This window comes from Asinibacterium sp. OR53, assembly GCF_000515315.1.
In the GTDB taxonomy this organism is placed as follows: domain Bacteria; phylum Bacteroidota; class Bacteroidia; order Chitinophagales; family Chitinophagaceae; genus Sediminibacterium.
Window position 1 is genome coordinate 1,614,061 of the sequence record NZ_KI911562.1, and the last position, 57,671, is coordinate 1,671,731.

Sequence of the window (57,671 nt, forward strand, 5' to 3'; positions counted from 1 at the left end):
TACCCAGTGGTACCCGGTCATGAAATTGTAGGAAAAGTAACCCGTGTAGGCGATCACGTGAGCAAATTCAAAGTGGGCGACCTCGCTGCAGTTGGTTGTATGGTAGATTCCTGCGGTGAATGTGAACAATGTAAGGAGGGCCTCGAACAGTATTGCGATGCGGGTCTGGTAGGAACGTATAACGGGCCCGATAAACACCTTGGTAACACTACTTATGGCGGCTATTCAGAGAGCATCGTAGTAGACGAACATTTTGTATTGCGTGTACCCGAAAACCTCAACCTGGCGGCTACTGCGCCTTTGCTCTGTGCCGGTATCACTACTTATTCGCCATTGAACCACTGGAAAGTTGGTCCAGGCAAGAAAGTAGGCGTGATAGGAGTAGGCGGCCTCGGACACGTGGGCATCAAAATAGCTAAAGCCATGGGTGCTGAAGTTGTGGTGTTCACTACATCGGCCGGTAAAGCTGCAGATGCGAAGCGATTGGGTGCAGATGAAGTAGTATTATCGAATGACAAAGAGCAGATGAATAAGCATGTGAAAACTTTTCACTTTATACTGGATGCCGTATCTGCTTTGCACGACATCAATGCATACCTGCCCTTGCTGAAACTGGATGGCACTATGGTGCTGGTAGGATTACCCGAACAGCCGCTCCCGATATTGCCGTTCAATGTGGTGCTGCACAGGAGAAGCCTGGCAGGCTCACTCATCGGAGGTATCAAAGAAACACAGGAGATGCTTGATTTCTGTTCCAAACACAATATCACTGCAGATATAGAACTGATCAACATACAACAGCTCAACGAAGCGTATGAGCGACTGCTCAAAGGCGATGTACGTTATCGTTTTGTGATTGACATGGCTTCTATTAAATAAAGCTCAGGGAACTAATAAATGTGGCTCAAAAAAGTGCTTTTTTGAGCCACATTTGATTATATAATGAGCTCTATTTTGTTCTGCTAAAAACTAAGGGTCAGATTCAGGTAATAATATCCGCCATTGAAACCAAACTGGGTAGCATTACGGCTGTACACAAACCTGCCGAAACTGCTGTTATCGAGGAATGGCCCAGCGCTTCCTGGAACCGGCATATTTACTACTTGCAATTTATCGGGATAGGTGTCGAGCACGTTGTTCGCGCCAAGTGTAGCTGTTAATGATTTGGCCACTTTATACGATACACTCAGGTCCGATACGATCTTGGCGCCGAATGATTCATCCAGTCCGGGGTCGGCTGCATCTCTGGTATATACTTCGCCATAGCGGGTGAAGCGTATCATGGTGCCGAATTTGCCTGCTTTGTAATTGCCGGAGATGCTCACTTTGCTGCGGGGTTGTGACTCTTCCAGTCTTGATTTTTCCTGGCGGCTGAACAGCACATTGCCAAACTGGTCTGCGGGGATTTTATCGGTGCCTTTGATGGGGCCTACTACCAATGTGCGGTTGTAATTACCCGCCAGTGAAAGTTCCAGTGAAGAGCCTTTTCGCATCCGTGGTCTGTACGACAATACCGCATCAATACCCCTGGTTTCTGTGTTCACTGCATTGGTAAAGAATTGTGCAGCGTTCACATCGGGGTAGGGAGTGAGAATAGTATTCACCACAGGGTTGCTGCGGGTAAACTGACTGGTATACACAATGCGGTTATCGATGCGGATATAATATCCATCTATGGTAACAGAGAAATTATTCGCCGGTTTGAGTGTAACACCCAGGCTTCCGTTGATCGATTTCTCTGCATCGAGGGAAGGAATACCGAACGCCTGTGCCACATCGCTGTTGTTGCGGAAAGTACCCACTTGTCTGGGGGTAAGTGTGCCCCCAACGTTCACAAATAAAGTAGACACGGCGCTGAAATAACGCTGGTGTATGGAAGGAGCCCTGAAGCCATTACTGATGGCTCCGCGTAGACTTACCACATCACTGAGTTTATAACGCATGGCCAGCTTAGCGGCAATATTGGTACCGTAATCGCTGTAGTTCTCTAACCTTGCAGCTACGTCTGCCAGCCATTTATGGGTAATATCTGCTTCAAAATCGGCATAGGCGCCGAGAACAGTCCTGGTAGCATTTACTTCATTGGCAGGCTGGTAACCGGGGAATACCTGCGCGCCGCCGGCTTTACCGGAAGATGGATCATAGTTTTTCCAGGAAGCCTCTTCACCCGCAGTGATCTTATAAAAATCGGTACGCCATTCAGCACCCAAACCTAAGTTGGCACGTTCCATACCCATGATGGCGCCCAGGTCTTTCGTTATATCTACATTGAATGTATTCTGGTTAAAGCCCAGCTTACCCGCATAGAATTTGGTGGGAGCGCTGGTGGTCATGGCATATTGTGTGGCATTGTTTGAATTAGCTACATCGAAACGGAAAGAGTTGCCGCCGTATGTGTTGCTGATATCCCATGCCCAATCGTTGGTATTGAATTTGATACCTGCCATCACCGACTTATCCCATATCTCTGAAAGTATCTGCGGCAGGAAACCGTTGGGATATAATTCAGGAATAACCTGTGATTTCTGGAAAGGATAACGGTAAAAACCGGCAGCTTCTCCTTTGCGGTAGCTGGCGCCCGCGCTGTAATAAAATTCTGTTTGCTTATTGATATAGAACCCGCCGTTGACCATCAACTGGGCGTTGCGCAACAGTGAGTTACCGATGGCCATATTATTGTTCCTGTCGAATCCGTATTGGCTTATTGAAGCCTGATCCTGGCTATACAAAGCAGTGCGGCGTGCTATATAAGCGGCATCGGACTCGCCGCTGTTCCTGCCTACGTTCCAGTTTGTATATACGGGTCCGGTATAGTAACCCGCCCGGTTGGTAGCGCCCCTGTATCGCAGGTCGGCAGCAATACCCAGGTAACCGTTTTTAATATCAAAACCGTGGTAGATACCCAACTGGGCCACTTTACCATCGCCCTGGTATTGTTGGCCAATCTGTGAAGTAACGGTAGTGCCTTTCGATCTTCTCAATACCACATTCACTACACCTGCAATGGCATCGGAACCATACTGCGAGGCGGCGCCATCACGCAATACTTCAATACGGTCGATGGCTGAAGTGGGCAAAGAGTTCATGTCGGTACCCACCGATCCGCGGCCAATGGTTCCGTTGATATTGATGAGTGCAGAGTTGTGCCTTCGTTTGCCATTCATCAGCACCAGTACCTGGTCGGGACCCAATCCGCGAAGCGTAGCCGGATCGATATGATCGGTACCATCGGAAATGGTTTGTCGCGATGAATTGAAAGAAGGCGCCACCAGGTTGAGCATTTGTGTAGGTTCTACCTGTCCGGTTGCAGTGAGTTCCGTTACAGAAAACACATCTACCGGCACCGGCGTAGCGGTATTGCTTCGCGGAAGGCGCGAACGCGAGCCCAGTACCACTACTTCATTGAGGTTGGTGGCTTCGCCGCGCTCAAGGGAAAAGTCGAGTGATGAGGATTGTCCGGACTGAACCGTGATGTTCCTGGTGACAGGCTTATAGCCTACATAAGAAACACGGATGGTATAAGTACCCGGTTTCAGGCTCAGCGTAAAAACACCATTGGCATCGGCCAAGGTGCTTTTGGTACCGGCGCTTACGGTAGCGCCCGATAAAGGAGTACCATCGCCGGAAACCTTACCGGTGACAGTAGTATTTTGAGCAAAAACAGCAATCGAGAGAAATCCACAAAAAAGGGTAACGCCTAAACGGCGGAAAGCAGCAGAGGTCATCATAGCGTAGAGTTTAGATAAGGATTACTTAAAAATAGTAAAATCCTTTCATACTTCGCTAACCTCGTTTTACCACAGCCGGGCTTACATGACTGCCCTGTTGTAAGCTTCGAGGGCCTTTCTTCTATGGTTATTCGTAATCCCCAGGATGATACCGGTAATTTCAGCTCCAAAACAGATGGAGAAAGCAAAAGGGGCTTTATCGAAAGGAGTACCCGGAGCTTTTTTTTGCTGATTAACTTGAACAGCTGCTACCCCAAGAGCAGTAAGAGCAATAGGCAACGTGATCCAGGTAGCAAGGTTTTGTCCACGGAATTTTTTCATTTCCTCAGCAGATGCTGGATGAGTTTTCAGAATAGAATCCAATTGTTTGCCTGTAAGGACTTCATTGTTTAACGTGAAAACAATACTGGGGTATCGCCCTCCAGTGTGGGCGAGGACCCTTTTGATGGTACTGTCTGTTTTAGGTTGAGTCTCATTTTTCTGGGCTTGTATGAGGAGCGGACACCATAATAATAATAGTGTCAATAAGCGTAAATAATGTTTCATAAAGCTTAGATAAGTACCCTAAAAATATTTTATTTAAGGTTAATATGAAGTTAATCCCGGCAAATGAAGTGTTAATACCTTTTGTGATAACCCGTATATAAAAGCAAAGCACCCATAGATGCTGAGTGCTTTACTTTTAGCTGTTACATGATGATCGTTACAGTGTAATTGATATATGCAAATTGCCTCTCCAGTTTAACCTGGTTTGACCATCGGCATAGTGCTGACTGAAAGGCGCCTGTGCATTCAAACCAACTGTAAAACGTTGCAGGTTTATTTCCACACCGGCAGAAGCGGTGGCGATATATCCTCCTGTTGCATCTACCGGTTGGTGATGGAGCACATTGCCTGCCGTATACTCATACATGGCCCCGATATTGGGCAGCAGGTTGATTTCTTTACCAACAGGAATACTGTAAAAAGCAATGCTGTTGGCGGTCAGTTTATCTCCGAAACGATAAGCGTCTTTAGCCGTATTGAGTTTGTAACTGGCGGTAGTATTCACACCCCAGTTGCCAACACGCACGTTATAAATGGCATTGAAAAGGAAATCGATACTGCCGGTTCCCAATTGCGCATTCACATCTCTTACAGTAAGGTTGGGGTCTTTGACATTCACACCGAAAGCGCCGGTGGGCAGCTTTACGCCACCGCCGATCCACAGTTGTTGCTCCGTGCCCATCCTGTTTCCCCTGGTCATTTTGTGAAACACCTGATAATTGGCAAGCAGGGTAATATCGCCCACGCCGTTTCGATGACTAATGCCGTCGTCATCAATCTGCTTGTTGAGGTGATAAGGTATAAAGCCCAGTAATTGCCAGTGCCTGCCTGCATTCAAACCGCCCCAGACTTCAATGGTGTTGTAAAAATTTTTGCTGAACTGCGAAGAGTCTGCTGCGAGCTGTGTATTGTAATTCATATAATGGTAACGGAGACCGATGAATTTACTTTTGAAATGAGGCAACAGGCCCATATAGAAATTACCGCCTCCACACCCGCAGATATCACAAGCGAAACTGTACAGGCTGGCTGATAAAAAAATAATAACGATCAATATCTTTTTCATGTAGGTTGATGAATTGGGTAAATGAAGTATCATCCGGCTATTTTAGTCGGCATAATACGAGTGAGAAGTAGTTAATCCATGGTCAATGGAGAAAGGAAGATTACACGGTAGGGGGGTGAAAGACAGCCAGTGACCGATCGACCGACTTGCCTGCCTGGAAGATGGGGAAGTACGCGTGGTCTCCAGGCGTATTGTGAAACTGATAACTGGCGAAAAAGGATTTGGAAGAGATCACTTCGTTACCCTTTTCCATTTTCCGGTTAGGGTCCTGACTGTCCTTGTTGTCTTCCTGTTTCAGTCTTTTGGAAAGCTGGCATCTGCCGCAACAATGCATTTTGGGGTTGGCCTTGTTGATACAGAGGGTTTTAGCAATGTATGCTTGGTTAGCATAGAAGTTGACAACAATCACAGCTTTGCTGAATATCTGCGCAGAAAACGCAATCAGAAATACCGTTGCCGTGAATTGTTTAAACATTGAATAGTAAGCTGTATAAATTTCGAGACAAAGGTAGTATGAATCCCGTCGAAATATGAGTATTTTTAAACTGATTGTTATCAATACTATGTATGACTTAAATCTTGTTCTATGAAAAAAAGCATTTTGTACCTCTTTACCCTGGTAATCATTGTGTCTGTTCATGCACAGGAAAAAAATTACAAAGTGGTATTCGATATGTCCAGCAAGGATACCGTCAACCAGCAGGCTGTTACCCGCGAAATTGGGCTCATCAAAGGCGCTTCACCGGAAGCGAAATTGGAAGTTGTGGTGTATGGCCAGGGGCTCGACCTGGTAGTGAAGGGCCGCTCTTCGCAGCAGGCCGCTGTACAGCAACTCATCGCCGATAACAAAGCAAGCTTCAAAGTCTGCGCCATGACCCTGAAAAGGAATAACCTCACCAAAGATCAATTAGTGCCCGGCGTGGAAATCGTGCCCGACGGTATCTATGAGATCATCTCAAAACAACGGGATGGATGGGGTTACATTAAAGTAGGGCATTGATTGAAATTGTTTCGTATCTTGAATACCATCTCCCCCCAAATCCCCCAATAGTCAACGGCCCATTGTAATCTTTTACAAGGGAAAGGCAACCTGTATTGTTAATAGCAAAGGTTGTGCTAGGTGTTTTGTTTTGAAAAAACCAAACCTGAATATGAAACGAAAACTCGTATCACTAGCCCGTTGTTTAACAGCATTATGCTGTTTACTTGGAACTGCTGCTTCTTACGGCCAATTCGATCCGTCAACCAAACTCCCGGTTGATCCGGAAGTGAAAATAGGTAAGCTGTCCAATGGACTTACCTATTATATCCGGAAGAATGCAAAACCAGAAAAGAAAGTACAGTTGCGTCTGGTAGTGAATGCAGGCTCTGTACTGGAAGATGCAGACCAACTGGGGCTGGCTCACATGATGGAACATATGAATTTCAATGGTTCTGCTCACTTTCCCAAGAATGAGCTTGTCAGTTATCTGCAGTCAATCGGTGTTCAATTTGGCGCCGATTTGAATGCGTACACCAGTTTTGATGAAACGGTGTACATATTGCCTATCCCTACAGACGACCCGGTAAAAATAGAGAAAGGGTTCACCATACTGGAAGACTGGGCTGCCCATGCTTCATTGGATACTGCTGAGATCAACAAGGAGAGAGGAGTGGTACTGGAAGAGTCCCGCATGCGCAAAGGAGCCACTGAGCGTATGGGGAAAAAATATTTCCCTGTCTTGTTTAACGGATCACTTTATTCAGAGCGGCTGCCTATAGGAAAAGATAGCATTATCCAGCATTTTAAACCAGAAGCACTGGAGAGATTTTATAAAACATGGTACAGACCCGACCTGATGGCTGTAGTGGTGGTAGGTGATATTGACCCGGCGCTTGCCGAACAACAAATACATGCCCATTTTGATCAACTGCAAAACCCGCCTGGAGAATTACAGCGGCCATCTATTATTCCAATAGCCGACCGTGTGAATAATACTGCTATGGTGCTTACAGATAAAGAACAAACCGCCAATATACTGCAAGTGTACAATTATATTGAAAAAGCAGAGCCCATTACTACCTGGGGCGATTACAGGAAATCTGTTACAGAAGGATTATTCAATGCATTGGTGAACCAGCGTTTATCGGAACTGTCGCAGCAGCCAGATGCCCCATTTATATTAGGTGCCACTATGTTCTATGGATTGATAAGAGGCTACCGCAGTTTTGTCTCTTTTGCCATGCTGGGTGATAAGCCAGCCAAAGGAGCGTTGGACGCACTCATCACTACTACCGAATCGGTAAAGAAATTTGGATTCCTGGCAACAGAATTGGAACGTGCCAAAAAGAACCTGCTGGCCCAGGCAGAGCAGGCATTTAATAACAGCGATAAGATGGAATCGGGCAGGTTGGTACTGGAATATGTTGCTCATTTTCTAAGTGGTGCTCCCATCGTTGGTTCTGTTAACCGTTACGCGTTCCTGAAAAAGACGCTTGCCGGTATTAAACTGGAAGAAGTGAATGCACTGGCCGGTAAAACAGAATCATCGCAGGGAAAATTTGCTTTATTGATGGCCAATGAAAAAAGCAAACCTGCATTACCGGATGACCCGCAGCTGGTTGAATGGACCCTGGCTGCCCATAAACTGCCTGTGAAAGCCTATGAAGAAAAAGCGGTCGTTAAAAAACTGTTTGACAAGCTGCCCACACCCGGCCGCATCACGAACACCACCACTAATACAGCATTGGGCACTACCGACCTGACACTTAGTAACGGCATTACCGTTACACTGAAACCCACTGAATTCAAAAACGATGAAATACATATGGATGGCTGGCGTTGGGGTGGCAGTCATAAATACAGCCTTGCCGATAAACAAACAACTTCGAACTTTTCATCCATTATACGATTGATGGGAGTAAAGGATATTTCGGCCATTGATTTACGTAAACTCCTGGCAGGTAGAACACTGAATGTAACTCCTTACCTGAATGAAGATGATGAAGGAATAGAAGGAACCTGCAATGCAAAAGAGCTTGAATTATTTTTTCAACTGGTGCACCTGTATTTTACGTCGCCCCGTAAGGATACGGCTGTTTTTAAATCGTTTGTAACCTCACAGAAAAGTATGATGGCCAATATGCTTGCTAATCCGAACCTGTATTATGCAGATACCATCAACAAAATCACTTATGCAGGCAATCCCTGGGCGCCGAAGTTTCCCACCCCGGCAGATTTTGATAATATCAGCCTGGACCGGATGATGGATATCTATAAAAACATATTCAGTAACGGTTATGGCATGCACTTTACGTTCGTGGGTAATATTGATATGGATAAACTCAAACCCCTGCTAGAAACGTACCTCGCGAGCCTGCCTGCCAGCCCCATGACAAACAGTTTTAAAGATGTGGGATTACGCCCGGTAAAAGGTATTATCAATACAACAGTGAAGCGCGGAACTGCCAAGAAAAGCCAGGTCAATGTGATTTTTACGGGAGAAGGGAAATACAGCAAAGACGAAGCGTTGAAGTTGCGGATGCTTACAGAGGCGCTGAACATCAAAATCATTGAAAAGTTACGGGAAGACATGAGTGGGGTCTATTATGGAACTATGTCCGGATCATTGATCAATCGCCCTTATAACCACTACAGGGTTGAGACAAGTTTTCCATGCGGACCTGAAAATGTTACAAAGCTTACTGCCGCGCTTTTTGATATCATAAAAGATGCGCAGGATAAGGGGATAGAAGAGAAGGACCTGAATAAAGTAAAAGAAACATTGAAAAAGCAATACGACGATCAAATCACAACCAGTAACAATTGGTGGCTACTTCATCTTAGCCGCTCCTGGATAGAGCAGGACGATCCGGCCTGGATACTGCAATACAAAACAAAAGTAGATGCCGTTACTTCGGCTGACTTGAAAGAAGGGGCAAAGAAATATTTAAACATGAAGAATTATATTCACGTAGTACTGAATCCTGAGAATTAGTTATCAAACCTGTTGATAAGCCGCATAGCTGTAACACGGCTATGCGGCTTATTTTATCGGATACTATTGAAAATGTTTTTGTATGGCTTTGGGAAAATCTGCCAGGGCTACTTCCGGAGCATCGATATCCGGATGCCAGAGTTTTTCCCATTCAAAACTGTAATAACCTTTGTAACCGCCTTTGTATAAAGCATCGATGGCTTCGAAAATGGGTACTTCTCCCTGGCCCAGCAATACATAATGCTCTTTGCCATTGACATACTTAAAGTCTTTGAGGTGGGTATGGAAAATATAATCTTTCAATTGGGCATAGACAGATGCGGGTGATTCTTTTTCTTTCGTCCACATATTGGCCACATCCCATACCATGCCCACATGCGGATGTTTCGATGCATCCATGATCATTTTCAGCTCATCGGTCTTCACCGCATCGCCATGCGATTCGAGCAACACTTTAACGTTTTTGCCCTGCGCATAATTACCCAGTTCCAGTAATCCGCTGATGATTCTGTCGATGGTTGCTTTGCGCTGGTCGTCTTTGGGCAGGCTGTTAGGGAATACGCGTACATAAGGGCAATTCAATTGCTGCGCCAGGTCGATGAACTGTTTGGCAGCAGCTATGTTTTTTTGCCTTGCCTCAGCATTAGCATGGTGTAATTCGGCAGAAGAGCCAAGGTCAACAAACCGCAATCCTTTATCGGTTGCCTGTTGCAGACTGGCCGCAATTTTTCCAGGTGTACTGAACTCGGGGCATTTTCCCAGATCGATCTGTCGTTGGATTCCCCTGATCTCGATTCCATTGTAACCGTTTTGTTGTGCGAAGTCCAGTATCTGGGAGTAGGTCCAGTCGGGACAACCCAATGTAGAGAAAGCCAGCAAAGGCTTGTGTTTTTTTATTGTGTTTCCAAATGCAGTAGCGGCAAAAGGAACGGGCAGGACGGCAAGACCGGTCTTCAGAAAATTCCTGCGGGAATACGGTTTCATATGAAATGATTTAGTACGCTAGATGCCCTAAATATACAGGAAGTTTTTTTGTACATTTCTGAAGGATTCTTCAATTTTATCGAACCTTAAAAATTATCTGATATGAGCAGTTATCCTATGCGCGATCCGGTACAGGATCATCTCATCACTCCGCAGAATGCCGCTCTGCTGATCATAGATTACCAGCCCGTGCAGGTGAATTCCATTAACTCTATGCCAAGGAGCCAACTGGTAGCCAATATTGTGAATGTAACGGAATTGATCCGTTCTTTTAATATACCGGTTGTACTCAGCACCGTGAATGTGGCAACAGGTATCAATAAAGAAACCATCCCATCGTTGTTGAATGTGTTACAGGGTATGCCTTCTTATGACAGAACTACTATCAATGCATGGGAAGACGCAGCGTTCAATGAAGCAGTGAAGAAAACAGGCAGAAAGAAATTGTTGATGACAGCGCTCTGGACAGAAGCCTGTCTGAGCTTCCCCACTTTAGACGCATTGAAAGAAGGGTATGAAGTATATCCGATTGTAGATGCTGTGGGAGGTACTTCGCTTATAGCACATGAAACAGCGCTCAGAAGGGTAGAGCAAGCGGGAGCGCAGCTCACCAGCATAGCACAACTGGCCTGTGAATTGCAGCGCGACTGGAACCGAAGCGATACCGCCAAACACATGGTGAAGGCATTAACCAATGCAGGCGCATTTTTAAAACTGTAGTAAATTAAGGTATTGTACGAAGAACGTCATCCCGAGCGAGCGAAGCGAGTCGAGGGATCTGCTTGAATGTTCAGTGAGATCCCTCGGCTACGCTCGGGATGACGTTTCGATTACAGATTGATAGAAGCTTGTATCGTTTGCTTGTTTTTGATACTGCTCTCGCTGGGTTGGCAACCACCAACAGAGATCAGTGTATTGCCTTTGAACGGAAGGTAGGCGCCATTGTTATCACGGGTAGACAATTCTTCTGTACCGAGCTTGAAGCTAATAGTAGTGCTTTCGCCTGCTTTCAATGAAACCCTGCGGAACCCTTTTAGCGAGCGGATCGCATCTTGTTGTGCAGCATGGTGGGATACATAGAGTTCAACCACTTCTTCTCCGCTTCTGCTTCCTGTATTCTTCACCGTAGCATGTACAGTAACTGTTTTGTTGCCTTTGGAAGTAATGATCTGAAGGTTACTATACTGGAAATTGGTATAACTCAAACCATAGCCGAATGCATACAAAGGTTTACCGGTAAAATAACGGTAAGTGCGATTGGTCATGGCATAATCATCGAAAGAAGGCAGGTCGCTATCGCTCTTATAGAAGGTAACGGGTAACCTGCCGGATGGATTGTAATCGCCAAACAACACATCGGCAACAGCGGTGCCGGCCGATTGTCCGCCATACCATGCGTTGACAATGGCGGGGATGTTTTCAGATTCCCAAGGGGTGGCAATGGCACTGCCGGTCATCATCACAAAAACAACAGGCTTGCCGGTGGCTTTCAATGCTTTCATTAAATTGGTTTGTACAGCCGGTAATAAAATAGAGGTACGGTCGCCACCGTTGAAACCCGGATGGTTCACGCGCATCTCTTCTCCTTCCAACTGCGGGGAGATGCCGCCGACAAAAACGATCACATCCGCATCTTTTACTTTATCAGTCAGGGCTGCAATATCTGTCTTCACCAGGCGCGTTTTACCACCTTCTTCTACTTGCAGGGAATCGTCGGTATGATTGACGGCTTTCTCATACACCACTTCGGCATTGGGTAATTTGTTTTTGATGCCGTGTAATACGGTGATGATCTCGGAAGGCGTGCCGTTATAATTACCCAATAGCGCATTGGCATTATCGGCATTGGGACCCAGCACTGCAATTTTATGAATGTGCTTGCTGAGCGGCAAAGTATGTTGATCGTTCTTCAGCAACACGATGGACTGCCGCGCCATTTTCAATGAATGCGCTATGTGCGCCGGGCTTTCCAGTTCCGACTCCGGTACATTGCCATAAGGAACAGAAGCCGCGGGGTCGAAGAAACCCAATCTGAAACGGATCATGAACAAACGCTTCAAAGAAACATCGATTTGTTGTTCGGTGATCAGTTTGTCTTTTACTGCCTGCAACAGTTTTTTGTAAGCTACATTGCCACAATCTACATCGGTTCCGTGCAGCAATGCATCAGCTGCTGCGCTTTCGGCATTGGGATGTGTTTTGTGATAGTTGAAGAAATCGTCGATGGCGCCGCAGTCGGAAGTTACGTAGCCGGTGAACTGCCAGCGGTTGCGCAGGATATCCGTCATCAACGGGTCGCTGCCGCAGCAAGGCTGTGTTCTGAAAGCATTGTATGCACACATCACGCCTGCTACTTTCGCGTCAACCACTAATGTTTTGAAAGCAGGCAGGTAAGTGTTCCAGAGATCATAATCAGAAGGAGACACATCAAAAGAATGCCTGCTGGGTTCCGGACCGCTGTGCACTGCATAGTGCTTGGCACAGGCGGCGGCCAGCAAGTATTTGGCGTCATGACCTTGCAAGCCCTGCACAAAAGCTTTACCCATCGTTGCGGTGAGAAAAGGATCTTCACCATAGGTCTCCTGTCCACGACCCCATCGCGGATCGCGGAATATATTGATGTTGGGTGTCCAGTAAGTAAGCCCCGTATAACGTTTGCCCTGCTTGCCATCTTTTATGGATTGATTGTAAATGGCCCTTCCTTCCATAGCAGCATACTCCGCCATTTGTTTGATGGAACCGGTATCAAATGTAGCTGCCATAGCAATCGCCTGCGGGTACACCGTTACTTTATAAGGTGTTCTCGCCACACCATGTAATACTTCATTCCACCAATCATAGGCAGGAATACCCAGCCGCGCAATACCGGGTGTGGTGTTCTGCATCTGCGCCACTTTTTCTTCCAGGGTAAGGCGTGATACCAGGTCGTTCACACGTTGTTCAAAACTGAGCGATGGATTTTGAAAGGGATAATGATCCTGAGCGCAGGCAAGAGACGCAAACAGGAAAAATAAACCTGATAGCAGGCTTTTAAATGAGTAATTGATGTGATGCTTCATCGTTGATGAGGTTTAAAAATTAACGGTTTCCCAATACGTTTTTTGGGGTTGGAGGTATTGATTGAATAATATCGGTACGGAAAGGGGATGCGGGCAATCCCTCTTTGTTGTATAAGTTGGCCCCATCGGGGTTATCGGCCCATGCATAACGTACATACAAAGGTTGCGAGATGGCATTGTTCCACACGATTACAGTGTTACCTTCTATGCGTGCCTGAGCCCACACGAATTTTTTATCGGCGCCGGCAACAGCAAAATGATGGGGCGCTTCACTGTCGTTGGTAGTGAGACCACTGCCGGTATGATGAAAACGAATGATGATCCTGTTGCCGTTGATACTGTCCGATGCATACAGCGGGCCGCTATACACAAGTTTGTTTTCGCCATATACATCGTGGCGCGCAACAAGGGCCAGTCGTCTGCCTGCCTCTGATTTGTTCAATGGGTGAATATCGTTCCATTCACCCAGGTCAATGGTCACTGCCATGCCGGTATGCGGTACTGACAGCGTTTTCAATTGCGATTCACGCAATGTGGCCCACTGGCTTTCGGAAGGAAGATAAGATACGTCCATGAAATTGGGAAGCTGTGCATAGATGAAAGGCAGTTCGCCTTGCCTCCACCTGCTTCGCCAGTCGTGGATCATGGCCGGTAATAAGCTGGCATACTCTGCAGGACGAAAAGCGTTGGCTTCTCCCTGGTACCAGAGAAAACCTTTGATGGTATAACCAACGAGTGGTGCTATCATGCCGTTGTATAAAGCAGTGGGCTGGTATTGCATGGTCATGGGTACAACTGCATCTTTTTGCGGCAAGAACGCATCACCTACTTTGTACAACCATTCACCGGCGAGATCCAGTTGCTGTTCGCCTGCTTGCAGGAAATAATGCTTGTCGGGTACAAAACCACCTTTGCCATTGTAGTTGATAACCCGGATCATGATCAGGTTTTTGCCGGGCTTCAACAATCCCGCCGGCAAATCATAATTCCGCGGTGGATATTGATAAGTGGTATTGCCAACCAATTGTCCGTTCACGTACATGAAATCGGCGTCCACCACACGCCCCATACTGATCCTGGCCGGCATACCGGTCATGGATGCAGGTACATTGATCTCTTTGCGATACCACACGATGCCATCCAACTCTCTTACGCCCTGGTCTTCCCAGTAGCCGGGAATGGTAATGGTATGCCATCCCTTGGGAATATAAGCGGGGTCATACCATTTAACGGCATCACTCAATCCTTTGTCGCTCGGTTTAGGTCTGCGTTGTTCATAAGCCGCTACTGCGCGCAAATGTGTATTGATGAAAGCAGTGTCTTTGTTCTGTTGCACGGTGTGCAACAAATGACTGAAAGGCTGCAATCCTTCCTCACTGATGAATGCTTCGGCAGGAGCGCCGCCCACACTGGCATTGATCAATCCGATGGGTATATGCTGGTGTTCGTAAATTTCTTTCGCAAAAAAATAAGCTACAGCAGAAAAGCTGAGCAGGTCTGCACCGGCTGCAGCCTTCCAGTGACCAGGTGGCAGGTTTTCTCTGGGCGATTGCAATTCGGGAAGCGTAGGTACAAAGAATTGCCGGATGGAACTATTGTGCACCTGTTTGATTTCATCGACATATCTGTATTTCACCCTTTCCATGGGTAATACCATATTAGATTGTCCGGAGCAAATCCATACATCACCTACGAGGATGTCTTTTAGTAAGAGATGGTTGCTGGCATCGATTTGCAAGGTATACGGACCGCCTGCTTTGGTTGCCGGCAGGTTGACAGACCATTTGCCAACTGAAGAGGCAACGGTATTGACATGATTGTTGTTGAAACGCAACGTAATTTTTTCGCCGGGGGAAGCCCATCCCCAAATATGAATGGGCTGGTCGCGTTGAAGTACCATACTGTCTCTCAGCAGGGCAGGCAGTGTTACCTGTGCATTGATTTGAGTAATTGCAGCGCTCAACAGGAAGAGTATTGCCGGGCAGGCAAGTGATTTCGCAGGCATCGTTCGTATTTATTTTTTTGTTTCAGGCGGACCGAGATAACTCTGTTCCATGCCGCCGCAATCGATCACTATTTTTTGCAGTACCACAGCAGGGGAGATCATCCAGTATTGAAGCGTATGCCTGCCAGGATTGTTCAACTGCTGTTCCACTATTTTTTCAATGGTGTTGTTGGCCACCCATTTCGACCAGGTGCGCACATCGCTGTCGTCTTTGTTCAACGATACTACTACGGGAGGTTGCTGGTCAACCGATACCGCGAACTGCAACCCTTCATCGTTATGGAAATTCAGCGTAGGAGAAAAATACAGGTGCAGTTTGCAGGGGCCGTTGCTGTAAGTGTAAAATGTATAATCTACGTGCGGACTAGTATTGGTAAAAGGAACAGCAACCGTTACAGGGAAAGTACCGATGCCCGATCCGCTCCGGCCGATATCCGGTATCACTTTCCATTGAACGGATGAATGGTTATGCGCACTGGTCCAGTGAGCTGCTTCTATGGAAACATAACCGTTCTTTTCGTAGAACAGGTTGGGCACATGGCTGTTTGGAGTGCTCGCTACCCGGTCTTTAGCAACTGGTGTTGTGGGATGGGCGCCTTGCTCAGCTACATAAGCCAGCGCCGGTATTTTGTTTACCCTGGGCTGCTGCCAGTAAGTATAACCGATATGGGTCTGGTCCATCATATGGTTCCACTTGTGGTTATGCAGTGCATGGTATTCCAGTGTAATAAGTGAATCGTTTTCGTATAGTTGTTTTGCTTTGGCAGCCCAATGATTGGCAGCAGTGTCTTGTTGCGCCGCATAGAATTTGTTTTTAGCCACGGCTGTATACAAATGTTGCAGGTTACCATAAGCTTTGATGGGATGGAGTACTAATTGGAAGAAAGCATCTTTATAGCTGCCGGGCAATTGACGGCCGATGGCTTCTGCCTGTTGTTGCAATTCATCCCAAACTTTGGTTATTCTGTCGGCTTCGTTATAATACGTGGGACTGTATGTGCTGGCATCGAGTAATTCAGGTTTGATGCGTGCGGCATAACGGCTGTAGGCATTGATGAGTTTGCCGATGGCGACTCCCTGCTGTTGTCCGAATTGCCCGGCAGACCATGAAGTATAATAAGAAGACAGGTTGTCTTCATTCCAGGCATGCGGGTTCCAGGCATAGTCGAGAAAAAACGAAATAGGAAATTCCATGGGCTTGATATCACCCACATTCACCACCCAAATATTCTTCACGCCATATTCATAGGCCAGGTGCATTTGTTCCCATACCCTTGCAATATTGTTGGTATTGATCCATTTGTAATTCCTGGGATCACCCACATAATCGAAATGATAATAGATGCCATATCCGCCACTACGGGGTGCATCTGTAAGCCTGGGAAGTTTGCGGATATTGCCCCAGTTGTCATCGCAGAGCAGCAGGGTAATATCGTCGGGTACGCGCATGCCTTTATCGTAGTAGTCCTGCACTTCTTTATACAAAGCCCATAATTGTGGTGTGGCCGATAGGGGTTTGCCTGTTACTTCCGCAATGATCTTCCGCTGATCGCTCACGATCCTTTCGAGCAGGCTGATGGCAGTGCCCTGGGCCATGGGCATATCACCATCGCCCCGCATGCCAACGCTAACGATCTTTTCATTGGTAGCGCGTTGCATGCCTTTTCTCCAGAAGTCGGTCAGCACGGTAGCATTGCTGTCGTAGTTCCATAATCCTTTGCCATAACGCCTCCACTCCACATGCGCACGCATGAGCGGTTCGTGGTGCGTAGTGCCAATCACAATGCCGTATTGTTCAGCAGCGCGGATGTTCAGGCTGTCGTCGTCGTAAAAAGCATTGCCCCACATAGCAGGCCATATATAATTGCCTTTGAGGCGCAGGATGAGTTCAAAAACCTTTTCATAAAAAAGATGGTTGAAGCCGCCGAATTTTTCTTTGCTCCAGCTACTCAATGCCGGCGCTTCGTCGTTGATGAAAATGCCGCGATATTTTACTTTGGGTGCATCGGCCAGTAAAGCGTGCGCAGGAAAGAAAAGCGCTGCCTTTTTTTGCACCGGCACATCGGCCCACCAGTACCAGGGAGAAACACCTATCTGTTTCGACAATTCCAATACACCATAAGCCGTACCCCTGCGATCGCTTCCCGTGATCACCAGTGTGCGGTTATTTACTACTTGTACACGATAACCTTCCCACTGTTGTTGCAGGCTATCGGCCTGTATTTTCTTTTCCTTCACCAACTGTTGCACCAATGCAGAATGCTGCAAACTGCCGATGATAATGACAGGAGCTGCGCCCGTGTTATTGTGAACGATGGATAATTTTTTCCCGGTAACAGCTTCTATGTCCTGCTGCAACAACGTAGCGGCCTTTAACACCAGGGCATCGTCTGACGCGTCTACCGCAATAACCGCTTGCTGGTTATGAGAAACAATAACGAAATCATTGGGGTGCTGGGCAGCGCTGCTCACTACCTGTGCCGGCAAGGGAGCAGCAGACAGCAATAGAAAAAGAGCGGGAATGAATTTTTTCATCTGCAGTATGATTTAAAACCCAATTGAATTGCCCCCGTCTACCGGCAATACCACGCCGGTGATATATTGTGCGGCATCAGAAGCAAGAAATGCTACCGCATCGCCTATATCTGCGGGCTGCCCCAATACACCCATCGGGGTACGGCCCAGTGCTTTCGCTTTTCTTTCAGGATCGTTGTTCAGTGCTTTGGCCGACATATCGGTTGCAATAAAACCGGGCGCCACGCAATTCACCCTGATGCCTTTGGGCGACAGTTCAGTAGCCATAGCCCTTGTCATGCCTTCGATGGCCGATTTGGATGCGGTATAGGCGATCACTTTGGGAATACCATATTGAGAAGCCATGGAGCTGATGTTCACAATAGAGCCACCATGTGAATTGTTCAGCATTTGCTTCACCACCTCACGCGAAAGCGCAAATACCGCGGTGAGGTTGGTACGAATGATCCGCTCGAAATCTTCATCGCTTACTTCGGTGAATTCTTTTTTCATGTTGATGCCTGCATTGTTCACCAATATGTCTATCCGGCCATAAGCGGCAATAATATTTGCTATAAGGTTTGGTATGGCAGAGAGCTCACTGAGGTCGCAGGAATAAGTGCTGCACAGTCCGCCCAATTGCGCTTTGGCGGCAGCGAGTTTTTCTTCGTCACGCCCTACAATAATGGTATGCACCTGGTGCCGGACCAGTTTGTTCGCAATGGCCAGGCCAATGCCCGACCCACCGCCTGTTACAATGGCTATTTTGTTTTGTTGTGCTGTTGACATCTGTGAAATGATATTTATACTGGTTTACGGAGAGATGATTTCCTGATGATCAATTCGGAACGAACAATGATGGTATTGGTTTGGTGTATGTCGCTGATACCTTTTAAATGATTGATGAGGTTCCGCGCAGCGATCTCGCCCATATCGATACCTGGGTAGTTGATGGTGGTGAGCGCCGGCTCAATGAGGTTGCCGATGGCATCGTTGTTGAAACCTACTACTGCAATGTCTTGCGGAATGCGTAAGCCGTTTTCTTTGAGTGTGCGCATGCAGACAGCCGATACAAAATCATTGGTAATAAAAATGCCGTCGGCCATGGGTTTCATCTTAAGCATCCTGAGCGCCGCTTCAACGCCCGCTTTCTCACTGAGATCGTTCACGATCAATTGCGATTCATCGAATTTCAATCCATGATCATGGAGCGCATCGCGGAAGCCTTTATAACGCTGCGCATACACATTCCGTTTCAGGCTGGCGGTAACGTGAACGATCTTCTTGCAGCCTTGCTCTATCAAATGCTGCGTGGCAATATAACCGCATTTGGCATTGTCGATGATCACAACGGTATTGTCGCCATCCTGCTCCACCCGGTCAAAAAAGATCAGCGGAACCCCTTTTTCTTTAAAGGGTTTGAAATGATCGAGCGAAGTGGTATCGAATGCAAGAGATGCGATAAGTCCGTCTACCCTTTTGTGGAAAAGGTTCCTGGCATTGGCGGCCTCTTTAACGGCGCTTTCAGATGAGTGGGCGATGAGGAGGTCGTACCCGGCTTCGGTAGTTACTTTTTCTATACCTGCCAGTACGGAAGTGATGAAATTACTGTTCAGTTCATGCACCAGCACGCCGATGGTATTGGTCTGGCTCTGCCGCAGGTTGCGGGCGTAATGATTGGTACGGTAACCCAGTTCATGGGCCATATCGAATATGCGCTTCCGGGTTTTTTTGCTGATGGCGGGGTTGTCCTGCAGCCCCCGGCTGACAGTTGCAGGAGAAATGTTCAGCTTTTTGGCTATATCATATATAGTCACTTCCTTACCTGGATTCATACAATCGTTTTCATTATAAATTATAAGGCTAAAATAGTTTTTTTGCGATAAATTTTATGTAATCGGTTGCATTAATTGAAAAACTTGTTATTTTGCCGGCCTAACTTTACCAGGCAGCCATACGAAATATGTTATTAGGAATAGATATAGGCACTTCTTCAGTCAAGGTCTCGGTAGTGGATACCCGGACTTTCCAATGCATTGCAACAGCCGCTTACCCCGATACGGAAGCGAAGATCATTTCATTGAAGCATGGATGGGCAGAGCAGCCGCCCGATCAATGGTGGGAATATACGCAGTTGGCCATTCAGCGCCTGCATGCCTCGGGCAAATACAATCCCGAAGGCATCGAAGCTATTGGCATCGCTTACCAGATGCACGGACTGGTACTCGTAGATAGTGAGCAGCAATCCATCCGCAACAGCATCATCTGGTGTGATAGTCGCGCTGTTCCATACGGCGATGCGGCATTCAAAGCACTGGGTGAGAACAACTGCCTTTCTACACTGCTTAACTCACCCGGTAATTTCACAGCTTCCAAATTGGCCTGGGTAAAAGAGCATGAACCACAAGTGTACAAGCGGATCAATAAAGTGATGCTGCCGGGAGATTTCATCGCTATGAAACTGACGGGTACTCTTACCACTACACCCGCGGCTTTATCTGAAGGCATGTTCTGGAATTTCAAAGAACATGGTATTTCAACTGCACTGATGGAATATTTCGGGTTCGATCCTGCATTCATTCCGGAAGTAAAAAATGTGTTCAGTGATCATGGAAGGGTAACGGCTGCAGCTGCATCGTTGCTCTCGCTGAAACCCGGTATCCCTGTTACTTATAAGGCCGGTGATCAACCCAATAATGCACTGTCGCTGCACGTGATGGAGCCGGGTGAGGTAGCGGCCAATGCCGGCACGTCGGGTGTGATCTACGGCGTAACCAATGAACTGGCGGCAGATCCACTCTCGCGCATCAACAGTTTTGCGCACGTTAACCACACAAGCGAACAGCAACGGATTGGTGTGTTGCTTTGCATCAATGGCGCGGGCATTACCAGTAGTTGGGTGCGTTCATTGAGTGCGGGTAAAACAAGTTATGCCGATCTGAACCGCGGCATCGAAGAAGTTCCCGCCGGCAGCGACGGGCTTTTTTTCCTGCCTTTTGGTAACGGCGCAGAGCGGATGCTCAACAACCAAATGATCGGCGCTCAACTCGCTGGGCTTGACTTCAACAATCATACGGCTGCGCATATATACCGGGCGGGACTGGAAGGTGTAGCGCATGCTTTCCGTTACGGACTTGAGATCATGCAGGAGAACAGTATACGGCCTACTGTGATTAGGGCTGGCCATGCTAATATGTTTTTGAGTGATGTATTCGCTTCCAGTTTTGTAAACACCACAGGTATACCGGTTGAATTGTATGAGAATGATGGCAGTTGCGGATCGGCGCTGGGAGCGGGGATCGGTGTGGGTGCTTTTACCGCAGGCGAAGCATCGGCTTATATGAAACCGGTGAAAAGGATAGAAGTAACGGATGCAGAACAGTACAACGATTATTACCAGGTATGGAAACAACACCTGAACAATCATATCAATCATCAATAAAAAATTAATAAACATGAACGAGTTTTTTGCAGGCATTGACAAAGTGAAATATGAAGGAACCGGAAGCGATAACCCTTTTGCATTTCGCTGGTATGATGAAAATAAAATAGTAGCCGGTAAAACGATGAAAGATCATTTGCGGTTTGCTTGTGCTTACTGGCATTCATTCTGTGGCAGCGGCGCTGACCCTTTTGGAGAACCTACCCATTTGTTTTCCTGGGATAAAGAACCCGATGCCGTAGCAAGAGCTAAAAAGAAAATGGACGCGGCGTTTGAATTCATCACCAAGATGGGTATACCTTATTATTGCTTTCATGATGTGGATGTGGTGGATTTCACCAACGATGTAGCAGACAATGAAAAACGCCTGCAACAGGTGGTAGCCTATGCCAAACAAAAGCAAGCGGCTACTGGTGTGAAACTCCTGTGGGGCACTGCCAACCTCTTCTCCAACAGGCGCTATATGAACGGCGCCGCCACCAATCCCGATTTTCATGTACTGTCGCATGCTGCTGCACAAGTAAAAGCGGCGCTCGATGCTACCATTGAATTGGGTGGCGAGAATTATGTATTCTGGGGAGGTCGCGAAGGCTATATGAGCCTGCTGAACACCAACATGAAAAGGGAAAAAGAACACCTGGCGCGTTTCCTGCATACTGCAAAAGATTATGCAAGAAGGAACGGCTTCAAGGGTACTTTCTTCATCGAACCCAAACCTTGCGAACCCACCAAGCACCAATACGATTACGATTGTGAAACGGTGATCGGATTCCTGCGCCAGTACGATCTGCTGGGTGATTTCAAACTGAATATCGAAGTAAACCATGCCACCCTGGCCGGCCACACCTTCGCGCATGAACTGCAGGTAGCAGCCGATGCCGGCTTGCTGGGCAGCATGGATGCTAACCGCGGCGATTACCAGAACGGATGGGATACAGACCAGTTCCCCAACAATATCAACGAGCTTACAGAAGCCATGCTTATTATACTGGAAGCGGGTGGCTTCGCAGGCGGCGGTATCAACTTCGATGCGAAGATTCGTCGTAACTCTACCGACGCCGAAGACCTGTTCCACGCACATATAGGCGGCATGGATGCTTTTGCAAGGGCCCTGCTCGTGGCAGATGCCATCCTCCGGCAATCAGATTATAAAAAATTCCGCGCAACACGTTATGCCAGCTACGACAGTGGCAAAGGAAAAGCATACGAAGAAGGTAAGTTGTCACTGGAAGACCTGCGTGCCTATGCTATTGAGCAGGGAGAGCCGGCCATCACCAGCGGTAAACAGGAGTGGATAGAAAACCTCATCAACCGTTTTATTTAATGAGATCTTAGAAAGAGAAGAGATACAATGCAAATGGAACAAACAATGCGGTGGTTCGGTCCGGATGACCCCGTAAGTCTTTCGGATATCCGACAGGCCGGCTGCACCGGCGTGGTAACGGCCCTGCATCATATACCGGTGGGTGATATCTGGAGCATCGAAGAGATCAATCAACGCAAAGCACTGATAGAAGCCGCCGGTATGAGCTGGACGGTGATCGAGAGCCTGCCGGTGAGCGAAGAGATCAAAAAACAATCTGGGATTTATGCCCTGCATATAGAAAACTACAAACAGAGCCTGCGCAATATTGCTTTGTGCGGACTGAAAGTGGTGACCTATAATTTCATGCCCATACTGGACTGGATGCGCACCGATGTGGACTACCGGATGCCGGACGGAAGCAAAGCATTATATTTTGAAAAAGCGGCTTTCATGGCCTTCGATCTTTTCCTGTTGAAAAGACCTGGCGCCGAAAAAGAGTACACCGCATCGCAGATCAAAGAAGCCAAAGCCCGATTTGAAACTATGAGCGATGCAGATAAGGAAAGACTGTACACGAATGTCTTGCTGGGATTGCCCGGCAGTAAAGACCGTTTCACGGTAGAACAGATACTGGCTGCGCTGCAAACTTATGAACACATCGATGCGAAAAAACTGAAACAGCATTTGTTCTACTTCCTGCAAGAGGTTATTCCCATTGCCGGGGAATGTGGCTTGCAGATGGCTATCCATCCCGATGATCCGCCTTACCCGATCCTGGGCCTGCCCCGCGTGGTAAGTACCGCGCAGGATGTGCGGGAAATTTTACAGGCCGCACCTTCAGCTGCGAACGGACTCTGTTTCTGTACGGGATCGTATGGCGCGCGTGCCGACAATGACCTGGCTGCGATGATCCGAGAATTCGGTGATCACATACATTTTCTCCATTTACGCAATACCAAGCGCGACGAGAAAGGAAATTTCTACGAAGCCGATCACCTGGCAGGCGATGCAGACATGTACGAGATCGTAAAAGAGATCGTGCTGCTGATGCGCAGAAAACAATGCAGCATTCCCATGCGCCCCGACCACGGGCACCAGATGCTCGATGACCTCCAAAAAACTACCTACCCGGGTTACAGTGCCATTGGCCGTTTGCGTGGACTGGCCGAACTGCGTGGATTAGAATACAGCATCAGCAGGAGCCTGCAAGCATAATCCTGTTTAATTTTCTGAAGGTGCGGAATACAGGTAATTGTCCTGTTCTTTGGTCTTGGTGAATTTCAGTTTACCTATTTTGTACATGAAGCTGATGCCAAAAGACCGGTAGGGCAGATCGCGGTAATTATTGGTAAAGAGATTCGGCGCCAGTGAATAATATACCTGGTGGATATATTGATTGAAAGCATTGACGATCACTATCCCTACGCTTCCTTTATTGTGGAACAATTGCTTGCGGACTGCCGCAGTATATGAATAGGCGGAAGGTTGTTTACCCTGCCATTTCATCCCCATATAATAATTGCCGAAAATCTCAGCCGTTAACTGGTTGCTGATGACATAAGTGGCGTTTAAATTGGTTCTGAATCCGAAACTGTTCAGGGTTTTCGGATCGGCATTGATGTTCTTCAGGTAACGGTTGAACAACATCAGGTTGGGTCGCACAGTCAATTTTTTACCAAACGGAAGTGAAAGCGCTATGTTGATACCTGTTCTCACTTCGGCGCTGATATCGGCACGTGTGGTAACGGTAACATCATTGTAAACAGAATCGCCGATCTTGTACGAAGGATAATAAGTGATATAAGGTTTGATATCGGGACTATTGCGTTGGCAGTACAATACAATATCTATATTAGTGCCGTTGTCGAATGATTTGTTATACCCCAGTTGGAAATTCTGCCCGATCTCTGGTTGCAGGTTGGGATTCCCTGTTGTGATATTATGCGGATCGCTGAGGTTCATGAAAGGATTTAGGTCACGGTAATCCGGCCGTTCGATGCGGTAAGCATAAGCGAATTTGATGGTCTGGTTATTTCCCAGTAAGTGTGAAATGATCAGGGAAGGAGCCAGATTGTGATAATCAGGAATAGTCGCTACACCTGAATTGGAATAAGTGGCTCTGTTCACGGTATATTCAAAACGGGTGCCCGCCTTTATTTGAAGGAATTTATGGAACATCGGGAAACTGGCCACTGCATACCCTGCATAAACAGTTCTGCGGAAATCGGAAGTATAAGACTGAACATTATCCTTGGCATACAGACCGGTGTAGCCATTGAGTACATATACATCGGCATTACTGATGATCGATTCAAAACTGGTCCGGAACCCGGTTTCCAGTTGTGCATCTTCTCCTAATGGATGCGTGTAGTTAACCGAAAAAGCCACTTCATTCTCTTTGCCTGGATTGAGACTATGTGAGCCTGCGAAAGCTGTATCGTTTTTCTGATAGAACTGCGATTGCCTATAATAAGTGTTGTTATCACTATAACTTCCTTCATAAGCGATTTCCAGTTCCTGATTTTCTTTTTTGAATCTATGCCTGTAAGAAAGGCTGTTATCAAAAGCGTTTACAGAAAAATGATTTTCAAAATTACGCAGGCTGTTGATGCGGGAGATTTCATTTCCTGCAAGATCATAGGTGATAGATGCCTGGTTAATGAGACCATCGCCTTTGTTGCCGAAGTGGTTGTATCCGAAAGCGCTGGCGATCTGATCTCTTTTCGAAAGATCCCAATTGAACCCGATTCCTGTTTTATAACCATCCCGGCTGAAATCGGGGGCGCTTTGCTGCAGCAATCTTCTGTTGCCGGAAGCAGTAGTGGTATAGCGGTCCATACCATTAGGTGTTTGCGAGTTCAATTGTGCATTACCACTGTAATAGGCATTGATGCCAATGTTGTGTTTCTTCCAGTTGGCATTGAGGCTGCCGTTTTCAAGTCGGGTTCCTGCAGAAAGATTGATGCTGGCATTCATGCCCTCAACTTTACTTTTTTTCAGGATGATGTTAATGATGCCGCCGGTGCCTGCCGATTCATATTTGGCAGATGGGCTGGTAATGACTTCGATGCTTTGTATCTGGCTGCTGGGAATGGACTGAAGTGCATCGGCAACACTGTTGCCAAATATAGATGAAGGTTTTCCATCAATCAGGAAGCGGATACTGGGATTGCCCAGTAACTCTACATTGCCATCGGCATCTACAGTTACCTGGGGGATTTTTTTCAGTGCGTCGGTGGCCACACCTCTCTGGGCGGTGATGTCTTTTTCTACATTGTATATTAGTTTGTCGATCTTGTTTACAATAAGCTGGCGGGTGCTTTGTACGGTAACATCACCCAATGTAGTGGACTTCTTGACCATGGCCATATCACCCAATTGCAGGTCGTTGTTGGCTTGTACCACTTGCGTAATATCCTGGTAGCCGATGAATTGAACAACAATCTTGTATGTGCCCCTGTTTACTTTCGGTAAAAGGAAGTTCCCTTTCTGATCGCTCACACAACCATCTATGGTTTTTTGGGTACTGTTATTGACCAGGCTGATGGTGACATATTCAATGCCCTGCTTACCCTGGGCGTCAACAACTCTTCCGCTGATCTTAACAGAGCCGGCATTGGCGTGCACAGACTGACCATCAACCGGCAAAGTCCACACAAATAAAGCAGCAACAAATACGTACAATTCCTTCACTACAAATACAATTTGCAGCAAAGGAATGTGTGAATTCTGTTGTTTTTTTGAAGATAGGCTTAATAAAATAGTTGCAACAATACGTTTGCCGGGTTATTGGTGGCGGGCTTCAATCTGTATTTATGTACTATCTCTTTCCCGAATGTGCTCCTTATTTCCTTCGTATTTCATCCTAGGATGTCCCATGGATAAGCCATAGATATCCCATAGATAAGCTATGGATAACATATGTTATAATGCATAGCTTATCTGTGGCATATCTATAAATGAGATACGGTTTACATTACCTGTTTCTTTGCAGGACAAACGAAAGAGGCTCAATAGAAGCTCGATTCTTTTGTAAGAATTAAATACTACTTCAAAAGGTAATAAAACGAATTTAATGCATATTTAATATCTGGGAGCATGGTCGATATGACTGTTTAAATCATTGTTCCACCAATCTTGTAAAACCATTGAGCTTCGACTTGTCAGAGGAGAAAGCAATCCAGGATAAATCATTGCTTAATCTGAGTTACCTGAATCTTCTGAAAGGACACGCTACAGAACATAATTATCGGTTTGATTTTATTATTTCAAAACCACAAGACAAGCGTTTATACAAGTCGTATGAAAATGCTATTGGTTTACTGGAACTGGCAGATACCCCGAAGAAAATAGTTACAGAAAAAAACCTGAAAGAATATTCAGAGGAAACTATACAGGTATTGTTACAACATTAACTCATTAGGAGAGTAAATGAACAGGGGGATTGAAATTTCAATCCCCCTGTTCATTTATAAATCATTAGCCACCGGCATCTTTGCAATATCGCCGAGGATATTTATATTTATGAATTGTCTTCCTGTTTTTACCTGTCTTAATCAATACATATGAAATTGACTAAACAATTATTTCCATTCTGGGCATGCCTGTTATTATTACCCGTTTCATTATTTGCGATTGATACGCACAACACACGCATGCTGTCGCAGCCCGCGATCAGCGCCAACCACATCGCTTTTATTTATGCAGAAGATCTTTGGGTGGCCAATCTCGATGGTTCACAACCGAGAAGGCTTACCGTAGATGAAGGCATCGAGTCTAACCCGGTGTTCTCGCCCGATGGCAAGCTGATCGCTTTCAGCGCACAATACGATGGTAATACAGATGTGTATGTGGTTCCGGTGGAAGGCGGTGTTCCCAAACGCCTTACCTGGCATCCAGGAATAGATATTGTAAGGGGATTCACGCCTGATGGAAAAAATGTATTGTTTATTTCAAGACGTTCCGTATTCACCAATCGATATGCCCAACTCTTTACAGTCCCGGTTACAGGTGGCTACCCAACACAACTGGAAATTCCCAACGCTTACCATGCTACATATTCACCTGATGGGAAGTATATGGCTTATACACCCTTGTATGAAGCATTTCGTCAATGGAAACATTACCGTGGAGGAACCATTTCCACTATTTCTATCTTTTCTTTTGGCAATAAGTCTGTCGTTAAAATTCCGCAACCCGAGGAGGGCTGTAACGATACAGAGCCCATGTGGATAGAAGATAAAATTTATTTCCTGAGTGATCGCAACGGGGAGTTCAATTTGTACGCTTACACGATTGCTACGAAAGAGATCAAACAATTAACTGCGTACAAAGATTTTCCTATTATACATTCATCTGCCGGAAATGGAAAGATCGTATTTGAACAAGCCGGTTACCTGCACCATTTCGATCTCGCTGCCAATGCACCTAAAGACATCACCGTAGGCATTGCAGCAGATCTGCTGGAATTGCGCCAGCGTTTTGCAAAAGGTGGCCGGTATATACGCAGCGCCGATATTTCCCCTTCGGGTAACAGGGCTGTTTTTGATTTCAGGGGTGAGATACTGACTGTGCCCGCTGAGAAAGGAGACGCGCGCAACATTACCCAAACCGATAATGCACATGAAAAATATCCTGCCTGGTCGCCCGATGGGAAATCTATTGCTTATTTCTCAGATGCTTCCGGTGAATACACACTGCATATTAAACCGCAGGATGGATCAGGAACCGCCAGGGTACTGAAATTGAATAGGACCGGCTTCTATGCCAACATACACTGGTCGCCCGACAGTAAGAAAATTTGTTTTGCAGACAATGGAAGGAATCTCTATTTGCTGGATGTTGCCACCGGTAACCAACAGAAGATCGATGCAGATGAATTGTATGTACCCGGTGCTTTCCGCGAGCAGTTCGGCGATTGGTCGCCCGATTCCAAATGGCTGGTGTATACCAAAGTAACCGGCACCTTCTTCAAAAAAGCGATCCTTTATTCGGTTGACCAGAACAAATCTTTCCCCATAAGCGATGGATTGAGTGATGTATCGGAACCCATTTTCGACCGTGGTGGCAAATACCTGTTTTTCTTTGCTTCTACTGATGCTGGTCCGGGCGTGAACTGGTTCGATCAATCGAACAACGATACCCGCTCTACCAACTCTATCTACCTGCTGACTTTACAGAAAGAAACCATTTCACCTTTTGCCAAAGAAAGCGATGAAGAAACAAAAGGCCAGGACACTGCCAAAGCCGGAAAAAAAACAGCCGATCCTTTCCGCATTGACCTGGATGGCATCCAGGAGCGTACCATCGATATTCCCCTGAAAGCTGGTAATTACCGCGGTTTGGGTATGGGCAAAGAAGGAGAATTGTTGTATGTAGTATATGGCTATGATGGAGGTGCTGGTATGCTGCACAAGTACGATATCAAAAAAAGAAAAGACAATGAGGTGATGGAACTCGACGGATACATCATTGCTGCCGATGGCAAGAAAATGCTGTATAACAAAAGCGGCGCCTGGGGTATCGCACCCACGGGCGATAAGCCGGAACCTGGAAAAGGCCTGCTCAATACCGCTGACCTGCAGGTGAAGTTTGATCCGTTAGCAGAATGGCCGCAGATATTCGATGAAGCATGGCGCATCAACCGCGATTATTTTTACGATCCCGGCATGCACGGCGTTGACTGGGCAGCTACCAAAAAGAAATACGCGCAATTTCTGCCTGATCTTTCCTGCCGCAGCGACCTGAATACCCTCATACAATGGATGTGCAGTGAACTGGCGATAGGTCACCACCGGCTCACCGCGTTTGGTGAAAGAAGAATGAATCCGGCTGCCGTTAGCGGCGGATTACTGGGCGCCGATTTTGCCATTGCCAACAACCGTTACCAGCTCAAAAAAATATATGGCGGACTCAACTGGAACCCCAACCTCCGTTCACCGCTCACCGAACCGGGTGTAAATGCGAAAACAGGAGAATACATTTTAGCAGTGAACGGAAAAGACGTAACAGCGGCAGAAAATATTTTCCAGTTTTTTGAAGCAACCGCCGGGAAGATCGTTACGCTGACCATTGGCCCGAACCCTGATTACACCGGCTCTCGCACGGTAAAAGTAGTGCCGGTGGAAAACGAGACCGACCTGCGCAACAGGGATTGGGTGGAAGGTAACCTGAAGAAAGTAGAAGAAGCAACCAAAGGTCAGGTAGCTTATGTATATGTACCTAACACCGCCGGATTGGGCTTTGAATACTTCAAACGTTATTTCTTTCCCCAGGCCAATAAAAAAGCCATCATCATTGATGAGCGTTTCAATGGCGGCGGACAGTTGGCCGATTATTACATCGACATCTTGCAAAGACCTTTACAGGCGTACTGGCACACACGGTATGGCAATGACCTCAAAAGTCCCAGTGCTTCCATACAAGGCCCCAAAGTAATGTTGATCGATGAAACAGCCGGCTCGGGTGGTGATATGCTGCCCTGGATGTTCCGCAAATTCAAAGTGGGTACCTTAGTGGGCAAACGCACCTGGGGTGGACTGGTAGGTATTCTCGGTTTCCCCGAATTCATGGATGGCGGTGGCGTAACAGCGCCGAATGTGGGTATCTGGACCAAAGACGGGTTTGTGGTAGAGAACGTAGGTGTGGCGCCCGATATAGAAGTGGAACAAACGCCTTCGGAAGTGATTAAAGGCAACGACCCGCAACTGCAGAAAGCGATTGAAGTAGCCATGAAAGAATTGCAACAGCATCCGCAGGAAGCGCCCCAACGGCCGCCTTTCCCCGTAAAAGTGAAGAAATAAGTATGACAGATTCCGCCAACCCGGCAAATACGGTCAAAGAGTGGGTGAAGAGGTATACAGATGACCTGTATTCCTGGGCCTTCTACAAAACCGATAATAAAGAGACAGCAGAAGACCTTGTGCAGGAAACCTTCCTGGCCGCCTGCCAGTCGCTGCTCTCTTTTAAAGGAATTGATGCCAGGACCTGGCTGCTGGGCATCCTCAATCACAAGATCGCCGATCATTACCGGCAGCAATACAAGCGTGCTGCTGTTACGGAACAGGTGGAACAGGAACGGGCCGGTAATGCCCTGCTGGAAAGCTTTTTTGATGAAGAAGGATCGTGGGTGAAAAAAGAACGGCCGCAGCAATGGGGAGATGAGCAGGGACACCTGCTGGATGATATGGATTTCACCAAAGTATTGCGGCAATGCATGCACAAACTTCCGGCAACCTGGCTGGCTGCTGTGCAATTAAAATACCTGGAAGAAAAAAAAGGCGAACTGATTTGTCAGGAATTGCAAATTGCGCCGACTAACTTCTGGCAAATACTGCATCGTGCAAAGTTGCAATTGAGAAAATGCCTGGAGCACAACTGGTTTAAAAGAGGGGAATGAAAAAGATAATGCACATCATCTTATACTCATGCAGGAAAGCAACGGAGCTGATCGATAAACGGTCGGTTATGGGCCTGTCCTGGATAGAAAGGATCAGGCTGTTCATGCATAAAGGCCTTTGTGATGCGTGTACTACTTATGATAAGCAGAGCAGACTGATTGACCGGTTCCTGCATCACCACCTCCATGATCATCACCAGGAAGAAAATGTTCCCCAACTGCAAAACGATGAATTGAAGGAACGCATCATCGAACGTTTGTAAATCTCCCCAAAAAAAATTTTTTACTCCATTGTCAGGTTTTAAAGAATGCGCAGACTATTCCTGCAAATGCATCATTTTTTAAACTAAAACCATCCAAACAATGGAAAAGAAAAGAAACATCGTAGCCGGCTCTATCCTCGCAGGAGCCATGATTGCCGTATCAGGTATTGCAGCCAATGCTGCCGGAACCTTTCACTACAACAATATGGGCTCAGGAGAAGCGGTAAGGGGTAACCTGCTCAGCCGTACTGCTGTTAGCAGGAGCCTGGAATTGAAATGCGGTGAGAAAGGGAAAGCCGATTCAACCATGGGTAAAAAAGGAAAGGACGGAAAATGTGGAGAAGGTAAGTGCGGCGAAGGCAAATGTGGTGGCCACAAGAAAGATGGCAAAAAGGCCGACAAGACCAAGGACAAGAGCGGAAAAACAAAATCCGACATGTAATCCTTTCCGGTAAGGACGGGTTACGGTGGTAGCCTGTCCTTATTCCTCACTTTTAAAACAATGGATATGGTAGGAATAGGATACAGGAAAGACTTCGCCGAAGCTTTCCTCCAAAGCAGCACATTGCAACCTGCTTTTATTGAAGTGGCACCGGAGAACTGGATGGGAGTGGGTGGTTTCTGGAACAAGAAATTCCGGGAAGCCCTCGAAAAATATCCCCTCTTTACGCATGGATTGTCGCTTTCGATCGGCAGTCCGGATGAACTTGATTTTGCATTCCTGAAGAAGCTGAAACAATTCCTGGCATCCACCGGAGCCCTTGTTTATTCGGAACACCTCAGCTATGCCAAATGCGATAACGCACATTTGTACGATCTATTACCCATCCCTTTCACTTCCGATGCCGTAGCGCATGTATCGGAACGTATCAAAACAGTACAGGATTTGCTGGAAAGAAAAATGGCCATCGAGATCGTGAGTTATTACAGTCCGGTTGCACCTGAACTCTCCGAGATTGATTTTATCAATGCTATATTGGAAGCAGCCGATTGCGATCTGTTGCTGGATGTGAACAATGTTTATGTGAACAGCTTCAACCATCGTTACGATGCCAAAGCATTCATCGATCAACTGCCGATGGAACGTGTACGGTATATACACATGGCCGGACACGAGCAGGTATCCGATACATTGATCATCGACACGCATGGCGAAGCCATCATCGATCCTGTTTATAACTTGTTCGATTATACCATGCGCAGGCTTGGCAGGGATGTGCCGGTATTACTCGAAAGAGATTTCAATATTCCTGAACTGGAAGAGCTACAGGAAGAAATAAACAGGCTGAATACCATCAAAACAGCCGCTTTAAAACAACCCACCTATGTTACTGCATGATACTACCCGCCGGTACCAATCGGCCCTGGCCGGTTTTTGCCGCAGCGGGCAACTGGAGCTTATTCCCGGTATCCGGAACGAACACATCAGTCATTACAGGAGACTTGTGTACAATGTGGTAGATGATATGCTGCAGAATGCTTATCCGTTGACGCACGCTTTACTTGGTGCAACTGAATGGAAGCACCTGGTGAATGAATTCTTCACCCATCACCCCTGCCAGTCGCCACAGGTATGGTACATGCCCAAAGAATTTTACCAATACTTGGTAACGGTAAAACATCCGCTCCTGGAAAAATATCCTTTCCTTGAAGAGCTCTTGTGTTTTGAATGGGCCGAAGTGGAGTTGTTCATGATGGAAGACAGGAGAGAAGAGCCGATAGCAACCTGTTCATTGGAAACCGGCAAGCTGGTCATCAATCCCGAGCATCAGTTGTTTTCATTTCAATACCCGGTGCATCTTAAACCGGCGCATGATATTACAACCGCAGATAAAGGGAATTATTTCCTGGCGGCACACCGGAATACAGCTGGTACGGTGATCTTCACCGATCTCTCGCCTGCATTCGCCATCATGCTCTCTTTACTGGAAGAGGCACCAGCTACTATTGACGAACTGCTGGAAACGCTGGAGAAAGATTATGGTATCGTTTCTTCAGAAAGCGAAAGGCAGGCCATTCACCTTTTTTTTAAAAGCGCCTTAGCGCAAGAATTGATCATTTTTTAAACACCCTATATGTCTATCTCAACAAAATACCATTCACTGGTTGGTCATCTTGAAAAATCAGCTGCTGCACCCCTGCTCTTATTGAGGCTGGTGCTGGCCTACGGTTTTTACGGACCGGCCAAAATGAAATGGAAAGATATCAATAGTGTAATTGATTGGTTTGGCAGCATTGGTATACCGGCACCTGCATTCAATGCTTACCTGGCGGCAGGCACGGAAGCGCTGGGTGTAGTGTTACTCGTACTGGGACTGGGAACGCGGCTGATTGTTATACCGTTGGTGATTACCATGCTGGTAGCCATCAAAACAGTACACTGGACCAATGGCTTTGAAGCAGCCGATAACGGTTTTGAGATACCTCTCTACTATATTATTATGCTCCTGACGCTGCTGATTTATGGCCCAGGCAAATGGAGTGTCGACTACCTGATCCGCCGGAGGTCGTAAAAAGACGCACAGCCAGCTCATTCCAGGAGAAATAAGGTTCATTTAATAGATATAGTTAATTTTTTAGTGTACTTTTCTCAATACATTTTACTATTAACTAAATCCTTTCTTATGAACTGGAAACTTATATTCAGACTTTCTTTATTTGGACTTGCAATGGCCATTGCTACAGTTTATTGGATATCCCAAAATATAGAACCTTTTTTCTGGCTGGTAATTTTCGTCATCTGTGCTTACCTCATTGCGAAACGGTGCAATGAAAAGTATTTCCTGCATGGTTTTATGGTGAGTATTTTTAATTGTGTATGGATCATCGCTGTACACCTGATCTTGTACGATACCTATATGGCCAATCATGCCGATATGTTAAGGGACATGAATACAAGAATGCCCGGTCAGAATCCCCGTGTAATGATGCTGGTTGTAGGACCGGTTATTGGTGTTGTTTCCGGATTGATATTGGGCTTATTTTCGTTGATCGCTTCCAGAATGGTAAAGACAGTAGTAGCTTAAAAATGCACGGATGAAATACCTTCGAATTATTTTGCTGGCAACGTTAGGATTGCCGGCTTTTCTTTCTTTTGCACAAACCACCCCGTCAGGTTATTTACAGGCATTGAAATGGAGGATGATTGGTCCGCACCGCGGTGGCCGCACCGTAGGTGCAGCAGGTGTGCCGCAGCAGCCTGGTACTTTTTACATTGGGGTGAACAATGGCGGCGTGTGGAAGACCACAGATTATGGCCGCACATGGGTTCCGCTTTTCGATCAGCAGTCTACAGGTTCTATCGGTGATGTGGCAGTAGCTCCTTCCGATCCCAACATCATTTATGTAGGAAGTGGTGAAGGCTTGCAAAGACCCGATCTTTCGGTAGGTAACGGTATTTATAAATCGACCGATGCCGGTAAAACATGGACACGCCTGGGATTGAGTGAAGGACAACAGGTAGGTGGTCTTGCCATTGATCCGCATGACCCCAACCGTGTGTTTGTAGCCATGTTGGGACATCCCTATGGGCCTAATAAAGAACGCGGCGTATACCGCACTACCGATGGCGGCAAGACCTGGCAACAGGTATTGTATAAAGATGAGAACACAGGCGCCATACAGGTAGCTATTGATCCGCAACATCCGAATATTGTTTATGCCGATTTGTGGGCCGGCCGCCAGGGCCCGTGGGAGAACGGCGCCTGGAATGGTCCGGGTAGCGGATTGTATAAATCTGCTGATGGCGGTAACACATGGAGCCATCTCACCAAAGGGTTGCCTACGGTAGAGCAGGGATTGGGACGTATTGGTTTTTGCATTGCGCCCAGCAATCCCAATCGCATGTATGCAACAGTAGATGCAGGCCAGTATGGAGGAATGTATAGAAGTGATGATGCAGGAGAAAGCTGGACAAGCATCAGCAACGACGGAAGGTATTGGGGCCGTGGAAGCGATTTTGCAGAAGTAAAGGCCGATCCTAAAAATGCAGATATCGTGTATACAGCCAATGTAGTGGTATGGCGGTCTGCCGATGGTGGCAATACCTGGAAAGATTTCAGGGGCGCACCGGGCGGAGATGATTACCATCGTATATGGATAGATCCCGAGCATACCAATATCATGCTCATTGCATCTGACCAGGGCGCCATCATTACCGTTAACGGTGGTGAAACTTTTTCATCCTGGTATAATCAACCTACTGCACAGTTCTATCATGTGAGTACCGATAATGCATTCCCGTATAACGTATATGGAGGGCAACAGGAAAGCGGTTCTGTAGGTATTGCATCCCGCGGTAACGACGGACAGGTTACATTCCGTGAATGGCATCCGGTGGGAGTAGAAGAATATGGTTATGTAGCCGCCGATCCGCTAAACCCCGATATTATTTACGGAGGAAAGATCACAAAGTATAATAAACGTACAGGCCAGGTACAGAACATCGCACCCGAAGCAGTGCGCAGCGGTAAGTACCGTTTCCTGCGAACGGCGCCGGTTCTTTTTTCACCCATTGATCCGAAAACACTCTTCTTTGCCGGCAATGTGTTGTTCAAAACCAATAACGGCGGGCATTCCTGGTCAGCCATCAGTCCCGATTTAACAAGAAGCACCTGGGATATCCCCGCCAGCGTAGGCATCTTCACCACAGATGAGCTGAAAAAAATGCCACGCAGGGGAGTGATCTACACAGTAGCGCCATCACCCAAAGACAGCAACGCCATCTGGTGTGGCACAGACGATGGACTGATACAACTCACCCGCGATGGCGGCAAGACATGGAAGAATGTAACGCCCACTGCCATTGATTCATGGAGCAAGATCTCATTGATGGATGCCGGTCATTTTGATAAGGGCACAGCGTATGCAGCCGTGAACAGGATCAGGCTCGATGATATGCATCCGCATATTTATAAAACAAACGACAATGGCGTTAGCTGGAAAGAGATCGTGAACGGGTTGCCCAATGATCCTATCAATGTGGTACGGGAAGATCCTTACCAGAAAGGATTGTTATTCGCCGGTTCTGAGACGGCTGTTTATGTATCGTTCAACGATGGTGAACAATGGCAACCGCTGCGATTAAACATGCCGGCTACTTCCATCCGCGACCTGGTGATCAAAGACGATGATATCGTAGCAGGCACCCATGGCCGTTCTTTCTGGATACTCGACAACATCAGTTCGCTGCGGCAACTGGCTGCACAAAAAACAACCGCAGCAAAGACTGTTTTGTTCCGCCCGCAAAAAGCCATCCGTGTGCGCTGGAACATGAATACGGATACACCTTTGCCACAGGAAGAGCCGGCCGGACAAAACCCGCCAGATGGCGCCATCATTGATTATTTCCTGGAGGAATCGGCTAGCGCCGTTACGCTGGAAATAAAAGATGCCAACGGAAAATCGGTGAGAAAATTCAGTAACAGCGATCAACCTTATGCATTGCCGGCAGTGAACATTCCTTTGTATTGGATACGTCCGCAGGAAAGCCTGGGCACCGCAGCAGGAGCGCATCGCTTTACCTGGGACCTGCATTATGCGCCGTTACCCATTCCGGTTTCGTTTCCCATCGCCGCTATTTATGGTAACACAGCTCCTGACCCCAGATCGCCCTGGGTAATGCCCGGCAATTATACGGTTACACTCACGGTGAACGGAACCAGTTATGTGCAGCCTTTACAGGTAAAAATGGATCCGCGGGTGACTACATCGTTGAAAGATTTGTCTGATCAGCATCGTTATGCCATGATCTGTTATGAAGGCAGCAGGAAAGCGATGGAGCAGGTTGAGAAAGGGAAGTCAGCATATACGGAAGTAAAAAATGCATTCTTATCACTCTTACAACAACTGGAGGAAACAGATAATCCGCCAACCGAACAGCTCATTGCATCTGTAAAACGTTGGCAGCAAAAATTGCAATCATTGGATTTCACGAAACATTGATACATTTATTGCCCAATTTTAGCTAAACAGTTACACCATGAGAAAAGCCTTCTACCTGCTGGTTGCGATCGGCCTTTTAACCATACCGGCCCTTGCACAGGAGAAAAAAAAGACAAAACCTGTCACTGCAACACCCGTCGCGAATAATGACGCGACTTATTTTTCGAATGTCAAGTATCGTTTGATAGGTCCCTTCCGCGGCGGAAGGTGCGCTGCTGTTACCGGCAGTTATAAAAACAAGACCACTTTCTATTTTGGCGCTACGGGGGGCGGTGTATGGAAAACAACCGATGGCGGCAGTAACTGGAAAAATATTTCAGATAAATATTTCGGCGGATCAATCGGTGCAGTAGCCGTAGCGCCCAGCGATGAAACCATCCTGTATGCAGGCGAGGGTGAAAATACCCTGCGTGGCAATGTGTCGGAAGGATTGGGCGGTATCTGGCGCAGTGATGATGGTGGCCGGAGCTGGCATAACCTGGGATTGAAAGAAGGGCGGCACATCATCCGCATCGTAATACATCCCAAAGATCCGAATACGGTATGGGTAGCGGTAATGGGACATTTATTCGGACCCAACAAAGAAAGAGGCGTATACAAAACCACCGATGGAGGTAAAACATGGAAACAGGTGTTGTATGCCAATGACCAGACCGGTTGTTCAGACCTGGTAATGGAAGCAGGCAACCCTTCTGTATTGTATGCCGGTATGTGGCATGTGATACGCAGGCCCTATAGCATGGAGAGCGGCGGTGAAGGCAGTGGTTTGTGGAAGAGTACTGATGGTGGCGAAACCTGGATCAACCTTACCAACAAGAAAGGGATGCCCAAAGGCACCTGGGGTATTGTAGGTGTAGCATCTGCACCCAGCAATCCGGATAAAATATTTGCTATCATAGAGAATGCCAACGGCGGTTTGTATGTGAGCAACGACGGCGGAGAGAGCTGGACATTACAGAGCAGCGATAACAATATTCGCCAGCGCGCCTGGTATTATTCCAAAATATTTGTAGACCCCAAGAACGATAACCTGGTATACTGCCTGAATGTGGAATTCATGCGCAGCAGGGACGGAGGCAAAACCTTTCAACCCGTTTCCACGCCGCATGGCGACCACCACGATCTCTGGATCGATCCGGAAGATGGCAACCGGATGATCATTGGGGATGATGGGGGCGCGCAGATCAGTTTCGATGCGGCGGCCAACTGGAGTACCATGAACAACCAGCCTACGGCGCAATTCTATCGCATCACAACTGATAATGCATATCCTTATCGTTTGTTGGGTGCACAGCAGGATAATTCCACCGTGCGCATCCGCAGCCGCTCGGCAGGTGCAGGTATCACCGAGCGTGACTGGGATCCTACAGCAGGCGCCGAGAGTGGTTATGTAGTGGCTGATCCATTGAATCCCGATATCGTGTATGGTGGTAATTACGGTGGTTATCTTTCCCGGCTCGATCATAAGACAGGTGAAAACAGGGCCATCAACATGTGGCCTGATAATCCTATGGGCGCCGGCGCTGATGTACAGAAATACCGTTTCCAATGGAACTTCCCTGTTTTCTTTTCACCGCATAACCCCAAACGACTCTATGCTTGTGGTAACCGGTTATTCGTAACAGAGAATGAAGGACGCAGTTGGGAAACCATCAGTCCCGATCTTACCACGAACGACAAAAGCAAACAAGCTTCCAGCGGAGGCGCTATCACCAAAGACAATACTTCGGTAGAATACTATTGTACCATTTTCACCGCAACGGAATCTCCGTTGGAAAAAGATCTGTTGTGGACCGGCAGTGACGACGGACTGGTATTTGTAAGTAAAGACGCCGGCAAACATTGGGAAAATGTAACACCACCGCAGGCAGGAAAATGGATGATGTGGAACTGTATAGAAACCGATCCTTTCCAAAAAGGCACTGCCTATTTTGTAGGAACCAAATACAAACTCGATGATTATGCGCCATATATATTCGTAACTACTGATTACGGTAAAACATGGAAGCAGATCACCAATGGCATCAACAACATGCATTTTACCCGTTGCCTGCGTGCAGATCAAAAACGGCCCGGGCTGTTGTACGCCGGTACAGAATACGGTATGTACATCAGTTACGATGGCGGTACGCAATGGAAATCATTTCAGCTCAACCTACCCGTGGTGCCGGTTACCGATCTTACCATTAAAGACAACGATTTGTTGGTAGCTACACAGGGACGTGCTTTCTGGGCCATCGACGATTTAAGTGTGATACAGCAAAAAGATGAATCTACTGCCGGCAAATCATGGCATGTGTTTACAGTGAGCGATGCTTACCGGATGGAAGGCGGAGGAAGAAGGGCCCGTTCAGGAATAGGAACGGAAACTCCGCCCAATACAGGTGCCAATCCTCCCAATGGAACGGTCATCAATTATTACCTGAAGCAGGCGAATGATTCAACGAAATTCTCCATTACTGTTTTTGATAAAAAGAATATGCCTATCAGAACCTTCAGCAAGAACGCCAAAGAAGAAGCTGATAAGATAGATTTCAACAGCGGCATGAACCAGTTTGTATGGGATATGAATTACCCGCCTGCTGAAAAGATCGATAATATGATTTTGTGGAACGGCAATGTGGGAACCGTAAAAGCGGCTCCGGGTAAGTACATGGCTAGGTTCCGCTATGGAAAAGATTCGATGGATGTGCCGTTTGTGATCAAAGGCAACCCCGCTTATGGCATGACGGAAGCGGATTACGATAACACGGTTTCGTTTTTATTGGATGTTAAACAAAGTTTCAGCGATATCCAGAAAGCCATTAAACGTATCCGGGAGGTAAGAACGCAGATCAATGATTTTACAGCGAAGCTGGATACGTCGACAACAAAAGACGTTCGCAAAGAAGCCGACAGCATCAATGCAAAATTGACGACCATCGAGGAAACATTATATCAGACAAAGGCCAAGAGCGGGCAGGATGTATTAAACTATCCCATCCGTTTAAATGATAAGATATCTGGCATCTTCGGGGTAGTATCCAGTGGCAATACGCCGCCCAGCAAGCAGGCAAAAGAAGCATTTGCAGAATTGAATGAACAGGCAACGCAGCAATTGCAAAAACTTGCCGGTATTTTCAGCAATGATCTCGCATCATTCAATAACCTGATCCATGATAAGAAACTACCAGTGATTGGGTTTAAACAATAGCAAACAAAACATTATAGCAATGGCACTACTTCAATTTTGATATTGGTGCCATTGCTATTTTTATTTTATCTCCAGGATCATCGCGGTTTTCGCGGGGATTTTCAGTGAATTCGTTACCTCCAAATCCTGGTCTGAAACAATGTCTCTCGCCTTAAAATTGGCTGGCATCATTTCGCTGTACCGGTTCATATCGAGGATCACTTCCTGGCTGTTTTTATTTAACAGTACCATTACCTTTTGCCTGGTATTGTAGCGGAAGTAAACATAGACATCATTCTTTTGCGGCGCATAATGTTTGAACTTCCCATCGCTGATGGCAGTATTCGTTTTTCGCCAGTTCAATAGTTTCGAAAAAAATCTTTTGGCTTCTTTTTCTTCCTGGGTAAGACCCAGTTCCGTTCTTGCGTTTTTTGAATCATTTTCCCAACCATCATAAAAGTCTCCCCTTCTTTGCCCATCGCTTCCGGCTTTTTCATTGGTCATCAGCACCTCGGTGCCGTATAAGAATTCCGGGATACCACGCATGGTGATGTACATCGCGATCCCCAGTTTCCAGTTATCCAGGTTTTTATGGAGCCGTGAATAAAACCTGTCCAGGTCATGATTGTCGGGAAATATCAATTGGTTTTCCGGATGCGGGATCAGGTAATCCTGTGCCACGCTTTGATAGGTATCACGCCAGGTGGAGAACCACTCGTCGGGCTTGTTGAGACTGGAAATAATATTGTCATTCAACGAGAAATCCATTAAGGTTGGCAAATAGGATCGGTAACCATCTGTGTTTATCTTATCCTTTTGCCAATACGAGGTGAGATAGATATTTCTCGACATTTCTTCGCCGGTGATATTAAAGTTGGGATATTCATCAAGCACTGCCTTTGTCCAGGTTGCCAGGAAATCTCTATCCGCGTAAGAATAGGTATCCTCCCTGATACCGGAGATTCCGGCATACTCGATCCACCAAATTGTATTTTGGATTAAATAGCTTGCCAGCAGGGGATTCCGCTGGTTCAGATCGGGCATGTGATGATCAAACCAGCCATCTGTATATTCTTTCTTATCGATTTCAGTTGCGTAAGGATCCGTTATCGTGGTTTTTAGTCCATTAGTCCTTGTTCTCGTTTCGATATAATTAAACCAATCCTTTGAGGGCAGGTCTTTGAAAAAATAATATTCGTTACCACAGTGATTTAGAACCACATCCCAAATCATTCCTATTCCTCTTTTCTTCGCTTCTTTGACCAATAGTTTAAACTGTTCGTTTGTACCAAAGCGCGGATCGATCTTGTAAAAGTCGGTTGCCGCATATCCGTGATAGGAGTAATCGGGCTCATTGTTTTCTATCAGGGGTGTATTCCAGATTTGGGTAAAGCCCAATGATTTTATGTAGTCGAGGTGATTCATGATCCCCTGGATATCTCCGCCATGTCTTTTGTCTTCATTGCTTCTATCCACGGTTTTTTCATTCATAGTGGGAATGATATCATTCCTGGTATCTCCATTTGAAAACCGGTCGGGAACAATCAGGAGTATCGCGTCTTTCGGGCTAAAACTGGGCCGGCTGGCACTTCCTGCTTCCCGTTCCAAAAGAGGAAAGTTTTCGGACAGTACAATTTTATTGTTTTGGCTGAAATGGATATTGATGTTTCCCGGCTTCGCTTCAGGATTAATCTTCAGGGTGACAAACAAATAATTTTTGTTCTCAACCGTATCTGTTTTAACCAATTCAACACCCGGGTAATTCAACGATGGCACAAGACGGGCGAGATTTTCTCCATAGATCAGCAGGGTGATGGTATTGTATTTCATCCCCACCCACCAGTTTTGAGGCTCAACCCGGTCTATCCGTTGAGAAAAAACTGTGAGCTGAAAAAGCGATATACTTATTAAAGCGAATACTTTTTTCATTTTCAGAAGGAATGCTGTTTGATAAGATAATGTGCAACACTAAGATATATGCACTGAAACGTAATAACAATGTGCTCAAATTAATTATAAAAGAAATTACCCGTTATTGGTTTTAAACCATAACGGGTAATCTGAAAATCAGTATAGAGAGACTGGGGTATGGTTACCTGATGTTGACATTACTCCAATCCCGGCCGAATACCTGTTGCAGGAGTGGAGTAGTTCTGGCTTGGGCATTGGTACGGACTGCTACTTCCTGTTCTTCGATTTTCTTGAACATCTGGTTTACCACCAGTAAGGCCATGATATTGTCGAGACCCAGGTTCAGTTCTACTTTGTTGCCCAGCAGCAGTTTGGCGGGACTCACCAGTTTATTCCATTCCTGCGAAATATTGTATTGATCGAGCATGTTACGCATTATCGGGGTAACTGCCCTGTGCAGGGTATCGCCTACGCTTCTTCTAAGGTAATCGGTAGCGGAAGTACCTCCGTTCTTTACCAGTGTAACGGCATCGCGGATGGTCAGTTGCCTGATGCCACTGAGGAAGATGGGGGTAGATTTGGCAACCGTTTCAACAGTAGCATTTTCCAATGTAGTAGTGAAACGGTTCAACTGCGGGGTAAAACCCAGTTGGTCGAGGGTTCTTACTACTTTCTGCAGATCCTGCGGCAGGATAGCACTCAGGATTAAGTCTTTGCCAAAGGCGCCTTTTTGTCCGAGTACAGAAGACCCGTTGTTGACCCCCAGGATCAACGCTTCCCTGATGGCGCTGGACGCATCGGATTCAGATAAAAAAACATTTTTTAAAGTACTGCAACCGGAAAGGAAAAAGGTTGCCATCAATAGTACGGATGTGGCGAGTTGCTTCATAACTGGATTTTAACGTTGTGCATACCAATTGTGTGCCAATTGATATGATAATGGGATGAAAATACTATTTCTCTTTGTAAATTGAAGTATGAAAAGGATTAGATTCTTGTTATTATTGATGACCATGATTGAAACAGTTACTGCTCAGTCCCGGCTTTCTCCCGAACAACTCATGCAGCAGGTAAAAGATACGCTCGCCCTGCAAAAAGGATTTTTTGCTGTTGCTTTCAGGGATCTGTCTACCGGCGAGACCCTGCTGTGGAATGAACACGCATCGTTCCATGCGGCGAGTACCATGAAAACACCCGTGATGATAGAATTGTTCAAACAGGCTGAAGCGGGCAGGTTCTCCCTGAACGATTCGATACCGGTAAAGAATGAATTCAAAAGTATAGTGGATGGCAGCCCCTATAAGCTAGACAGTACCGACGACAGCCAACAGGCTTTGTATCATCAAACAGGAACCAAAATGCTCCTGAAAGAACTGTTGCGGCAAATGATCATCCGGAGCAGTAACCTGGCCACCAATATTTTAATGGAAATGGTAAGCGGCACAGAAGTAACGAAGACTATGCGTTCTATGGGAGCCAAAGACATACAGGTGTTAAGGGGTGTGGAAGACCAGAAAGCTTTTGATAAGGGGCTGAATAATACGACCACCGCCTATGACCTGATGCTGATCTATGAACAACTGTCATTGGGCAAAGCCGTAAGCGTTGCTGCGTCTAAAAGCATGATCGATGTATTGCTTGACCAGCAAGACAACAGCGTGATACCAGCCGGACTGCCGCCGGGTGTAAAAGTGGCGCATAAGACTGGTTCTATTACAGGGGTACACCATGATTCGGGGATTGTATACATGCCCGATGGGAGGCAATATGTGTTGGTACTATTATCGAAACAGCTGGCAGACGATGCCGCTGCCACGAAGGCTATGTCACGGGTATCGGGCCTGTTTTATCATTATATGCAACAGGCAAAGTGAATGGGCTAGGCCCTGTGGGAAAGCCTGCGGTATTGCCCCGGACTTTTTCCTTTGATGTCGCGAAAACGGCGGGTGAAATAGGAAATATTATTAAAGCCGCACTCGTTGCAGGCATCGGCAATGCTGCTGCCTTCCAATAACAGTTTGCTGGCTTGGTTGATACGGTATTCATTGACGAAATCAGTGAAAGTGAGCCGCATATTTTTTTTGAAATAATTACAGAAAGACGGAACCGTAAGCGAAACCAGATCGGCTACTTCACGGATATTGACCGGCTTTCGATAGTGCTCTGTAACATAATCGTATATTTTTTTTAACCTCACTTCATCTTTCTGATTGAAGTCGTACGATTGCCCGGCTGCATTCAACAACTGGTATTCCTGGGTTGATGCCAGGGTTTGCAAGACCTGCAGCAATTCCATTAACCGGTTAAATGGATCGAGTTGCCGGAGCCGGCGTAGTCTTTTCCCAATGGATTGCTGAACAGGCTGGCTGAAATGAATGCCCTGCATGGAACGGAAGAACAGGGCTTGAATGGCTATAAATTCAGGCGTTTGCAGGAGACGCTCGCCCAGAAAATCTTCGGTAAACTGTATCACTACTTCTTCGTGGCTTCCCACGGCTCCGTATCCAAAACCGGAATGAGGCAGGTTCTTACCCATGAATACCAGGTCGCCGTTTTCATAATAACTTAAGTGGTTACCCACATGCCTGCGACCGTGCCCTCCCACCACATAAACCAGTTCATATTCGGGATGATAGTGGTAACTCCAGCTATAATCTTCTGCCTGTAAGACCTGATGCAACAGGCGGAAGGAACTCCCTTCGTCGGCACGGATGGTTTCAAATTCTGTTCTCATAGCAGTTGATGGTATGCAGCCGGTCGGCTACATTAAAATTAATGAATTGTGCGGAATGATATGCATATAGAGGTAAATGAATAGTGAATCGGGAAGAATGCTTTTTCACACGATTACTCCTAACTTGAGCGGGCAAATTTTTGATGCTATTATGAAAAAAAGACTTCTGCTTGCTTGCGCTATAGTCCTTAGCGCTTCGGCTTTTGCACAATCCCCCCAATGGCAAAGCCTGTTTAATGGAAAAGACCTGAAAGGCTGGCGCCCCCTCAACGGGCATGCCAAGTTTGAGGCGGTGAATGGAGAAATTGTAGGAACCACCGTATCGGGCGAACCCAATTCCTTCCTGGCTACTGAAAAAGATTATGGCGATTTTATCCTGGAATTCGAGTTCAAGCTCGATAGTGTTATGAATTCCGGCGTGCAGTTCCGCAGTGAAAGCAAACCGGAATATAACAATGGCAGGGTACATGGTTACCAGTTCGAGATTGATCCCTCACCCCGTGCCTGGACAGCTGGTATTTATGATGAGGCCCGTCGCGATTGGCTCTATCCGCTGGATTACAACCCGGCAGCCAAAGCTGCATTCAAGTTGGGCAAGTGGAACAAATGCCGCATTGAATGCATTGGCAATTCCATGCGCACTTTCATCAATGGCATGGCGGCTGCCAGCCTGGTAGATGATATGACGCCCAAAGGGTTCATCGCTTTACAGGTACACGCTATCGGTAAGCAGGAAAAAGCAGGTAAACAGATCCGCTGGCGCAATATCCGCATACAGACAAAGAACCTGAAACCTACTCCTTATGATAATACTTTCGTAGTGAACCTGCTGCCCAATACTTTGTCAGAGCAGGAGAAAAAGAACCATGTAGTATTGTTGTTCGATGGAAAGACGACCAACGGATGGAGAGGCGCCTATAAAGACAAGTTCCCCGAAAAAGGATGGGAAGTAAAAGACGGTACATTGAATGTGCTGGGTTCCAATGGCAAAGAATCAACCAACGGCGGTGATATTATTACCACTAAAGAGTACAGCGCGTTTGTGTTGCAGTTCGAATTCAAAATCACCGAAGGCGCCAACAGTGGCGTGAAATATTTTGTAACGGAAAAAGAAAACAATACAGGCTCTGCTATCGGCCTCGAATACCAGATACTGGATGATGCCAAACACCCCGATGCCAAAATGGGTACCGATGGCAACAGAACACTCGCGTCTTTATATGATCTCATCCCTTCCATAAAAGAACCCAGGGCCAGGAGAAAGATCGGCGAATGGAACCGCGGTATGGTAATTGTTTACCCTGATGGAAGGGTAGAGCATTACCTGAACGGCTGGAAAATGCTCGACTACAAGCGTGGCACACAATATTTCTATGCACTCGTAGCCCGCAGTAAATATGCACATTGGCCCAACTTCGGCATGGCGCCGGAGGGACATATCCTGTTGCAGGATCATGGCAATGACGTTTCTTTCAGAAGTATCAAAATTCAGGAACTAAAATAAAAACACTTATATGTCAAACCGCAGAACATTCATCAAACAAACAGCCAAGGCTACAGCAGGTGTTTATGCCGCCAGCCTGGGCTTCAGTGCAAAAAGTTATGCCAATATCATTGGCGCCAACGACCGTGTGCGAGTGGGCGTAGTAGGTTTCTCTGACCGTTTCCGCCAATCGCACCTGCCTTGTTTTCAAAACCATTACAAAGAACTGAATTTCGACATGGTGGCAGTATCCGATCTCTGGAAGAAAAGAAGAGAGGAAGGTATGGCGGTGTTGAAAGAACGCATGGGGCATGATATTGTGGGATGCCGTAACAACGAAGAATTGTACGGAATGAAGAATATCGACGCTGTATTCATCAGCACACCCGATTTCGCGCATGCAAGACATGCGATCGAAGCGGTAAAAGCAGGATGTGATGCGTATGTGGAGAAGCCATTTGCCGAAACAATGGAAGACAACCGTGCGGCATTGAAAGCAGTAAAAGAATCGGGCAAGATCGTACAGATCGGTTCGCAACGCAGGAGTGGTAAGAATTACCAGGCCGCGGCCGATTTTATCCAGGCTGGAAAATTCGGTCCCATTACCATGGTAGAGCTCACCTGGAACGTGAACCAGCCGGGACGCTGGCGCAGGCCCGACCTGGTGGCGCAACTGAAACAGGAAGACACCGACTGGAACCGCTTCCTTCTGAACAGGCCTCATGAAGCATGGGATCCCCGCAAATACCTGGAGTACCGTTTGTTCTGGCCGTTCTCATCGGGTTTACCCGGACAGTGGATGTCGCACCAGATCGATACCGTGCATTGGTTCTCCGGACTGAAACATCCACGCAGCGTAGCTGCGAACGGAGGCATATACCAGTGGAAGGACGGACGCCGCAACTGGGATACCATCACTGCTGTATTCGATTATGGTCCCGAGAACGATCCCACTACAGGCTTCCAGGTGGTATTCGCTTCAAGAATGCACAACGGTGATGAGAATCCGTCTGAAATGTATTATTCCAATGGCGGTGAGCTCAACCTGATCACCAATAAAGTATCACCCAAGGGCGGACTGAAAGCCGGTCCCGCCAGCGCCATGCATATGCAACCCAACCTGCTGCCCGAGCTAAGCCTGGTGGAGAAGGTAGAGAAGGTGGAAACTTCTGCCAACACCGGTGGTGATAAGCTCACTTCAGCACACGTAAGGAACTGGATGGAATGTGTCCGCAGCAGACAGCAGCCTCATGCGTCGGTGGAAGCAGGTTATGCTCATTCTATTGCCAATATCATGACCACTGCAGCCGTGCATACGGGTATGAAAGTTACGTTCGATGAAAAAACACAGGAGGTAATGGCAGGCGGTAAAGTATTTAAATACTGATTTTATCACAATATTTCTGTCACTTTATTATTCATAAGGCAGTATAAAAAAGCACAATATTAATATTGTGCTTTTTTTCTTTGAAAATTCTTTGTTAAAAGTTAATTTTCAAAGAATTATGTGTAATTTGTACACGCTTAATAACAAAAACTGCCATTATGAATTTTACGAAGCTTGCCAAACCCATGCTTATGGGGTTACTAGCCTGCCTATGCTCCCTCCTGGTGCAGGCGCAAACCAAAACAATTACTGGTAAGGTCACAGATCGAAAAGACGGAAGTCCTTTGTCTGGCGTATCAGTTACAGTCAAGGGGGCTAAAACAGGTACTCAAACCGATGCAACAGGTGCTTTCAGAATTAATGTACCTGCATCCGCCAAAACACTTGTTATCTCTTCAGTAGGTTATGCAAATGAACAGGTCAGCATTGAAAATAAGACCTCGATCCAGGTGAGCCTGGGTTCTGTGAGCGAACAACTGAGTGATGTGGTGGTAATCGGTTATGGTACCCGGAAAGTAAAAGATGCAACCGGTTCGGTTGCAGCCCTGACAGCAAAAGATTTTAACAAAGGAGCGATTGCTACTCCGGATGAACTATTGCAGGGCCGCACACCCGGTGTGATTGTAACACCTGCCAGTGGTGAACCGGGAGCAGCTGCAACTATTAATATCCGGGGATCTGCTTCTATCAGAGGCAACCAGGAACCCTTGTATGTAGTGGATGGGGTGCCTATCAGCCCGGGAGGTACTACAGGTAATAACACTTCGCTGGGTAGTTCTTCACCCAGGAACCCGCTTGCATTTATCAACCCCAGTGATATCGAAAGCATCAGCGTATTAAAAGATGCCTCTTCGGCAGCCATCTATGGTTCACGCGGTGCGAATGGTGTAATCATCATTACCACCAAAAGCGGTAAAGGTACAGGCGGCTTTCAGGCCAGTGTATCTACCGGTGTTGCTACGCCTGCTTCCAGGTACAATTTGCTGAATGCACAGGATTTTTTATTGGCAGTTAAAAAAGCGAATATCGATGCTGGTACCAGCCCTGCCGATGCAGCAACCGCCGTGCAACTGGTGGATAAAGGATACAGCACCAACTGGCAGGACCAGATTTACCGTACAGGCATTAACCAGAATTATAACCTTAGCTGGGGTTTTTCACATAAATCAACCGCTTTACGACTGAGTGGCTCTTACGACGATATTCAGGGCATCATCAAAAGTAGTGGTATGAAGAGATCAACTGTCAGAGCCAACTTAACGCAGAAATTCCTGAACGACAGGTTGAGGTTCGACATTAATGCAACTTACTCCAGGGTTAAAAACCAATACCCACCTTTGAGCAATAACGCCGGATACCAGGGAAGCCTGCTGGGAGCGGCCATCACATTCAACCCCACTTATCCAATCTACAATCCCGATGGAACGTTCTTCGATCCCAAGGATGGTAACAGGAACCCAGCGGAAATGCTCAGTTATTTTAATGATAATGATAAAAACAATCGTTTCCTGACTAATGTGAGCGGTTCTTATGAGCTCATCAAAGGATTGGTTTATAAAGCAACTTTCGGATACGACAAATCAACCAGTGAAAGGTTTTCTTTTGCTGACCCTCGTTTAAGCAGTAATGCTTTTGGTGGTACTAACAATGTTTTTGGTAAAGATCTCGGAAACCAGATTGAAGGTAACGGACGGGGAACCAAACAGAACCTGGATCTGAAATCGGTACTGGTTGAACATACCCTTACTTATGATAAATCATTCAGCAACCAAGTGCTCAATGCCGTAGTAGGTTATTCTTACCAGAGCACTGAAGCGACTTATGCAGGACAGGTTGGCTGGGGACTGGCCACACCAGTGGTGAAAGCTACAGACGTGTTTGCATTGAATTATAGTCAATTCAAAAACTTTTACAATTTTGTTCCCGATTATACAAAATATGAACTGCAATCATACTTCGGTCGTATCAACTATACCATCGCCGATAAGTACCTGTTGACAGCTACCATGCGCGCTGATGGTTCTTCAAAGTTTGGTACCAATAATAAATATGGCTATTTTCCCGCTTTTGCGGCCAAATGGAAACTCCTGAAAGAAGGTTTTGCAGCCAATAGCCTCGGCAAGATATTCAGTGAGTTCAGCATCCGTGCCAACTACGGTAAGCTGGGTAGCCAGGATGGCATCGGCGCCTATGACGCGGTGAACCTGCAGCAGACTTACGTTGGTAACTCAGGCCAGCCTGAAACGCAATTCCTGCACCAGGGTAACCCCGATTTGAAATGGGAGCAATCTACCACTACCGGTGTTGGATTGGATTTTGCTACCCTGGACAACAGGCTCACCGGTACTATTGATTACTATTATACTAAAAGGAAAGACCTGCTCTTTTATACACCCACACCGGGCGGCTTCTCTGCCCAGGCTTTCTGGTGGGTGAATCTTCCCGGATATGTTACCAATGAAGGTGTGGAACTGGGCTTGAATTACAGTGCTATACAGGGCCGTAAATTCACATGGAATATCGGTTATAATATGTCACTTATTAAGAACAGGGTTCAGGACTTCAATGTAACAGTAAATACAGGTGCGGTGAACGGGCAGGGATTGTCCGGCGCTTATGCACAAACATTTGCCAATGGGTATCCGTTATTTACCTGGAAGATGCCTACTTTCCAAGGATTTGACGGTAACGGAAATGCCAGGTATGCAGCAGGCGGAAAAGATCAATTACAAGGAAGCGCATTACCTACCTTCCTGGCAGGTTTGACTAACAGCTTTACCTGGGGCAGGTGGAATGCCAGCATTTTCTTTAATGCAGTGCGTGGCTTCTACGAGTACAACAATACAGCAAATGCACTGTTCCTGAAAGGAAGTATCAAAACAGCACACAATGTGGATTATACTGTAGCGAATAGCCCCGAGAACCCGATCAACCCGGGTAGTGTATCTACAAGATTTTTGGAGAAAGGAGATTTCGTAAGATTGTCCAACGCCAGCATCGGTTATTCATTCAACATGAAGAAGAGTAAGGTGATTAAAACGCTGACGGTTACAGCATCAGGACAAAACCTGGCATTGATTACCAAATACTCAGGCCTGGATCCTGAAGTCAACATTGACCACCAGATCAGCGGTGTTCCATCCCGTGGATTTGATTACACCGGTTATCCTAAACCAAGAACCATTACATTGGGTATCAATGTTGGATTTTAATTAACCGAAAAACTACAATTATCATGAAAAATATATTCAAATATTATTTAGCTCCGGGTGTAACGCTGATGGCGCTGGTAGGTATCACGTCCTGTACCAAGCTGGATACCAAGATAAAAGACCCGAATTCCATAGCGCCGACCACTGCCGGAGGCGCTCCTGCACCTTCTTCTTTGTCGAAAGTGTATGAGCAATTGAATCAATTATTAGGGCAGGGCAACTCTTATGCCATGCAGGAACATACCACCGATGAGATCCTGGGACCCACACGCGGTACAGACTGGGATGACTTCGGAACCTGGCGCAAATTGCACTTGCATACCTGGGATGGTTCACACAACCAGATCAACGATACCTGGAATGGCTTGAATGGTGCATTGTTCCAGACCACCCTTTTAGCGGAAACTGCAACCGGACAAACACAGGCCGAAGCCAAGTTTTTGCGCGCTTATTTCACTTATGTGGTGTGCGACTTATTCGGACAGGTACAACACAGGCCTGCAACGGCTGCGGCTGCGGTTATTCCTGATGTGTATACCCGTTCACAGGCCATCGATTTCATCATCAGTGAACTGGAATCCGTTATTCCAAACCTGCCGTCTTTTAACCATACCAACCGGAATATGGCTACGAAAGAAGCAGCCCAGTTCCTGCTGGCCAAAGCTTATCTGAACAAAGCAGTGTATAAGCAGGATCCTACCAAACCTGCAGGCCCGTATACATTCAACGCGGCTGATATGAATAAAGTGATCAGCCTGTGTAATGCCATTGCTGCTAATCCTAGCCTGTCTATCTCTGCCAACTACTGGGATAACTTCAGATGGGATAATGGCACAAAATCAACGGAGGATATTTTTGTTCGCCAGAACAGTGGCGGTATCAACGTTGTTTGGGCTACCTGCATGGGCTTCCACTATGCGCAGGCCCCCAGTGGCTGGAACGGATTTACCACACTGGCTGATTTTTACAACAGCTTCAGCGATGGCGACATGCGTAAAGGAATGGCGTTGCCTGGTTATACCGATCAGGTGGGAAGTAATGTAGGGTTCCTGGTAGGCCAGATACAGGGTCCCCAGGGTGGTAAGATCGGAAACCCGATCGTGAACCTGAAAGACAGGAGCGGAAACCCGCTGGTGTTCACCTCCGATGTGAGCCTGTTCTTCTCTTCTGAAACAAAAGGTATCCGTACCGTGAAATATCCCCTGGATCCTTCTACCATCAACAATGGCGGATGGAGCAGCCAGAACGAATATGTGTTCTTCCGTTTGGCCGACGCACGCCTGATGAAAGCAGAAGCTATTTTAAGAGGCGGTACCGATGCAGAAACTCCTTTAGCTATTGTAAACAGTATCCGTACCAGCAGGAATGCACCGCTGCTGGCCAATGTTGATCTTACAGCACTGCTGGCAGAAAGAGGAAGGGAGCTGTATCTCGAAACCTGGAGAAGGAACGACATGATCAGGTATGGCGTATTCAATAACCCGGTTGGAGAAAGACCTGCTGCTTCTGATCCTTCAAGGGTAGTATTCCCCATTCCCAACATAGCACTTTCATCTAACCCGAACCTCAAACAGAATTTTGGATATTGATCGTAAATCCCCGTGGATCATAAAATTGAAAGGCCATTGTATTAATGGCCTTTCTTTATATTTACGTATGAAGCGCCACCACCTGACAGTTGTTTTAATTTTCCTTGTTCTACCATACCTCTCTTGTCGCCAAAAGCAAAAAGACGGATTGTTCAGCCTGGTTGAAAACAGCGCTGTTCATTTTGAAAACAAACTAACCGAGAGCAGCAATTTCAATGTATTCAATTACAGGAACTTTTATAATGGCGGCGGCGTTGCCATTGGTGACCTCAACAACGACGGACTGCCGGATATTTTCTTTACCGCTAACCAGGGAAGTAATAAACTCTATCTGAACAAAGGAAACTTTCAGTTTGAAGATGTTTCTGAGAAAGCCGGTTTTACAACAAAAAAACAATGGAGTACCGGCGTGGTGCTGGTAGATATCAACAACGACGGATGGCTGGATATTTATGTCTGCAATGCCGGTAACATGCTTGATCCCGAATTGAGAAAGAACCAGCTGTTCATCAATAACCATGATCTTACTTTCACAGAAAAAGCAAAGGAGTACGGACTGGATAACGACGGTTATACTACGCAGGCTTCTTTCTTTGATTATGATGGTGATGGCGACCTGGACTGCTTCATCATTAATAATAGTCCTATCCCGGTAAATACCCTGAATTACGCCAACCAAAGAGGATTACCCGCACAACAATGGAACGTGCCCGATATGTTAAAAGGCGGCGGCGATCACCTTTACAGGAACGACAACGGTCACTTCACAGAAGTAACTCAGCAGGCAGGCATACACGGAAGCCTGATCAGTTTCGGATTGGGCGTAACGGTAGGCGATGTGAACGGAGACGGGTGGCCTGATATCTATGTTTCGAACGATTTTTTTGAACGGGATTACCTGTACATCAACCAACAAAACGGAACATTCAAGGACGAACTGGAAGAAAGGGTACAACATACCAGCCTGGCCTCGATGGGTGCAGACATGGCAGATATCAACAACGACGGTTATCCCGATATATTTACTACCGATATGTTGCCGGCAGATCATTACCGGTTAAAGACCACTACTTCATTCGATAATATCGATGTATACCGTATCAAGGAAAAATCTGGATTCTATCACCAGTTCATGCAAAACGCACTTCAACTGAACAACAAGAATGGCAAGTTCATGGAAGTGGCTAATTATTGCGGTGTTCCCGCCTCGGACTGGAGCTGGGGCGCGCTGATGTTCGATGCCGATAACGACGGATATACCGACTTGTATATTTCCAATGGCATATACCATGATCTTACCAACCAGGATTTCATTGATTTTTTTGCCAATGATATTGTTAGGAAGATGGTGATGTCGGGCAAGAAGGATGAAGTAGAGGCCATCATTAATAAAATGTCGTCTGTTCCATTGAAGAACAAAGCGTTTAGAAACTCCGGCAAATTGAAATTCGATGATGTGGGAGATGAATGGGGTTTTACGCAGCCGTCTTTTTCGAATGGAGCAGCGTATGGCGACCTGGACAATGACGGCGACCTGGACCTCGTGATCAATAATGTGAACCAGCCCGCATTTATTTACCGGAACATGAGTGCAGAGAAAAATAAGAACAATTATATTGCTTTCTCTCTGAAAGGGTTACCTGGTAACACTTTCGCTATTGGTTCCAAGATCAAATTGTTTATAGGAAGTCAAATATTGAGCCGTGAAATTATTCCCAGCCGCGGCTTCCAATCATCGGTAGATTATAAGGCCGTTATAGGACTGGGAAAAACTTCCGTTATTGACTCAGTTGAAATTATCTGGCCTAACAGAACCATCAGTACTTACCACCAACTTGCCATCAATACAACGCATGCCATCAAACAACCTTCGGATAATGCCCATCTCTATCATCCCGAAAAAACAATAACCAACCCGGCACTTGTAGCAGTGCCAGCAACATTTGATAAACACGAAGACGACGATTTCATTGAATTATATACGGAAAGAAATATCCCGCTCATGCTTTCCAAAGAGGGGCCTAAGGCAACAGTTGGCGACGTGAATGGCGATGGCTTGCAGGATGTGTATATATGTGGATCGAATAACAAAGGGGGACAACTATACCTGCAAACACCCGATGGGAAATTTGTGAAGAAACCGGTAAAGGCTTTTAAAGATGATGCCGGTATAGAAGGCACTGCCTGCCTGCTGTTCGACTGCGATGGCGATGGCGATCTGGACCTGTTTGTAGGTGCAGGTGGCGACAAACAACTGCCCAACAGCGATCTCATGCTCAACCATCTGTACAGGAACGACGGGAAGGGCAATTTTACCGTGGTGCCTGGCGCTTTTCAGCATACCAACGCCAATACGGGTGTGGTAGTGGCTTTTGATTTTGACGGCGATGGCGACCTGGACCTGTTTGTGGGAGGCCGGAATATACCTTACCGTTACGGTATGAGTCCGGCTAGCGAGCTATTGATAAATGACGGCAAAGGAAATTTCAGCGATGCCACCAAAGAGATAGCGCCACAAATAGCCAACATAGGAATGGTAACGGATGCTGTATGGGCTGATATCGACGGTGATGGAAAGGGAGAACTGATCATAGTCGGCGATTGGATGGCACCGAAGATTTTCTCGTACACGAACCATCGCTTCCAGGAGAAAACAACCAATTTGTCGGGATTGTCCGGCTGGTGGCGCTCCATTGCTGTTGCCGATTTAAATGGCGATGGTAAAAAAGACCTGATCATTGGGAATATGGGAGAGAATGGCTACCTGCATCCGACCCCTGCAGAACCTGTGAAACTATGGATGAACGATTACGATATGAATGGGAGTTTTGAAAAGATACTTACCCGGACTGTTGATCAAAAAGACGTGACTGTTTTCCTGAAGCATGATGTGGAGGAACAATTACCATCCCTGAAAAAACAAAATTTAAAACACGAGTCTTTTGCTACCAAATCCATACAGGACCTGTTTCCTGCAAACCTCATCCAATCGTCGGTGGTTAACGTATTGAATTACCAGCCTTCCATTATTGCCTGGAACGATGGCAATATGCATTTCACGGTAGAAAAGCTGCCTGCACCGGTACAGTTCTCTTCGGCAAATGCCATTCTTTGTACGGATATTGATAATGATGGCAAAACAGACATCGTAATAGGTGGCAATGAATTCGGATTTCCGCCACAGTTCGGAAGACTGGATGCCAGCTATGGTGTGGTACTGATGAATGAGGGGCAAAAGAAATTCAAAGTGCTCGACTATGCCCGTTCTGGCCTTGAACTGACCGGACAGGTCAGGGATATCAAGGAGATCAGAACAAAAAACAACAGGAACCTGTTGTTCCTGCGAAACAGTGAATACCCTGTTCTTTATGAAATAAAATCATCCCGCAAGTGAGTAAACCAGTCATGTGCAGCATCATTCGATGGACGGGAATCTTTTTATTATTGGTTGCCTGCCATTCTGCGAAAAAAGGAGCGCCTTTGTTTACTGTGCTTGACCAGCAGACAACGGGATTAACGTTCAGGAACCAAATGCATCCCACGCCGGAATTTAACCTGTTCAAGTACATGTATTATTACAATGGGGCGGGAATAGGAGCCGGCGACTTTAATAACGACGGAAAGGTAGACCTGTTCTTTGCAGCCAACCAGGGCAATAATGCCTTGTACCTGAATGAAGGCGGCATGCATTTTAAAGAAGTAAGTAAAGCCGCCCATATACCACAGGATGGAGCATGGAATACGGGTGTATCGGTAGTAGACATCAACAATGATGGCCTGTTGGATATTTATATATGCCGCGTGGGGCATTTCGGTATGCTGGCCGGAAAGAACCAGCTATTGGTTTGCAAAGGCATCAGGAATGGAGTTCCTTATTACCAGGACGAAGCAGCGCAGTATGGGCTGGATTTTTCGGGATTCAGCACACAGGCCGTTTTCTTCGATTACGACGGCGATGGAGACCTGGATATGTTCTTGCTGAACCATGCGGTCAATCATGAAGCAAGGTATGCACCCCGGGCCAATTTCCTGGGAACCTACGATACACTTTCCGGAGACCGCATGTACAGGAATGATGGCGGTCATTTTACAGATGTAACCGTACAATCCAAAATCAATAGTTCGGCCATTAGTTACGGACTGGGAGTGGTGGTAGCAGATATCAATAATGATGGCTGGCCGGATATATATGTAGGGAATGATTTTCACGAGAACGATTACCTGTATATCAACCAGCACGATGGCACATTTGCTGAAATGAACAACCAGCAATTGATGCATACCAGCCAGTTTTCTATGGGAGTGGATGTAGCCGATGCGGATAATGATGGTTTTCCCGAGATCATTTCAATGGATATGCTGCCTTCTGATCCGGCTATCTTAAAAAGATCGTTGGGAGAAGATGGCTATGATATTTTTCAAAACAAGATCAGTTTCGGGTATAATTATCAATATGCCCGGAACAATCTTCAATACAACAGGAGGAACAATCATTTCAGCGAAACGGGATTTTACTCAGGTGTGTATGCAACCGATTGGAGCTGGGCGCCACTTTGGATGGATTTCAATAACGATGGACTGAAAGACCTGTTTGTTTCCAATGGCATTCCCAAAAGGATGAATGATATTGATTACATCAATTTTGTTTCCGGTGAAGAGATACAACAAAAACTCAGGTCGAATAACCTGAGCAAGACAGATATGTCGCTGGTAGATAAATTTCCGGAAGTGAAGATCCCGAATAAATTTTACCTCAATAAGGGGAACCTGCGGTTTGAAGACATGCAGGGATCTATTGCGCATGACATGCCCACATTTTCAAACGGAGCCATTTATGCAGACCTGGACAACGACGGAGACCTGGACATAGTGGTGAACAATATTGACGATGCAGTACTCGTGTACGAGAATACATGCAATGACCACCAATCAAGACCGTATGCAACGATAAA

39 protein-coding genes (2 of these 39 only partly in view) are annotated in these 57,671 nt (G+C 46.6%); 25 read left to right on the top strand and 14 right to left on the bottom strand.

All coding sequences use genetic code 11. The features are described 5' to 3' along the window. Window positions 1-879, top strand: partial view of an NAD(P)-dependent alcohol dehydrogenase gene (locus SEDOR53_RS0107350; RefSeq protein ID WP_026769143.1) — the 3' portion only. Its footprint begins 174 nt before the window's first position; 879 of the gene's 1,053 nt are visible here — the last part of the coding sequence; the start codon falls outside the window, past its left edge; its stop codon occupies window positions 877-879. Window positions 880-962: 83 nt separating this feature from the next. Here SEDOR53_RS0107350 and SEDOR53_RS0107355 read toward each other — a convergent pair whose 3' ends face one another. The 4 genes from SEDOR53_RS0107355 to SEDOR53_RS18520 all read right to left on the bottom strand — a co-directional run bounded on the left by SEDOR53_RS0107355 (window position 963) and on the right by SEDOR53_RS18520 (window position 5,815). Then, the gene (locus SEDOR53_RS0107355) at window positions 963-3,728 is read right to left on the bottom strand and encodes a TonB-dependent receptor (RefSeq protein ID WP_026769144.1); all 2,766 of its coding nucleotides are present in this window, start codon (window positions 3,726-3,728) and stop codon (window positions 963-965) included. Between the two features lie 81 nt (window positions 3,729-3,809). Next, window positions 3,810-4,274: a hypothetical protein gene (locus tag SEDOR53_RS0107360; protein WP_026769145.1), complete on the bottom strand. Its 465-nt coding sequence runs from the start codon at window positions 4,272-4,274 to the stop codon at window positions 3,810-3,812. A gap of 157 nt (window positions 4,275-4,431) precedes the next feature. Then, window positions 4,432-5,340, bottom strand: coding sequence for a hypothetical protein (locus SEDOR53_RS17380; RefSeq protein WP_070415580.1), 909 nt, complete (start codon window positions 5,338-5,340; stop codon window positions 4,432-4,434). A 100-nt stretch (window positions 5,341-5,440) separates the two neighbouring features. Continuing rightward, on the bottom strand, window positions 5,441-5,815 hold the full coding sequence (locus tag SEDOR53_RS18520) for a hypothetical protein (RefSeq protein ID WP_051347929.1): 375 nt from the start codon (window positions 5,813-5,815) through the stop codon (window positions 5,441-5,443). Between the two features lie 111 nt (window positions 5,816-5,926). Between SEDOR53_RS18520 and SEDOR53_RS0107375 the strand changes: the two genes are divergently transcribed. After that, the gene (locus SEDOR53_RS0107375; RefSeq protein WP_026769146.1) at window positions 5,927-6,340 is read left to right on the top strand and encodes a DsrE family protein; all 414 of its coding nucleotides are present in this window, start codon (window positions 5,927-5,929) and stop codon (window positions 6,338-6,340) included. Window positions 6,341-6,491: 151 nt separating this feature from the next. Next, window positions 6,492-9,317, top strand: coding sequence for a pitrilysin family protein (locus tag SEDOR53_RS0107380; protein ID WP_026769147.1), 2,826 nt, complete (start codon window positions 6,492-6,494; stop codon window positions 9,315-9,317). Between the two features lie 63 nt (window positions 9,318-9,380). Here the strand turns inward: SEDOR53_RS0107380 and SEDOR53_RS0107385 are convergent, their stop codons facing one another. Further along, window positions 9,381-10,301: a sugar phosphate isomerase/epimerase gene (locus SEDOR53_RS0107385; protein ID WP_026769148.1), complete on the bottom strand. Its 921-nt coding sequence runs from the start codon at window positions 10,299-10,301 to the stop codon at window positions 9,381-9,383. 102 nt (window positions 10,302-10,403) lie between these two features. On the opposite strand from SEDOR53_RS0107385, the gene SEDOR53_RS0107390 reads away from it, so the two are divergent. Next, window positions 10,404-11,021 (top strand): hydrolase, encoded by a 618-nt coding sequence (locus SEDOR53_RS0107390; protein WP_026769149.1) that lies wholly within the window; start codon window positions 10,404-10,406, stop codon window positions 11,019-11,021. 110 nt (window positions 11,022-11,131) lie between these two features. Here SEDOR53_RS0107390 and SEDOR53_RS17390 read toward each other — a convergent pair whose 3' ends face one another. The 5 genes from SEDOR53_RS17390 to SEDOR53_RS0107415 are packed head-to-tail and all read right to left on the bottom strand — an operon-like array spanning window position 11,132 to window position 19,714. Further along, window positions 11,132-13,360, bottom strand: coding sequence for a glycoside hydrolase family 3 C-terminal domain-containing protein (locus SEDOR53_RS17390; protein WP_037360760.1), 2,229 nt, complete (start codon window positions 13,358-13,360; stop codon window positions 11,132-11,134). Window positions 13,361-13,379: 19 nt separating this feature from the next. Next, the gene (locus tag SEDOR53_RS17395) at window positions 13,380-15,365 is read right to left on the bottom strand and encodes a sialate O-acetylesterase (RefSeq protein WP_051416543.1); all 1,986 of its coding nucleotides are present in this window, start codon (window positions 15,363-15,365) and stop codon (window positions 13,380-13,382) included. Window positions 15,366-15,374: 9 nt separating this feature from the next. After that, window positions 15,375-17,900, bottom strand: coding sequence for a glycosyl hydrolase 115 family protein (locus SEDOR53_RS0107405; protein WP_026769150.1), 2,526 nt, complete (start codon window positions 17,898-17,900; stop codon window positions 15,375-15,377). 12 nt (window positions 17,901-17,912) lie between these two features. Further along, a complete protein-coding gene (locus tag SEDOR53_RS0107410; protein ID WP_026769151.1) occupies window positions 17,913-18,668 on the bottom strand; it encodes an SDR family NAD(P)-dependent oxidoreductase in 756 nt (251 codons plus the stop codon). Between the two features lie 14 nt (window positions 18,669-18,682). Then, window positions 18,683-19,714, bottom strand: a complete 1,032-nt coding sequence (locus SEDOR53_RS0107415; RefSeq protein ID WP_026769152.1) for a LacI family DNA-binding transcriptional regulator — start codon at window positions 19,712-19,714, stop codon at window positions 18,683-18,685. A gap of 128 nt (window positions 19,715-19,842) precedes the next feature. On the opposite strand from SEDOR53_RS0107415, the gene SEDOR53_RS0107420 reads away from it, so the two are divergent. From SEDOR53_RS0107420 to uxuA, 3 genes are read left to right on the top strand one after another with little or no spacing between them, the layout of a single operon-like run. Next, window positions 19,843-21,321, top strand: a complete 1,479-nt coding sequence (locus SEDOR53_RS0107420) for a xylulokinase (protein ID WP_037360763.1) — start codon at window positions 19,843-19,845, stop codon at window positions 21,319-21,321. Between the two features lie 13 nt (window positions 21,322-21,334). Beyond that, window positions 21,335-22,645, top strand: a complete 1,311-nt coding sequence (gene xylA / locus SEDOR53_RS0107425) for a xylose isomerase (RefSeq protein ID WP_037360765.1) — start codon at window positions 21,335-21,337, stop codon at window positions 22,643-22,645. 33 nt (window positions 22,646-22,678) lie between these two features. Continuing rightward, window positions 22,679-23,842 (top strand): mannonate dehydratase, encoded by a 1,164-nt coding sequence (gene uxuA / locus SEDOR53_RS0107430; protein WP_026769155.1) that lies wholly within the window; start codon window positions 22,679-22,681, stop codon window positions 23,840-23,842. Between the two features lie 6 nt (window positions 23,843-23,848). Here uxuA and SEDOR53_RS17400 read toward each other — a convergent pair whose 3' ends face one another. Next, window positions 23,849-26,341, bottom strand: a complete 2,493-nt coding sequence (locus SEDOR53_RS17400; RefSeq protein WP_051416544.1) for a TonB-dependent receptor domain-containing protein — start codon at window positions 26,339-26,341, stop codon at window positions 23,849-23,851. A gap of 446 nt (window positions 26,342-26,787) precedes the next feature. Here SEDOR53_RS17400 and SEDOR53_RS0107440 point away from each other — a divergent pair, with 446 nt between their 5' ends. The 11 genes from SEDOR53_RS0107440 (at window position 26,788) to SEDOR53_RS0107490 (ending at window position 40,424) form a co-directional block, all read left to right on the top strand. Further along, window positions 26,788-27,042 (top strand): hypothetical protein, encoded by a 255-nt coding sequence (locus SEDOR53_RS0107440; RefSeq protein ID WP_026769156.1) that lies wholly within the window; start codon window positions 26,788-26,790, stop codon window positions 27,040-27,042. Between the two features lie 150 nt (window positions 27,043-27,192). After that, window positions 27,193-30,429 carry a S41 family peptidase gene (locus tag SEDOR53_RS0107445; RefSeq protein WP_026769157.1) on the top strand — a complete coding sequence of 1,079 codons (3,237 nt, stop codon included), beginning with the start codon at window positions 27,193-27,195 and terminating at the stop codon, window positions 30,427-30,429. A gap of 2 nt (window positions 30,430-30,431) precedes the next feature. After that, window positions 30,432-31,025, top strand: a complete 594-nt coding sequence (locus tag SEDOR53_RS0107450; protein WP_026769158.1) for a sigma-70 family RNA polymerase sigma factor — start codon at window positions 30,432-30,434, stop codon at window positions 31,023-31,025. Then, window positions 31,022-31,288: a hypothetical protein gene (locus SEDOR53_RS17405; protein ID WP_037360773.1), complete on the top strand. Its 267-nt coding sequence runs from the start codon at window positions 31,022-31,024 to the stop codon at window positions 31,286-31,288. Before SEDOR53_RS0107450 ends, SEDOR53_RS17405 begins: the two co-directional genes overlap by 4 nt. 100 nt (window positions 31,289-31,388) lie before the next feature. Next, a complete protein-coding gene (locus tag SEDOR53_RS18525) occupies window positions 31,389-31,730 on the top strand; it encodes a hypothetical protein (RefSeq protein ID WP_026769159.1) in 342 nt (113 codons plus the stop codon). Between the two features lie 66 nt (window positions 31,731-31,796). After that, a complete protein-coding gene (locus tag SEDOR53_RS17415) occupies window positions 31,797-32,627 on the top strand; it encodes a DUF692 domain-containing protein (RefSeq protein ID WP_037361796.1) in 831 nt (276 codons plus the stop codon). Next, window positions 32,614-33,354: a DUF2063 domain-containing protein gene (locus SEDOR53_RS0107470; RefSeq protein ID WP_026769160.1), complete on the top strand. Its 741-nt coding sequence runs from the start codon at window positions 32,614-32,616 to the stop codon at window positions 33,352-33,354. The genes SEDOR53_RS17415 and SEDOR53_RS0107470 overlap by 14 nt, the downstream gene beginning before the upstream one ends. Window positions 33,355-33,363: 9 nt before the next feature. After that, entirely contained in the window at window positions 33,364-33,801 is a 438-nt protein-coding gene (locus SEDOR53_RS0107475; protein ID WP_084220396.1) for a DoxX family protein, read from the top strand. 111 nt (window positions 33,802-33,912) lie between these two features. Next, a complete protein-coding gene (locus SEDOR53_RS0107480) occupies window positions 33,913-34,314 on the top strand; it encodes a hypothetical protein (RefSeq protein ID WP_026769162.1) in 402 nt (133 codons plus the stop codon). A gap of 10 nt (window positions 34,315-34,324) precedes the next feature. Continuing rightward, the gene (locus tag SEDOR53_RS17420) at window positions 34,325-37,231 is read left to right on the top strand and encodes a glycoside hydrolase (RefSeq protein ID WP_037360777.1); all 2,907 of its coding nucleotides are present in this window, start codon (window positions 34,325-34,327) and stop codon (window positions 37,229-37,231) included. Window positions 37,232-37,268: 37 nt separating this feature from the next. Further along, window positions 37,269-40,424 carry a glycosyl hydrolase gene (locus SEDOR53_RS0107490; RefSeq protein WP_026769163.1) on the top strand — a complete coding sequence of 1,052 codons (3,156 nt, stop codon included), beginning with the start codon at window positions 37,269-37,271 and terminating at the stop codon, window positions 40,422-40,424. A gap of 60 nt (window positions 40,425-40,484) precedes the next feature. On the opposite strand, the gene SEDOR53_RS0107495 is transcribed toward SEDOR53_RS0107490, so the two are convergent. Continuing rightward, on the bottom strand, window positions 40,485-42,332 hold the full coding sequence (locus SEDOR53_RS0107495; RefSeq protein WP_026769164.1) for a glycoside hydrolase family 13 protein: 1,848 nt from the start codon (window positions 42,330-42,332) through the stop codon (window positions 40,485-40,487). Window positions 42,333-42,495: 163 nt separating this feature from the next. Further along, window positions 42,496-43,203, bottom strand: coding sequence for a DUF4197 domain-containing protein (locus SEDOR53_RS0107500; protein WP_026769165.1), 708 nt, complete (start codon window positions 43,201-43,203; stop codon window positions 42,496-42,498). Between the two features lie 88 nt (window positions 43,204-43,291). Here SEDOR53_RS0107500 and SEDOR53_RS0107505 point away from each other — a divergent pair, with 88 nt between their 5' ends. Continuing rightward, window positions 43,292-44,188, top strand: a complete 897-nt coding sequence (locus SEDOR53_RS0107505; protein WP_026769166.1) for a serine hydrolase — start codon at window positions 43,292-43,294, stop codon at window positions 44,186-44,188. A 5-nt stretch (window positions 44,189-44,193) separates the two neighbouring features. Here SEDOR53_RS0107505 and SEDOR53_RS0107510 read toward each other — a convergent pair whose 3' ends face one another. Next, window positions 44,194-45,048 (bottom strand): AraC family transcriptional regulator, encoded by an 855-nt coding sequence (locus SEDOR53_RS0107510; protein WP_026769167.1) that lies wholly within the window; start codon window positions 45,046-45,048, stop codon window positions 44,194-44,196. Between the two features lie 151 nt (window positions 45,049-45,199). Here SEDOR53_RS0107510 and SEDOR53_RS0107515 point away from each other — a divergent pair, with 151 nt between their 5' ends. The 6 genes from SEDOR53_RS0107515 to SEDOR53_RS0107540 form a co-directional block, all read left to right on the top strand. Next, window positions 45,200-46,552 carry a DUF1080 domain-containing protein gene (locus SEDOR53_RS0107515; protein WP_026769168.1) on the top strand — a complete coding sequence of 451 codons (1,353 nt, stop codon included), beginning with the start codon at window positions 45,200-45,202 and terminating at the stop codon, window positions 46,550-46,552. 10 nt (window positions 46,553-46,562) lie between these two features. Beyond that, entirely contained in the window at window positions 46,563-47,918 is a 1,356-nt protein-coding gene (locus tag SEDOR53_RS0107520) for a Gfo/Idh/MocA family protein (RefSeq protein ID WP_026769169.1), read from the top strand. A 158-nt stretch (window positions 47,919-48,076) separates the two neighbouring features. Then, window positions 48,077-51,130, top strand: a complete 3,054-nt coding sequence (locus SEDOR53_RS0107525) for a SusC/RagA family TonB-linked outer membrane protein (protein ID WP_051416545.1) — start codon at window positions 48,077-48,079, stop codon at window positions 51,128-51,130. A gap of 23 nt (window positions 51,131-51,153) precedes the next feature. After that, window positions 51,154-52,719, top strand: coding sequence for a RagB/SusD family nutrient uptake outer membrane protein (locus SEDOR53_RS0107530; RefSeq protein WP_026769171.1), 1,566 nt, complete (start codon window positions 51,154-51,156; stop codon window positions 52,717-52,719). 67 nt (window positions 52,720-52,786) lie between these two features. Then, entirely contained in the window at window positions 52,787-56,113 is a 3,327-nt protein-coding gene (locus SEDOR53_RS0107535; RefSeq protein ID WP_026769172.1) for a VCBS repeat-containing protein, read from the top strand. Then, window positions 56,110-57,671, top strand: the 5' portion of a protein-coding gene (locus SEDOR53_RS0107540) for a VCBS repeat-containing protein (protein WP_232214734.1). The gene runs 1,756 nt beyond the window's last position; the window shows 1,562 of its 3,318 coding nt (coding positions 1-1,562); the start codon lies at window positions 56,110-56,112; its stop codon lies beyond the right edge, outside the window. Before SEDOR53_RS0107535 ends, SEDOR53_RS0107540 begins: the two co-directional genes overlap by 4 nt.

What these genes read in the sequence shown, in the direction of transcription:
- SEDOR53_RS0107355 (WP_026769144.1), bottom strand. Translation starts at nt 3,728, where the DNA reads ATGATGACCTCTGCTGCTTTCCGCCGTTTAGGCGTTACCCTTTTTTGT.
- SEDOR53_RS0107360 (WP_026769145.1), bottom strand. Translation starts at nt 4,274, where the DNA reads ATGAAACATTATTTACGCTTATTGACACTATTATTATTATGGTGTCCG.
- SEDOR53_RS17380 (WP_070415580.1), bottom strand. Translation starts at nt 5,340, where the DNA reads ATGAAAAAGATATTGATCGTTATTATTTTTTTATCAGCCAGCCTGTAC.
- SEDOR53_RS18520 (WP_051347929.1), bottom strand. Translation starts at nt 5,815, where the DNA reads ATGTTTAAACAATTCACGGCAACGGTATTTCTGATTGCGTTTTCTGCG.
- SEDOR53_RS0107375 (WP_026769146.1), top strand. Translation starts at nt 5,927, where the DNA reads ATGAAAAAAAGCATTTTGTACCTCTTTACCCTGGTAATCATTGTGTCT.
- SEDOR53_RS0107380 (WP_026769147.1), top strand. Translation starts at nt 6,492, where the DNA reads ATGAAACGAAAACTCGTATCACTAGCCCGTTGTTTAACAGCATTATGC.
- SEDOR53_RS0107385 (WP_026769148.1), bottom strand. Translation starts at nt 10,301, where the DNA reads ATGAAACCGTATTCCCGCAGGAATTTTCTGAAGACCGGTCTTGCCGTC.
- SEDOR53_RS0107390 (WP_026769149.1), top strand. Translation starts at nt 10,404, where the DNA reads ATGAGCAGTTATCCTATGCGCGATCCGGTACAGGATCATCTCATCACT.
- SEDOR53_RS17390 (WP_037360760.1), bottom strand. Translation starts at nt 13,360, where the DNA reads ATGAAGCATCACATCAATTACTCATTTAAAAGCCTGCTATCAGGTTTA.
- SEDOR53_RS17395 (WP_051416543.1), bottom strand. Translation starts at nt 15,365, where the DNA reads ATGCCTGCGAAATCACTTGCCTGCCCGGCAATACTCTTCCTGTTGAGC.
- SEDOR53_RS0107405 (WP_026769150.1), bottom strand. Translation starts at nt 17,900, where the DNA reads ATGAAAAAATTCATTCCCGCTCTTTTTCTATTGCTGTCTGCTGCTCCC.
- SEDOR53_RS0107410 (WP_026769151.1), bottom strand. Translation starts at nt 18,668, where the DNA reads ATGTCAACAGCACAACAAAACAAAATAGCCATTGTAACAGGCGGTGGG.
- SEDOR53_RS0107415 (WP_026769152.1), bottom strand. Translation starts at nt 19,714, where the DNA reads ATGAATCCAGGTAAGGAAGTGACTATATATGATATAGCCAAAAAGCTG.
- SEDOR53_RS0107420 (WP_037360763.1), top strand. Translation starts at nt 19,843, where the DNA reads ATGTTATTAGGAATAGATATAGGCACTTCTTCAGTCAAGGTCTCGGTA.
- xylA (WP_037360765.1), top strand. Translation starts at nt 21,335, where the DNA reads ATGAACGAGTTTTTTGCAGGCATTGACAAAGTGAAATATGAAGGAACC.
- uxuA (WP_026769155.1), top strand. Translation starts at nt 22,679, where the DNA reads ATGGAACAAACAATGCGGTGGTTCGGTCCGGATGACCCCGTAAGTCTT.
- SEDOR53_RS0107445 (WP_026769157.1), top strand. Translation starts at nt 27,193, where the DNA reads ATGAAATTGACTAAACAATTATTTCCATTCTGGGCATGCCTGTTATTA.
- SEDOR53_RS0107450 (WP_026769158.1), top strand. Translation starts at nt 30,432, where the DNA reads ATGACAGATTCCGCCAACCCGGCAAATACGGTCAAAGAGTGGGTGAAG.
- SEDOR53_RS17405 (WP_037360773.1), top strand. Translation starts at nt 31,022, where the DNA reads ATGAAAAAGATAATGCACATCATCTTATACTCATGCAGGAAAGCAACG.
- SEDOR53_RS18525 (WP_026769159.1), top strand. Translation starts at nt 31,389, where the DNA reads ATGGAAAAGAAAAGAAACATCGTAGCCGGCTCTATCCTCGCAGGAGCC.
- SEDOR53_RS17415 (WP_037361796.1), top strand. Translation starts at nt 31,797, where the DNA reads ATGGTAGGAATAGGATACAGGAAAGACTTCGCCGAAGCTTTCCTCCAA.
- SEDOR53_RS0107470 (WP_026769160.1), top strand. Translation starts at nt 32,614, where the DNA reads ATGTTACTGCATGATACTACCCGCCGGTACCAATCGGCCCTGGCCGGT.
- SEDOR53_RS0107475 (WP_084220396.1), top strand. Translation starts at nt 33,364, where the DNA reads ATGTCTATCTCAACAAAATACCATTCACTGGTTGGTCATCTTGAAAAA.
- SEDOR53_RS0107480 (WP_026769162.1), top strand. Translation starts at nt 33,913, where the DNA reads ATGAACTGGAAACTTATATTCAGACTTTCTTTATTTGGACTTGCAATG.
- SEDOR53_RS17420 (WP_037360777.1), top strand. Translation starts at nt 34,325, where the DNA reads ATGAAATACCTTCGAATTATTTTGCTGGCAACGTTAGGATTGCCGGCT.
- SEDOR53_RS0107490 (WP_026769163.1), top strand. Translation starts at nt 37,269, where the DNA reads ATGAGAAAAGCCTTCTACCTGCTGGTTGCGATCGGCCTTTTAACCATA.
- SEDOR53_RS0107495 (WP_026769164.1), bottom strand. Translation starts at nt 42,332, where the DNA reads ATGAAAAAAGTATTCGCTTTAATAAGTATATCGCTTTTTCAGCTCACA.
- SEDOR53_RS0107500 (WP_026769165.1), bottom strand. Translation starts at nt 43,203, where the DNA reads ATGAAGCAACTCGCCACATCCGTACTATTGATGGCAACCTTTTTCCTT.
- SEDOR53_RS0107505 (WP_026769166.1), top strand. Translation starts at nt 43,292, where the DNA reads ATGAAAAGGATTAGATTCTTGTTATTATTGATGACCATGATTGAAACA.
- SEDOR53_RS0107510 (WP_026769167.1), bottom strand. Translation starts at nt 45,048, where the DNA reads ATGAGAACAGAATTTGAAACCATCCGTGCCGACGAAGGGAGTTCCTTC.
- SEDOR53_RS0107515 (WP_026769168.1), top strand. Translation starts at nt 45,200, where the DNA reads ATGAAAAAAAGACTTCTGCTTGCTTGCGCTATAGTCCTTAGCGCTTCG.
- SEDOR53_RS0107520 (WP_026769169.1), top strand. Translation starts at nt 46,563, where the DNA reads ATGTCAAACCGCAGAACATTCATCAAACAAACAGCCAAGGCTACAGCA.
- SEDOR53_RS0107525 (WP_051416545.1), top strand. Translation starts at nt 48,077, where the DNA reads ATGAATTTTACGAAGCTTGCCAAACCCATGCTTATGGGGTTACTAGCC.
- SEDOR53_RS0107530 (WP_026769171.1), top strand. Translation starts at nt 51,154, where the DNA reads ATGAAAAATATATTCAAATATTATTTAGCTCCGGGTGTAACGCTGATG.
- SEDOR53_RS0107535 (WP_026769172.1), top strand. Translation starts at nt 52,787, where the DNA reads ATGAAGCGCCACCACCTGACAGTTGTTTTAATTTTCCTTGTTCTACCA.